This is a genomic window from Methanolobus psychrotolerans (genome assembly GCF_002243045.1).
Lineage (GTDB): Archaea > Halobacteriota > Methanosarcinia > Methanosarcinales > Methanosarcinaceae > Methanolobus > Methanolobus psychrotolerans.
Map to the genome: position 1 here is coordinate 1 of NZ_MBKP01000024.1, position 42,298 is coordinate 42,298.

Here is a 42,298-nt window from a genome sequence, read left to right on the forward strand (position 1 = left end):
AACACTCTCTTTGCAGTAACTCCTTTCATAATCTTAACAATATCAGTAGGTGCTATGAATGGTTGTGTAGATATGAAAAGATGGATATGTTCAGGCATGACTTCAAGTTCAAGAATTTCCCATTCCTCAGAATCAGCAATTGTTCTTATTTGGTCATCAAGAAATTCCTTTAATTCATCGTTCATAACCTGTTTTCGATATTTAGTACACCATACAATATGATACTTCATGTGTCATCGGTTAAGAAATAAAACGATTTTCATGATGCTGTTTTTCTAATATCAGCGATTCCTACTGGGATTCTATCCCAAGCTTAGATATTTATATACTCGACTGCCTTTATTTTATTGTCTGAGGGGACAACAATGACAAACGATCCACAAATTATTGAGAAAAACCTTTGTAGTATTTTCTCTCCTGATTGGCTACGCCAAACTGCTCACGAAACAGGTCTTGTCAAACGGGAACGAAAAATCGATCATGTGATAATGTTTTGGGTTCTGACCTTGGGATTTGGTGTTCGGCTTCAACACACTTTGGCCAGTCTGAAACGTAGTTATGAAAAAGCAGCTACTCAGAAATTAAGTGATGGTAGCTGGTATGAACGTTTTACTCTTGAACTGGTAGCATTTCTGAGAGCTTGTGTTATGCATGGGATCGAATAACTTGCTCAAGAACATTTCATAGTTGTTGGCAATAGAGCACCCATGATAATGTGTTATGCATGGGATCGAACAACTTGCTCAAGAACAGAACAAACATCTATCAGAGAAACTCTCTCAATTTGAAGATGTACTTATCCAAGATAGCAGCATTGTTCGTCTACATAGCTCATTATCTGAAAAATGGCCTGCAGCACGGACAAGAACAATAGCTGCAGGTGTAAAAGTAGGATTACTGGTTAGTGCAGTAGCCAATGGACCGAAAAATGTAGCTCTCTATGCTGAAAGCACTAATGAATTGAAGACATTGCATATGGGACCATGGATCAAGAATAGAATCCTCCTCATTGATCTTGGATTCTATAAGCATCAACTATTTGCAAGGATACAGGATAACGGTGGTTATTTTGTGTCCAGATTGAAGAAAAACGCTGATCCACTGATTGTCAACGTTAACAGTATCCATAGAGGCCGAAGTATCGATGTCAAGGGAAAATGTATAAGTGAAGTTTTACCACATCTGAAAAGACAGGTTCTTGATGTAGATGTGGAAATTTCTTTTAAACGTCGAAGCTATAACGGCAAGCAGAAAAACGATACTGAAAAGTTCCGATTGATTGCGATAATGAATAAAGAGACAGAGGAATATCACACATACATCACAAACATTTCATCGGATGTACTGGATTCAGAAGACATTGCAAAACTCTATGGAGCCAGATGGGATATTGAATTGGTATTCAAGGAACTCAAAAGCAGGTATGCAATGGATGTTGTAAATACAACCAATCAGAATATTGTTGAAGCATACATATGGATAGCAATACTGACACTCATTGTTAGTAGAAGGATATACACAATTGTAAGAAGCCACAATGAAAAAGAGATGAAGTTAAGGTATACACAACTGCGATGGAGCACGATATTCTCAGAGAATGCTAATGATCAACTTCGATCAATTTTAAAATATTGTGGAATAGAAATGTCACTTGAGATGTTTATGGAAGTATATTCGAGTCAAGCACTAGATCCACATGTCAATAGACAACGATTTAGAGATGAATGGTGGGCTTAACCGATGACACATGTATTTACACGAAAGGGTGCTAGCAACATGACCAAATGTCAATGCAGAATCAGATTTTCCAATAAATATTCTGTACTTTTCAAATTTATCATTTAGCTGATCCTGGCAGCCAAGGATTGCATTGGAAATAATATCTTTTGCATTCAGAAGACATGGTACATCTTCAATTAAAGGTATTATATGCGGAGGTTCCATTTCGAAATTGAACTCTTTTTTTGCCAATTCACTTACGTCTATCATATGTTGCTGTGCCTCTACGATCTCTTTAATTGTACTTGTCATGGGATGTACCAATTCAGAGATTGCCTGAAAATCTGAATATTCATAGGCATTATAGTTAGCTTCAGCAACAGACATCATAACCATAAGTTGTCTGAATCTGTTTTCGTGAACTGCGCTTGGTGCTCTGGGGGTAATGAATGCATCCTTACCAGGAATAAGTCCGGTTTCTTCAATGATCTTTGATACAATCTGAACATTTTGATGATATGGTGTGGTCTTCCCCTCATAGTCAGGCATGTATTCATCGCAACCATATTTTGTGATAGCTTCAACGGATTCTGTAATCTCTTCCTGGGTTGAGATGTACTTTGACACTGAATCCGGATGCTGTGTACACATCACTTTTGGAAAATCAATATTTAATGTCATATTTGAATCACACCTAATATGAATAAATATGACAAATTATTTAAAATTATGGGAATATATGAGTATTGTGCGTGGTTTATGACAGATGAGAACATCAATCTGTTTAAATATATTGTCATATATTTAAATATACTTTCATATTAATAAATAAAAAAGGTGAACCGATGACTGATGTAACAGTAATACTCGGAAGCAAATCAGATAGAGATGTAGCCAAAAAGACGATTGAAATTTTTGATAAATTCGATGTTGAATATGCAATTACAGTCGCATCAGCACACAGAACACCCAGCAGAGTAATTGAGATAATCCAAGAAGCTCATGAAAATGATGTAAAGATCTTCATAGCTGTCGCAGGGCTCGCAGCACATCTTCCTGGTGTGGTGGCAAGCACACACGACAAAACCAGTTATCGGAGTTCCTGTAAATGCTGAACTTGACGGAAATGATTCTCTGCTCTCTATTGTTCAGATGCCTCCAGGTATTCCAGTTGCATGTGTGGGGATTGGAAGAGGAGACAACGCAGGAATTCTAGCCGTTCAAACAATGGCAATTAATAACAAGGAATTGGAGATAAAGTTGGCAGATTATAGAAGAGAACTTGCTGAAAAAGTAGAAAGGGATGCTCTAAGCTTATTTGAATAAATTCCAGCGTTTTCTAAATTATGTCCAGGCGCTTAACAATCATAGTTGTTGATGTTGGACATTCAATGTAATTCTTAGGTATGTCATTACGTTCTAGTATCTTAAACCAATATTCTGCCAACTTACAAGTAATTTCACCCTTTTCGTGATATTCTGATTTCTTTTTACCGTCAAAGACAGTTACTCTATCATTGAATTCAAAAAGAAGTGTTTCATTTGAGTATCCATAGATATTCTTTGTAATACCAATGCTTTAGCAGCCACCTGTATTTTTTTATGGTGATCGGTCATTAAGCAGGGCATCTAATTTTTCATCCATTTTATTGAGGCGATCAATGATATTTTCCTGCTTTCCTTTTTCAGCCAATTTATTATAGGCAGGATATTCATTCACCATTTCTTCTTTCATCTCATCCATACTATTAATGACCACTCCGATTGCAAAATTAAGAACTATTAATCCACCAATTAATACAAAGGATGTGAAAAATAATGCTGCTCCAATAGGAGATGCGGATGGATTCGTGCATTCCAATCTTGCGCCTTCATATCCATATTGATCGCATCCATACATGTTAATATACATGACATCGGTCCAGTCTTCAAAAGTGACCATTCGAAAGAGTGTCAGCAAAGATGTTTGCAAATTTTCAAAATGAATTGGATCATTTTCTGAAAATGCAAAGGTTGCCATCACTGCATAGATATAAAAAATAATTCCAAGCAACAGAAAAACATGGATCATGGAAGGAATACTTTTTAATAGGGCCCCTACAATTAATCTCATCTTAGGTATTGTTGTGATAAGTCTAAAAACCCGTAAGACTCTTAAAAGCCTTAACACCGGTAAAAATGAGCCTCCCAACGGGAGAAGGACGCCTACGACAATTATAAAATCAAATACGTTCCAAGAGTTTTTGAAATACTGAAGAGGGCGTGGCATTTCAGAAGCAATTTTGAGTATTGCCTCAATTACGAATATTATTATAATTAATGTGTCAAGGGCTGTGATAAGATCATGGTGCTTTGCAGAGAAATCAGGATAAGTCTGCACCCCAACCAATATTCCTGCTAAAATGATAATAGATATTATAAACACTTCAAAATATTTGTGAGTGACTATTTTCTTAAGGTTGTCGAATGTTACCATTTTATCCCAATATTTGCAATGATTTATTTATTTATTTATTTATTTATTTGAGGGGCAGAACAATTATCTGTGGAATCAGTATTTTTCCTTTTTCTGCTCCACAAAGATGTTTACCTGGCCAGTAAAAGATCATATTGCAGGCAGCTGTTTCATAAATCTCCTTTGCTTTTCCTGATTATGCATATTCCATGTTATTTTTACCATGGCAGTTTGATGCAACTCAAAGTTTAAAAATATTGTCATATATCGTCATATATTGTCATAAAATGGTCATTGTTTGGTCCTTGCTATAATGGTACTTTTTTCCTGCAATCCATGCAGCTCCAAACTTGGCAATGATCGTAGCGCCTATCATCCAGAATCCCAAGATGAGCTGATTTCCCCCTTCAAAGAAAGGATGAATATTTGTAAGTATTCCCACTGAAAGAAGGAAAAAAGGTATGAACAGTACGTTTCCGGCAAACTCTATTCTATTCATGGGAGGAATGGTATTTGGAATTAGACGGTTAAGCAGAAGGCTGGCAAGGAAAGACCCAATAATAGGTTCGTTCCCGGCAATTTCTGCAAGATATGCAAGTATAAACGCTATAGCCAACACAAAAAGAAATTCAAAATAACTCTCATCTGTAAGTTTACTGAAAAACCATCGTGCAATACGAGGAACAATAAACAACGATCCTACAAAGAAAACGACCAACCCGAAAAGCAACTTCATCCAGAAGAACATATCAAGCCTCCCCTCAGTGAAGAAACCACAACAGCCAGGACCATCAGGGTCAGTGTATCAGTAAGTAAAGTAGCCCCAATTGCAGCAGTAATGTCCTCATTGTTGACAATACCAAGCTTCTTGATAACCGAACATGTAAGTAAGGTTTGTGAAGCAAATACGGAAGCGAAAAGGAGGGCTTCAGTGAAAGACAGACCCAATACTTAATATCATGCAGCCGTCCCTGCAACCTGTGGAATTAAAAATGATAATGTACCAAAGACAAAGACCAGGCTCCGATCTATCTTCTCAATGAACTTGTTAATATTTATCTCCAGTCCTGCTATAAACATCAGGTAAACAAGACCAATTTCGCCAAGAAGCACAATGGTCTCTCCCTCTCAAGTATATGCAAAGCATTGGGACCGATTAATCCTGACTTCCGCCTTTTTAGGCGCATACGCGTCTCTTGATGCGGAAATATGTGCTTATATTTTACAACATTATTCCGTTTGGCAAGAAGTAAAAATCAAATTCTAGTGGCGTTTTCTATTTGCATCTCCTGCTGATATGCGCTTAAAACTTGGGAACTCAGGATTAATGCACCGGCAAGAATTACACATTATCCCCGGTAATCTTAGTTATTTGAATAGAAGAGGTGCTATAAGGAAAATAAGCATCGACAACGCAAAGATCAATACAGACTCATGTAGAGGGATTGATGGGAATATGCTCATTCTCTGCAATAATCAACGCATATTTGTGATTAAAAATATTTATCTTCCATTTTCTGCAATACTTTCTTCCCGAGATCAGTTACAATATATTTCTTCCATGTTGACTTATCGGGGGTTAAACACACAATTAAATTTTTATATTCCAGTTCTTTCAAAGCACGGCTGATATTTTGAGTTGACCTGTTCGTTTCATGAGCAATATCTGAAGCTGTGATAACATTATGACTTCGCATAGATTTCATAAGAATAAGACGTCGATCAACAGTTATTAGCCATATAAGCAGCTCATCAATTGAATTCTCTTTCGGATCTTGCATTGTGATACCTTCAAATGTGAGTTTTCAATATCATATATTTGTCTTTTGGATTTTGTTAAAAATTTCCCTATATGCAAGGCTCAGATCACCAATATTCTTCCTGAACACATCTTTATCGAGGCTTTTTATAACCCCCTTTTCAAATTCTTCCATTTTCCAAAAGCGACATCCATCTGGAGTTCCCACTTCATCTGCAAGAATTATTTCGCCACTAGAAGTCCGTCCATACTCCACTTTAAAGTCTGCTAATATTATGTTACTGTTAGCCAGTTCCTGGACCAATATTTCATTAATGTTTTTTGTTATGTTAGTTATAGTTTTTATTTCTTCTTTGTTTAGCCAGCCATTGGATATTATTTCATCTATATTTACAGGCCTGTCCACAGCTTCAAATTTTGTCGTGAATTCAATCATTCCATTGGGTATCGCTGAACCTTCGATTGGTTTCGCACCTTCCGGAAGCATTATATCTCCTACTTCATAACGCCGTAAGAGGGATCCTGCCACGAAATTTCTCCAAATTACTTCTACAGGTATTATGTCCAGGCGCTTAACAATCATACTTGTTGATGTTGGACATTCAATGTAATGTGTAGGTATGTCATTATATTCTAATATCTTAAACCAATATTCTGCCAACCTACAAGTAATTTCACCTTTTTTGTGATATTCTGATTTCTTTTTACCGTCAAAGGCAGTTACTCTATCAGTAAACTCAAAAAGGAGAGTATCGATGGATTTTTCATAAATATCCTTGGCCTTCCCAGAAAAAATGTATGCTGTTTTTTCTTGTTGCATACTCTATTAAATCAGACTCATAATTTAAATATTTTATCATATTTTATCATATATTTGAATCGGGTGTATTTTTATAACTATCAATAAATATTATGTGATGTGTTGCATGATATTGGAATATATTTTAGTCCATATAGGGTGATTTTAATAGTTTTCTACAAACCAAAAAGTATATTGCTAAATTATGTACCTGGACACAATGACTCAAGAAATATTGATGATTTGTTTCATATCATCTGGCGTAAGCTCATGATGGATGGGTTTTCTACTTCCTTTGTGTAGTATCAGATGAGATAGTTCAGACTGAAGCTAATTAGATAAGGAACGAATGTGACTGTATATTGGTGCGAGGGAATGAGTGAAGTTGAGTGCAGGATTGATGAAATGCTGACATGACTCGGGGTAGTAGAACATATGGCAAAGGGAAAGTTCCATATCATACTTTTGATGTGTATTTTCCTCTTTATTCTTTAAATGCAGTTATACATTTTGATTTAGATCTTCCTCATCTTTACTTTCCTCAAGAATTATCACATTACCCCGACCTTTCTTGAATTTCCGGACGATGCCACGGCTCTCAAGATCAGACACCATAAGGCTGACCTTGGCTTCGGAATGTCTGACCTTTGCACGCAGTTCCTTCTGAGTGATTCGGCCATCATTCTTTGAAATGATACTTATTACTTCTCTTAGATCATCTGGCAATCCCTGCCACATATCTGCCGGCATTATCGGATCAAACTCTTCGTTAGAGATATGGCTGCTTCCATAACTTAAAGTAGACTTGCCACTGCGTTGTTTCACAATATAATAGACTCCTGCGGATAGTATCACAAGAATGAAAAGAATACCAATCATGCCCAGAGAAAAGGGACTGGGATCCTGCTCATCATCCTCATCTGAAAAGCTTGCGATCTCATCAAGTTCCTCAAACTCATTTTCACCCAGAGAATCATAGTATACTGGAAGCAAAATAAGGTCCAGTACATAGTCACCATCACCAGTGACCGTAATTTCTTCTTCTGTGTATGCAACCAGATTATTAGAACTGTAAAAACTGGCAGATATAAGATAATCCCCTGGCTCCAGATTAAAAGAATATATGCCGTATTTTGCAAGCATGGACTGGGAAGGCGTGGAATTAACCTCAATAATAACATCCTCAAGAGGATCAAATGAATCCCACTCATACACCGCACCATGGATAGTTGCTACCTCTGTGGCATTTGAAAATTGCACCCCTCCAAGTAATATGAGGCAGATTACACCAAGCAGGGCCATTTTTTTGATTAACACAGGATGTATATTTACTAAGTACACCCATATAATAGTTACTTACAATCAAACAAAATAACATACCATCAAGCAATTAAAGCCCTTTTAAGTTTTAACCTTAAAGCCTAAACACAAATCATTAAAGAATGAAACTGTAGCAAAGAAAACTGCAGCAGAGGAAATAGGGGGCCACACAATAAATCAGTTGCTAAGAAGGCACTTAGAGCGAAAACATGACTTATACTAATTAATCTAAAACACAAGTCATCTCCATAGTTACTCTAAAGCCTGATAAAGCTTTATCAAGTTAAATAAATCTTTCAAAGACTCCTTTATACCATAAAGTATGCTTAAAGATCCCATAAAGTAAAGTATGCTTATATCCGGCTTTGCCAATCAGGGAATTGCAGGTGTAAGCTGAGCGCACCACCAACCAAGTATTGCCTGGCTTACATCTATAATACCTACAATAAGAAAATAGGAGAAAATAATTTGAAAATAAGAGCATTTACATTGATTGCTGTGGCCATTATGCTTGTCAGTTTATTTACAATAACTGCTATGGCAGCAGATCAGCAAAGAGACAGAGATCAAGATTGTACAGGTGTACCTGAAGATGCATTAAGAACACAGACAAGAGCAGGCATCAATGCCGGTGGCATGGTTACTGGGGTATGTGATAGCAGCAACTGTGATGGAGATGGTGTTTGTGACAGTTTCGTAGACGAAGATGGTGACGGTATCTGCGACAACTGTCAGGGTGATGGAGTACCAGATAGACTTCACCAGAAGCTAAGAAATGGTTCATGCCAGGAATAAGAAGGTATTAACAAATTAAAGATAAATTCGGCTAATAAATAGCCGGATATTTTTATTTGTTGTATATCATAATCTTTATCACTTTCATTTATTATATCAACATAACAACAAAACAAATTGACAAAGAGAAAAAATTAAAAGATAACGTGGGGTGATCTTATGGAAAAACAAGGATTGAGAATTTTTGCATACTTTGCCGCAGTACTAATGCTGATAAGTGTTCTTTCGGCTGGAGCGCTGGCAGCGTCTGACAATGCAAAGAACAATGATGTTAAAGTAGTGACTGGCAACAATGGAAATGGCAACTTGGCTACTGACAACAGCGATGTTGAAGATGATCCTGATGATGACACGACACCCACCTATGATAGGGGTCGTGACAGAATAATGGATAACGCATCAGAAGATGCGACCAGAAAGAGGACTGAAAGTATGAATGCTGCATCTGATTATAAGGATGCAAAGATCAAGTTTTCCAATATAAAGTCCAAAAATCCAAATCTGGATTCTGAGGAAGCTATTAACACTACCAAGGACTACCTCAATAGTTCTATCGATTATATGATCTCACTCCTTGATGAGGAAGATGATGCAGATTACATAGAGGCTTTGGAAGAGGAAAGAGATAGCTTAAAAGATGCAGAGACCAGAAAGGAACTTGCAGATGCTGCAAAGAACATCAGAAGTATATGGAATGATGCACGCAAGGACCGCGTTGTCACTACAGGGAAAGCCATTGACAATAAGATCAATGCAGTTCTTAAGACATCAGAATCACTCATAGTACGTCTTCAGAATGAGATTGCGACTATGAAACAAAATGGTGAAGATGTAGATGATCTTGAGGAAATGCTTGCCGAATACGAGGGACTCATAGCTGATGCTAGAGAAAAGCAGGAACAGGCAAGAAACATCTACATGTACGGAAATGGCAGTAACGAAGAGAATATCCGGGAAGCAAACAGGTATCTTGTAGAGGCTGGAGAGGACATCAGAGATGCAAATGCCATTCTCAGGAATATGCTCAAGGAACTCAAGCAGCAGAGAGAAGGAGTGGTTGTGCTCACAGGAAATAGCTCACTGGCAGCCGAAGGTAATGGTACAGCTGTTATCTCAGGTGATGTTCATATAAATATCACAGCTAACGATTACGCTAAACTTGTCATAAAAGATCTTGCAGGCAATGCAGAGGTAGATGTAAATAATGCAGTGTATGAGACTTCAAACATAGATTCCGGCAACAGTACCGACAACAACCGTGCATTTGTCTTTATGGACCTAACCGGTGATGTATACATTGAAGGAAGCCGCCTTACAGTCATGCTCCAGGGTTCTGATATAGAATTCACAGTCTATGGAACAGGTACTGCAGTACTTTCCGGAGAAGGAACATATGATGTTGACGGAGAAGATGGCGAGTGGGTAAGCCGCTACATAGACGATGACTCTGAGGATGAAGAGGAATCAGAAGACACTCCAGAAGAAGAAACTGAAGAGGAAGATGACAGCACATCTGAAGATGTGAATGCAACTTCGATCTGAAGGTATCAGAAAATGAGAAGCGATATAGGAGTTGATGTGAAATGACAACATTAAGAAATATCGTCATCATCGCTGTCCTGCTCTTCTGTGTTCTGTTTTCCGGATGTGCTGACAAAGATACAAATGAAGAGGAAGCAGTGACGAATGATACCATGCAGGAAGTAAGTGTTGCAGATGAGGCCCTTAGTGAAGAAATGGTGGGCATTACTGATACTGAGATCGAGGATCTGGAAAGTGAGCTTGCAGAGCTTGAAGCACTGATCGCTGAAATGGACCTCGCAGAAGATATCGTAATCGAAGACATATGAATGATGTTCATTCATATTTTTTTTAGTTTTATTTTTTACAGTCGCCATATGGGTCAGGATCATTTTTTTAAGTTCGGTGCAATCCCGGTTATTATCTCATGGGGACTATACATAAAATATGTAGACAATCTTTTTATAGAAGAACAAACCACATATTGACACTTAGAAATGACACCATATCTAAGAGGAAAATTATGGGAAATATGCTCAAAACAACTTTGTTACTTGCCTCCCTTACCGGTCTTCTGGTCATTGTAGGCCGTATGATCGGCGGGATGTCGGGAATGATCATTGCATTTTTATTTGCAATTGTCTTAAACTTTGGAAGCTACTGGTATAGTGATAAGATAGTCCTGAAGATGTACCATGCACAGGAAGTAACCGCTGCTGAGGCTCCGCAGCTCTATGGGATAGTGCAGAAGCTGGCAATGCGTGCAAATCTGCCAATGCCAAAAGTCTATATTGTGAAAACTTCCATGCCAAATGCATTTGCAACCGGCAGGGATCCACAGCATGCAGCTGTTGCTGCAACCACAGGGATTCTTGAGATTCTTACACCCGAAGAAATTGAAGGTGTGCTGGCCCACGAGCTTGCACACGTAAAGAACCGTGACACACTGATAAGTGCTGTTGCTGCAACCATTGCAGGTGTTATCACTATGATAGCCACATGGGTTCAGTGGGCAGCCATATTCGGAGGATTCGGCGGAAGAGACGATGATGGCGGGAATAGTATTATCGGATTCATCGCACTGGCAATTGTGGCCCCACTTGCGGCAACCATCATACAGCTTGCCATTTCAAGATCAAGGGAGTTTGCCGCTGATGAAGAAGGTGCACGTATCTCACAGAAACCCTGGGCCCTGGCAAGCGCACTTGAGAAACTGGAGTATGGCAGTACCCATTACTCACAGCGAAGAGGCGATGTGCGTCCTTCAGAAGCAACTGCACACATGTTCATAGTCAACCCCCTAAAAGGCAATGCCATTATGAACCTGTTCAGGACACACCCTGTGACAGAAGAGCGTGTCAGACGTCTGAAGGCGATGTGAACAGTGATAATTGATTAACAATTAAAAATTAAAGAGGCTCGTCTGTCCACGTTCTACGAGGTGGACGACCTCCACATCATTTTCTTCCAGTTTTATAGAAAGATACTGCCTATGACAACCTTTCGGACTTTTTTCCGCACACATTAGTACTATTCTGCCATTTTCTTCATTTACTTTTCTGATAAGGTTCATAAGTTTTTCCAGACTATTCTTGAAAATATCAGTCCCCATATACTCGGCATAATTAGAATCACGCATCCCTCCTACGCCTTCACAATGAGAATAGATGATTCCGTTCTTTGGGAGAATCGACTCAAGTGACTCCTTATTGTAGTCCTTGAATGTAGACTGCGGATATCTTCGTATATCCACAAGATAATTCACTTTGTTCTCAATGAGCATACTTATGAAATCGTCAGGCTGACGGTTTCCATATCCTATCGTGTAGCACTTCATTCTTCTCACCATCTATGATAGGTAATGTAAGAAGTGTTATTTTAATTTGACATTGAAGTGTTAATCCGGGAGTCTGATAGAATAACTCATAAAGAACTTACAGAGCACATCCCACAGCATCAAAACATTGCCCCTGCTAATCGATAAGAATATCACTGAGAAAGGCCATCTTGTCCATAATTATAGCATATGGGAGAATTCATATTAGTTTTGTTCAAACTAAAATGTACATCCTTTAAGAAACATATTGGGAACGGCATTTGGAATACATCAAGTCATCACATCTTATTCAAATCTGTATAAAGAGGATAAAATGAAAGTATCTGTCAGCACTTCGAAGATCAATGGTGAAGTATTTGCACCACCATCTAAAAGTTATACCCACCGGGCAATCACAATTGCCGCCCTGTCGGATGAATGTGTGATCCATCGCCCTCTTATGTCAGCAGATACCCTTGCAACAATACGTGCATGTGAGGCATTTGGAGCATGTATTGAAAAGTCAGAAGGAAAGCTGTACATAAGAGGAATAAATGGCAAACCTTTTGTCCCCGGTGATGTGATAGATGTTGCAAACTCAGGAACCACTCTGCGTTTCATGACGGCCATTTCAGCACTTACAAACGGAGTGACTGTGCTTACAGGGGACAACTCCATAAGGAACAGGCCAAACCAGCCGCTTCTGGATGTATTGAACAAACTTGGAGTAGAAGCATATTCTACCCGTGGTAATGGATGTGCTCCTCTTGTAGTGCGCGGAGGACTCAAAGGCGGCAGTACAATGATAGATGGCTCAATAAGCTCACAGTTCATTTCCTCGCTTCTTATTGCGTGTCCTCTTACAACCCAAAGCACAACCCTTTCCCTCAAAGGAGAAATGAAGTCAAGGCCTTATGTTGATGTTACCATTGAGTTGATTGGGATGGCAGGCGGTGAGATACTTGTGGAGGAAGGTAATACTACTAAATTCATGATCCCCGCTAACCAAAGATATAACTTAAAAGAGTATACGGTCCCCGGTGACTTTTCATCAGCTTCCTACCTGCTGGCTGCCGCAGCACTAACAGGGTCAACAGTTATCGTGAAGAATCTTTTCCCTTCAAAACAGGGAGATGTGGATATAATCGACGTCCTTGAACGTATGGGCGCGGAAATCTCATGGGATAAGGGGAATGGAGTAGTAAAGGTTACAGGAAACGGCCTTAAAGGAACAACTTTCGATGCCGGAGCAACACCTGATCTTGTGCCTACAATTGCCGTACTTGCAGCATGTGCTGAAGGTGTTACGGTAATAGAGAATGCAGAACATGTGCGTTACAAGGAAACTGATAGGCTGCACGCAATGGCACTTGAACTGGCCAAGATGGGCATATCTGTCAAAGAAGAACCGGACCAGCTGATTATTACTGGTGGTACATTGCAAGGTGCTGAACTGCACGGATGGCATGACCACAGGATAGTGATGGCACTCACAATTGCCGGAATGGTAGCCGGAGACACAACAATAGATACTGCTGAATCCGTGGAGATATCTTTCCCCAACTTCTTTGAGGAAATGATTTCTCTTGGAGCAAAGGTAACTCTTTTCTGATAAAATAAGAACAATAGGGAAGATCACTTCCCTGTTATTTTCCCGAATAAGAATTTTCTGCAGATCTGCTGCTGATAGCTTTTTTATGCATGTAGTCAGGAATTACGTCTTTTTCCACTACCAGTTTGGACGTACCAATCCCAACCACAATGACCTTACTCTCAACCGGTTCTTCGCCTTCCCTTATCATAAGGTCCTTTTTGGTTACTTCTATCTCTACCTCGTCTTTGGAGTAGCCTGCAGCCCTCATGTAATCCATTATAAGTTCTTTACCCGTTTCTCTGGCAAACTCATATGCATCCATGTACTGAGGGAATACAGATCGGTTCCCAGGCGAGAAAACAAAGTACCTGATAACTTCTTTAACAGTCTTTAATTCCTCATCTGTGATGTTCTCCCCTGTTATCGGAGCAAAGTCCCTCTTTATAAGTATCTCTACACGCTTGATGCCTTTACCTACAAGAGAGCCTACAGCATTGCCTACGTTGGCATGTTCGGGAACAACTATGCTGGCATCTATCAGCTTTTCCATCTCTTCTTTATAGGCAACTACGGGACCACCGAGCAATACAACAGGAGTCTCAACTTTAAAGCGGGTAAAATTCTCCCCGGAAAGCATCCTGTCAACAACTGATCCAGGGATGCCTTCTACAAGATAAGAAACAAGATCTGATGCCATGTTCCTTGCAACTTTTTGTTTTACCATGGAACAGACTTCTTCCTTGCTGATCCTTAGCTGTTTGGCAAGCCTTTCAGCACCTATCACAGATGCTTCGGTTTCCCACTGCCTGAAATCACCAAGCACATGAAGAGCATCGGTGGGAGTGAAACCAATGGATTGTACCAGACGTTTCTGTATGAGACTGTCAAGAGCACGGACACTTGGCTGTTTCTTCAGGCGCTGGAATATATCCACATACGAAAGAGGCATCCCCTGAATTACATCATATATCTCTTCTTCTGTCCTTGTAAGTTCAAGAGACGTGGCTCCGGTGCGGACAAAGAATTTGGTTGGCTGGACATTCTCACACAGAAGTTTTCTGGAAGGGGATTTACATTCTTTAATCCTTTCAAGGAAACCTGTATATTCAACAGCAGCGCGGCAAAGAGGTATCACTCTTCTTGGCCCTATGAAAAACTTTTGCTCCTGGACCCATACGTGACTGTCACCACCTGTTGCAGAGGTTTCCATTCTTATGGCTTTCACCATGGTCTTCCAGCCACCTACCACAGCTCCCTGGTCACTCAGCTCTGGAACACCGTTCCTGATAAGGGCAACATCCGTACTTGTACCCCCTACATCCACCATGACGCATGTATCATATTTTGTGAGGAAGGCCGCACCTACAAGACTTGCAGCAGGTCCGGAAAATATTGATTCAATGGGGCGCTCCAATGCCTCTTCCATGCCAACCACCGAGCCGTCACATTTGAGCATAAGGAGATTTGCATCGATACCCCTTGATTTTATGTCTTGCATGATGGACTGGATGAATTTATGTGTGATAGGCAGGAGCTGTGCATTAAGATATGCGGTTATGGCCCTGTCATATGCACCTACTTCCTGGGAAAGCTCGTGCCCGCACACAACAGGCAGTCCTGTAAGTTCGCGGATAATGTGTTTTACACGGAGTTCATGCTCAGAATTACGGTTACTGAAAAAAGAAGATACCGAGAATGCCGCAACCTGGTCCTTCACATCAAGGGCAAAAAGTTTTACTCCTTCTTCATCAAGGGGGGCAGCTTCTTCACCATTGCTGGTATGGCCGCCGCTGAGCCTGACATAGTATTTGGCAGGGAACCCCTCTGCAGGAATCACGTAGTCGCCAACAAGGATTACACCGACTGGAAAACCTGTATCCTCAAGAATTGTATTAGTAGATAGAGTGGTTGAAACTGAAACTAGTTTTACGTCTCTGACATAATCAGGGTTCAGCGAGTCTATTACTTTTTTAATTCCACCTATTGGGTCTGGATACGTAGTAAGCACTTTAGTAGCATCCAGTATCACGCCATCCGAATCACGGATAATGACCCCGTCTGTGAAAGTTCCTCCGGCATCAATGCCCAGACTGTATTGCATTTTGGTTCACTCCTTGAAAACAAAATTAAAGATAATAGTGATAATGTAAAAATAAATGGTTTTGCAATATTTAAGCATTACCACGCAATGCCGGACAAAATACAGAGTAAAAACAGAAATAGGAACTGAAATAAAAAAGAGTAAGTAGCAGGCATAAAGCCTGCACTTGTTTTAAAATTATTTTGCCGGGATGATGAGTGATCTCTCACCAGCAGGCTCGAACTCTCTGAGAGCTCCTCTTGCAAACTCCTTCCTTGGCTTTGTGAAGTCAAATGGCAGGAGGCTGTCTGCGAAACAGACCTTGATGAGTGGGTTTGCTGCGAATGCATCTCCGCGTCCTGCGTGTGCAGCGGAGGTGATTGCAGCGTATCCGCCCTGGTGACCTACGTTCATTGCGTAGTTTGGATAGTTTGGTCCACGCAGTTCAAGAGCCAGACCTTCGTCGGACTGGTATGAGAGAACGTTTGTTGCACCACACTGGTCCTGCAGGTCGTATCCAAAGAAACCGAGTCTTCCGAGTGCTTCCTTGTGCAGGTACATTGAAAGGTACCAGCCAGAAAGACCAGCGTTTCCGTTTCCTGTTGCGATTGCTACAGCGGAGCCAGCTGCGGCTGAAAGGCTTGTTGCTCTCTGTGATCCGCCGAAGTGGTCTTCGAGGGTTGTTGGGTACTTCTCGTAGTTCTCAATACCGTAGATCGTGGATTCGGTTGCGATATCCTTTACAACTTCGAGTGTTGCCTTTACCTTGTTGCCTGTACCGGTTGTTGCTGCACCATCGTACTTGTCGTTGATGTAGTCTACGTTGTAGTAGAGGTTGTCATCAAGGATGTTGTTACAGTATGCTGCTGTTGCGTACTGTGTGAAACCGACACCACCAGACATGTATGAACCGAGCCATATCTGATCGTAGAGCATACATCCAGCACCAACTACCTCAAGAGCAACGTTTGCTGGGTTCTCAGGAGTCTTGCGGCTTGTCTGTACGATATCTGCGAAGTGGCCGAAAGAGATTCCACCAGGCTCATTTGGACCACGTGCACGTCTTGCCGGGAGCATTTCACCCATTGAGATAACACCTGCGTGCTTTGCTGCATATGAAAGGTCAGCTACTGCTGCTTCACCAGCACACATGCTGTATGCTGAAATGAATGACATACCGACCTGCATAGCCATCCACCTGCTTGTCTGGGCACCGTCTGTTACTCTGCTGACAATGGTTGGGATGTGAGCTGCCTGCCAGGAGGTCTTTCCAATAGCTGCTTTGAGTTGCTCTGCCTGTTCAGCCGGGAATTCCTTGTTGATGTCGATAAGGAACTGCTTGTCAATTTCATCTGCAAGTTCATCGTCACCGGTGAACATCTTACAGTAACAGTCATCTACAAGTGCCGGGTGGGTCTCGACCATGTGTTCCTGAACGACTGCTCCTCCAGGGAGTGCGTGGTTGAGTGTCTCAAGGTAGTGGTTGATGGTTTCTGGTGTGACTTCGATACCCAATCTTTTCTCGAGGGTCTCGTGTGCCATGTCCATACCTACAATTACGGTCCTTCTGATGTCATCCCACATCTGCTGCATTGCAGCGTTGTTGACGTAGTGGAGGTCATCGATCTCGACCATGTCGTCTGTGCCTGAAAGGAATGATGGGGTAAGTGCTCTCTGACCGAGTGGGATACCACCACAGTGCATCATTGGGTTGTAACCTACAAGACCCCTCTTTGCTGCGAGTTCAACACCAGCTTTTTTCATTTCTAACTTTCTTGGGTTCTGATCGACACCAAGTCTGTGGTATGTTACAGTCTTGTCTGTGATTTCGCCGCCGACCATTTTGTTGGTACCATGTTCTTGTGTGAACTTGATCTCCATATGTTTTGCAAACATTTTCTTTCTGTCATTTGCCATTATCATCACCTCAGTTTTCCGGCTTGAAGCCATAAATGGTTCTCTTATCGAATACCCTGTGTACCCATTCAATGACTTCTGCATCGTCTCTGAATGCAACGTTGTCAACACGGTATATGGTTGTTCTCTTTGCTGCCTCTGCTTCGGACATTGGCTTTCCGAGGTTGACCTTCTTGTCGATCGGTCTTCCTACCTGGTCCTTGTGCATTACGATTACGTCGCCTTCTTTTCTAACCCTGTCGAGCATGTCGAACATTACGCCATCCTCTGGAAGCCTGAGTGAGTGACCGTGAACTGTTGCGCCTCTAAGGCCAGCAAGTGCCGGACATGTCATCTCTGTTTCGATCTGGAACTTTGCGAGCTCTTCCATATCCCTTTCACGGGCTTCAACGACCTGACGACCGGAAAGTGTACCTGGGTCGACACCTCTGAAATTGATTGCTGCAGCGTAGGACCTGAAGTATGGTGTTGCTGGTGCGTTGTACATTGAGTCAACAAACTGTACGTACCTTACCCTGTCACCAGCTTTTGCGCCTGGTGTTGGTTCTACGATCTCTCTGATTGAGCATTCTGGCTCGCCCATTTCTGCGAGTGGTGGGTGGGTGCTTGGGTAATCGCTACCTGGTGCACGGTGTCCGAGAACAAGTGTCAGGTCATCATCGGAGATCTCTCTGAGTTTCTCCACTTTACCAGACATGTGTTTTCTTCTGTTTTCAGCAACTGATGTTGCCCCTGGATAATATTGTAGTTCATATGCCATAATTATTCACTCCTAATTCTCTAATGATCTCATTGTGGTTTTCACGGCTTTCACGAGTTCGTTCAATTTTTCCCTTGAACATGATTCGCCTCGTGTAACTCCTGTCACAATTTCCATTACCCTTCCTTTTGTTAAAATATCACTATCCTTTGGTTTTACAAGCCTTGTCCTTACTCCTGCAATTGCAAAATCCTCGAAATCAACGAGGGTCTGGCAAACAACTACTGCAGGAATCTCTGCTTCTTCTAGTATTGCCTTTACCTTCCTGACCACATGATCCCTGATGTTCCCTGTGTGGATAACAGCAACCTTATGCCTGTTTATCTGTGCGATCTCTTCAGGACTGAGTCCAAAAGAACCGGAACCCATATTGGAATCCGGAACACCCGAACCGGTGTTCAGCACAAGCACACTCACCTGGATCTCTTCGCGGCGCATCCCATATGTGAGTTCACAGACAGGTTTTGTGATATGCCTTCTGCCGGGGCTCATTGCAACTGCAATTACATCAGGCCTGCCAGTCTCGGAAAGAGTACCGCGTTGTGCAAGTCCTCCTCCTCTGCCAAGACCCATTCCGTGTCTGCAATCCACAACCTGTGTTTCCCGGTCAAACATAATATCACTCATCCTGCTCTGGTTTAAGGATACATATTGGATGTTTGCTTAGTTTTCCTTTAGGATCTGTCATTCCGATCATAATTGGGTCTGCATCTGGTCCACGTTTTGCATAATCGCTGACTGTCTGCATTCTCGGAATGAAGTTGCCTTCCCTGAATTCAAATGATACGGGAAGAACCCGGTCACAAGCGTCCCTTACCTGCTCTTTCACATCAGCATCGAGAACTTCCATACGGATGCCACCTACGTATACAGCAAGTTCTATTGCCTGGCCGGCAACTTCTATTACCTTGTTCCCGGGATGCTGCACAGGAACTCCGGTGGCTGGCCCATATGGAACGGTCTGAGGGAGTCTTGGGCCATGAATGAACAGCCTGATGATACCTTCGATCTCAGCTATCTCGTTAAGTAGCGATTGGGCAGTTTCGGGTTTAAGCAGTCTTGAAGGAAATATTTCAAGCTGTACAGTGTTTGCGTCTGAAAAAGCTTCGGACATTTTTGTTACCTTTTTGATTACCTATGATATTTAAGGAGGGGATTTATGTCTTAGAGAGCTCCTGCCACTGCTTTGATTGGCTCCTTGAACTCTGATATTGAACCAAATACGTTTCCAACAAGTGCTGATGTCTTTTCGACTGTAAACATCTGTGTACCTGCGTCAAGTGAGCAAGCTGCACATACACAAGGAATTGCGAAACCTCTGGAGTGCCTGGTTACAACGTGGTTACCGTTGAAGATACCTGGTCCGCCACCACCATAGATGGAGTGACTGAAGAATGAGAAACCTACTGCTGTACCCTGAGCTCTACCCATGTCACAGCCAGGAAGGCCTGTTTCCTTCTCAAGGATGTCGTTGAAGTAGAGGATGGTTGAGGATACGTTCTGAGCTGCCCTTCCGGCACCACAGTTTACAAGTGTTGCTGCAAGCTGACCTGCTGCTGCACATGCGTTCCACATGGAAACATCGTTTGCCTTGTAGAAGTTGTATCCGGATGGTGCGGTCTTGTCTACTGATATTACACCAAGCTCAAGAGCCCTGTCTACAACTGACTGGATCACAGTACCGATTGTACCGTTCTTGCCGTTCTCTTTTACAATGTCGTAAACGATGTTGTTTGCGTTAAGACCCTGGAATGCAAAACCAAGTAACTGGTGTCTCTCGAATGGACCTACAGCGTTACCCATTTCGTACATACCTACCTGTTCGAAGATGGATGAAAGTGCTGCTGCATTCATTGCCCTCTTGCCAGTGATCGCTGCAATGTGGTTTGTTGTGATGTTCCTCATTGAGAAACCAAGACCCTCATTGTTCTGTGGGATACTGAGGATGGATGCAATATTTCCACCGGACATGTCCATTGTCTGTGGGTAGCTTCCCCATACAGCGGACTTTACGATTGGTGCATCGAACATGTCAGTCTTGAACATGTCAATAATTGCCTGGACGACTGCTGCGCCTGTTACGGTACTTGCAGATACGTAGTCAGCACCGACCTGTGCCCTTATGCTTGGTACCTGGACAATCATCTGCTTTCCGCCACCAAGCTGTTTTACGTTGGTGTCGTCACCATCTTTTACGCTCACAAGCTTTGCGACTGCATCCTGAATTGCACCTGCATTGCCAATGATGTCATAATTAAGTTCCCTTCCAAGGATCTGCTTTTTGCTGCCACCCATTGTACCGGTCTTAAGTGCTTTCTCGATTCCAGCGAGGTTTACTGCAACTGTCCTCTTGGTATCTTTAATGATATTTTGAATCGCTGCGTTTCTTGTTGGCGCAATATCCATAAGATCAACGCCGCTTTCCAACAGTTTACCTCTGTCGTCGTAAATGTCTATTTTATCAGACACGTATATTTTCCTCCTATGTTTCTATTCAGAAATCACCCTTTATGGAAACGTACAGATGAACGAATGAATGTAAATTACTCTGTACCACACAGTAATTTCTGTACGAAAAGTTTCCACTGGGAATTCTCGGAATTATTAAGCAACGATGACGTTTAAACCTTTTGCATCATTTATGAACAATTTCGCAATCATCAAACGCGAGCAAAAATTGCCGATAAAAATAATTGATTATGTTATCCGCAGATATATGAACTAAAAAACTATAAATAATAGATGCCTCAAAAACGAGGAATTCTGGTAAAAACAGGAAGGATACGGGATAGGACAAACGGATGTATGATCTCATCCGCAAACATTTAAGTACCTATATAATTGTAATCCGTTCTATGGAGATAATCGCTGACGTAGGAGGCAATCCGGGAATCGATTGCAAAGGTTTCTGCACATACTGTTATTTTAAAAAAGTAAAAGAAAACCCTCCGTTTGGATGTAAATACTGCTTTCCCTTCAAAAAAGGTTGCGACTACTGTACAAGAGGGATCAGGGAAGCGTACTCCGGCTTCAAACCAGGACAATATGTATTCCAGGAACTTTACCAGAGACTCAGAATGACCTCCGGGGACATAGACAAAATAACCATTAGCGGTGGCGGGGATGTGAGCTGTTATCCCGAACTTATGGAGCTTGTTGCCAACCTTTCACAGTTCGGCTTACCCATACACCTTGGATACACCAGTGGGAAAGGATTCAGTAAAGGAGATGAAGCTGAATTCTTCATCGAATATGGAGTAACTGAAGTATCATTCACCGTATTTGCGACTGATCCCGAACTCCGAAAAGAATACATGCGTGATCCTGAACCTGAGGCTTCACTTAAAGTCTTACGTAAGTTCTGCCAGCATTGTGATGTATATGCTGCAATAGTCCTTATCCCCGGAATCAATGACGGGATAATCCTTGAAAATACCCTCAATGACCTTGTAGAAATGGGGGCAAAAGGAGCCATACTCATGCGATTTGCCAACAGAACTGAGGAAGGGCTCATACTGAACAATGCTCCTGTCATGGAAGGTATTAAGACCCACAGTATAGATGAATTCATAGAAATTGTCCGCGATTCTGATGCAAAGTTCAATATACGCATTACAGGAACACCACTTGAAGATCCACTCATTGGATGCCCATATGCCATCCGGAATGAAATAGCTGCCCTTGACAAACTCCCTTATATAAGAAAAGATGCAACAATACTCACAAGCCGGGCATCTGTGGGCCGGCTTCAGGAAATCTTCACAAAGCTTGGAAGCACCGTCAATGCCGTTGCAGTTGACAAGGATATCGCATGCCTCATTACTATAGAAGACCTGGAAAAACTTAATCTTAAAGATGTAAAGGAAACAGTCATAATACCAGGCAGGGCATTCGTACATGATCCTGAGACTGCAAAAGCACTTTCAAGAGATGGGGTCCCGCGTTTTGTCCGCAGGGGGCCTGACATGTTAACCTATGACGGAGAGATGTCGATCGGACTTTCAAAAGAAGAAGTCCTTGATTTTGAAATCCAGCAGTTCACAGAACTCATCCACGAGATTAATGCTATCGGATTGCCCGTCAAGGAATAATGCGAAAATAATCGGGAATATTATAAATCACATGGGTCATAGTAGCAGATAAAGGGGCAACTACATGAACTCCAGCAGCCCTGTCTGCTTTGAGCGGTCATTCTCAAAGAGGGATTTCATATCAAGCCCGATAAGTTCTATTCTTTGTTTAGTATAACTTGAGACATTGTAATCATGGGCTACTTTCTTTGAAACCTCAAGGTACTTTTTCACCGAACCTTCGTGAACTGTCAATATAACGCTTCCACCACATTTGGGACATACTCCTGTCAGCGGAGGGCGACGGTACTTTGCAGCACACTTAAGGCATCTTGTACCCTGCCGGGAGAAAGCTCTTAGATTGCCGAACATGTCTGGCAGGAAGTGGGATATAAGCACCCTTTCAGCCACATCAGAAGAATCAACTGCACGTATCTTGTCTGCCAATGCAAGCTGGGCATCCATTTTCTCTATCATGCTCCCAAGGGTCTTGTAGGCACTGTGAAGGGGGCCTGCGGCAATATTGCCGGTATCATGGGTGAACATAAAATGATCGTACTGTTCCGTAGTTCCAAGCCTGCTGCTTATAAGATCCATTTTAGACTCTAACTCCTTGGGGTTTGTAAAGTTCAGGGTCGCTTCATAGAACTCCAATGGATAATGATCACACACATCGATATTATGTGCTTCCTTGTCAACCTCACTTGGATCTATGCGCATGGTAAGCACAAGGGGAGCATCCATTTTTCCACCCCTCTTTTCAGGTAGATAATCCCTTGAGAAATTGATCAGGCCATCCATAAGCAGCATGACACAATCCTCATCTCCGTCACAGTTTCGTCTTTTTGCCGCATGGAAGAACGGATGCGCATAACCCACTGATGCTTTTGTGAAACCTACAAGTCTTCCAAGAACACCTGCTGATGTATGTGGTGCAAGGCCCATTAGCATTACACCCACCAGATCATCAATTGTCTCTGCTTTATAGTAAGGTTCCTCATGATAGTACTTCACAAGCAGGTCATCTATATACTTAGTAATGCGAAGGAGGTATTCACCACAATCGTATGAAACAACAAGGTCCTGCACTTTAAGGCAAGTTATCTGATCATCCCTTTCAAGTGGGTTGCCATATATATCCTCTGTATAACCAATATTGATCAGCTTCTGAACCTTGATACCAAGCTCATCGGCACGAATGTGTGTAAGTGGAATATCGGACATATCATACCTGACAGTTCCGTCCTTGAAAGTGAAAAGGTCATGTTTTGCCCGTAAAATGCCTTTTTCAAGAGGTTCTGGCGTCATTGTTCCAGACATCATGCGTTTGACACCTTTGACCTCTATGTTGTCCCGCTCGCCAAGATTTTCAAAAGCTGCCTGGTATATAGCCTTGAAATCGATATTCTGCATCTTCACACATGTGGTCTTTGTACCGCATTTAGGGCACTTGTTCTTCTGTATAGATATACCACATCTTGGGCAGGATAATTTAGGAACCGTGAACTCACCACAATCACAACGATACTGGAAGTTATCCATTCCACATGCAGGACATACTCTGTTACCGATCTCGACCCTGATCTGTCCGATCTTCCCGTTCATGGAAGCCATGTAACCGGCAGCAGCTTCCATTTTACGAGTATTTCCTGCAGAATCGCCTATGGGGAACAGCACATGCGGAGCCGGGGACATTTTCCTTTTGTCAGATTTCTCAGGGCGCCCCATCCTGGCACCAATCCTTACAGGTGCACGCGGGCGTACGACCAGGCCGCTCAATTCATTGACCGCTCCAATAGTATCTGTGGATTCTACTGTATTCCATTTCTTGTTCAGGTCCCGATCAAGACCCAGACATCTGATGAAAGGCAGTGGTGCATCAATGATGATCTTGTCTTCATTTACTTTGTGCAGGACAAGTACATTCTCAAGAATGGTCTTAATTCCCTCTTCAGTGGTTAGGATCTTTGGAAGTTCAAGAATTGCCCCATCATGTGAAAGGGTTCCGTTTTTAGATATAAATGAGGCAAGCATAGTAAATTCGCTAATTGTGATATCATGCCATAGATAAGTGAATGCAGGATGAAGGGGAACAGCATATGTATCACTCAGTTCAAGTGCAAATTCCTGGGAAGGTGACTTCAACTCACTTCGGGAATAAGTTGCAGTTTTAGTCAGTTTCTCAAATTCCTGCACCCACCACTCGAAACAATAGGAAGAAGGCACAAGAGGATGATTGTTCTCAAGGAAATCACCATAATTGATAAGTATCTCGCCTATGTCTATTATGCATTCCACATCAGGCTGGACCTTTTTTGCAAGCTCCTCATCATCTACCCTGATTACATCTCCAGACCTTAACCGGACAGTCGGACCTTCTATACTATCCACTGGCGCCATACCTGCGGCTTTTCCAGGACGTTCCACCTTAAGCTGGGTACCTGCAACGATGAAACTGTCCATTATATACATACTTGCAGGACTTATGCCGGCAGCTGCAAATGAGGTATGCCTTGATCTCCCGTACCTTAACCTGAAACCACCCGGACGCATCGGATGAGAGAACACCGGCCTTCCTGCGATCAGGTCACGCAGATATTTGTCCTTTGGTTTTACACCAATAAAACCATCATCATCATCCCCCGAACTCTTTGTTCCTGCTATGAGTTTATCCAGCCATTCCCATCCATCCATTTGCAGTTTTAAAACATGTTTCTGGACTTTTGGGGCTTTCAGAGCCAGACCCTCTGCAAGGACAAGTGCCATTCCACCGCGAACCCTGTTTGTTTCTATCCTGTCAAGGTTTCGGTAACCTTCAACTTCTTCAGCTTCTGTGGGTTCACCATCAATACAGATCGGGCAGTTTTCCACAATAAGCCTGATCTCATCTTCTGAAGGTGTATACTGTAATGTTGCTACGCGCCTGTAAAGCAGGATCTCTTCAACATACCGTTCAACTTCTTCCTTGCGTGGCTTGTACCGGTCAATGCCAACAGCGCGGCGCACATAATCGCCCACAAGTACCGAAAGGGCCTGCGCAGTGCCTCCTGCACTGCGTATAGGACCTGCATAATAAATCCTGATGAACTCGCTCCCATCATCATTCTTGCCTATTCCTACGCGGTCAATCCCTTCAATAGGTGCAGCAACCACGCCTTCTGTGAGCATTGCAACTGATACGCGGATGGCAGCTTCGATTGCTTCGACTTTGGACTCAAACTCCCCGACTGCACCCTCTGCAACAGCTTTTCCGATTGCAAGGGCACCTTCTTCACGGGACATGGTCTCATCGAACTTGCGTATTTGTTCTGCGACACCCTTTACGCCAATCAGATTTTCCACCCTATCTGCGAGGTCTTTTGCAAGAGGGATCTCGACATGTGGTTTTGGATCTTTGCCTTTTGAACGGGCACGGTTTGCAATATCAATTTCATTGTGGAGCTTTGACTCTAGCGCCTCAAAATAATCTCTCATGGAATCGCTAACTACTATTTCACCCATTCAGAACAGCCCTCAGTAAGTTTTTACTTATGTATTCGTTATTAAAAATGGTTTTCCTGCTAAATGCATGAGTTATATATTAATAATATAATAACTATAAAATATTAATTACAATATAGGAAGGATTTGGATGAAATCACAGATAATCATGTTGATATTGATAATGACTGCACTCATACCTGTAGCCAGTGCAGATATTGTTGGCGATCTTGACCTTAAAGTCAACGAGTACAATGAGAATGCTGACCAGTTACCCTCTTTTCTAAAAAGTCTTCTGGGTAATGAAGTAATCAAACTGTCGATAATGACAAATGATGGAAAAGAGATCTATCTAAAATTAGTTACTGAAGATGCATATGTCACCATATTTGAGAAAATCGATAAAAACACTGAGATTGGTGAAACTATTGTTATAGGAACAAGCGAAGACACGATCCAAAAGATACTCAGTTCTGAAGATCCACTGACGACTTTCCTTGACGCAAAGGAAAATGGTGAGATTGTAATTGAACCTGTAGGCTTTGTCAACAATATTGCATTTACAGTCGCAAATGTATTGTTGAAAATATCACAATTTCTTGGTTTTGCATGATACCCGATTAAAATAAGCAATGTTAAGCAACATTGTCATCGAATTTCCAGTTCATTAGCCATCCCTCTATATATTCGTCCTTTGTCAGTCGTGACGAAAATATTTCCATTTTGTTCAATTAGTTCTTTTTCTTCCAGACTGGCAAGATACTTGTTTGCAATTGTGGAATTCAGGTTTGCACCATAAACAATCTGGGTCTTTTTTGCACCATTCATTGCTATCTTTAAGATAGCAACTGTTATGTCTAATCTACTACGCCTGATAGTAATGCCCCCACACTCTATTTGATAGTACCATTTAAAGAAGGTCAGCAAATCTCCAGTTCACTGGCCATTCCTCTATATATTCGTCCTTTGTCAGTCGTGACGAAAATATTTCCTTTTTGTTCAATTAGTTCTTTTTCTTCCAGACTGGCAAGATACTTGTTTGCAATTGTGGAATTCAGGTTTGCACCATAAACAATACGAGTCTTTTTTGCACCATTCATTGCTATCTTTAAGATAGCAACTGTTATGTCTAATCTACTGCGCCTAATAGTAATGCCCCCACATTCTATTTGATAGTCCTGTATAGGAAACGATATGAAATTATATTGATTGTATAACGTCACCTAATAAAAATATCATAGTACCAATATTTAACCTCATCGATATGTAATTATACTCAGTAAATATGTTACTAATCAAATAAATATTGGAGGAAAGCAAAGCAAAACACTGGCAACAGTTAGATTTATAATTAATACTGCAATAGAGGTAACGTTAATCTCAGATGCGGGAGTAACCAAGCGGCCAACGGTGGTAGACTCAAGATCTACTCGCGCAGGCGTTCGGGGGTTCGAATCCCTTCTCCCGCACCATCCATCAAAGGTGATCTTTTTTGCCAAATCCTATTGATCATGATACTGTTGTATCAGCTGTTGTTGATATTCTGGAAGAAGCGCAGACCAGGTTGCCACAGGATGTTATCAATTCTATTAAAAAAGCTGCGTCAGAAGAAACCTTCTCTGTTGCAAAAGAGCAACTCGAAGCTATCCTTAAGAACATCGAAATTGCGGGCAACAGAAAAGTCCCCATATGTCAGGATACAGGCATACTTATCTTTTTTGTCGAACTGGGGCGCAAGGCTTTATTGGATTTTAGTCTGGAAGATGCCATCCTCAAAGGTGTTAAGATCGCAACCAGAAACATCCCGCTTCGCCCAAATGCCGTAGATCCCCTCAGTCGAAGGAACAGCGGGGATAATACAGGATGCGGCATACCGGATATTAAATACGAACTTACTGAAGGCAGCAGTATAAAGATCACTGTTGCCCCAAAGGGCGCAGGCTCTGAGAATATGAGCGCCATCAAAATGCTCAATCCCACAGAAAAGGACCGAATACGTAACTTTGTTCTTGAGACTGTGCTGAATGCAGGTGGCAAGCCTTGCCCGCCAATAATCGTTGGAGTGGGCATCGGAGGTTCCTTCGATAAGGCTGCAAGACTTGCAAAATCAGCGCTTCTTGAAAAGACTGATGATATGAATAAAGAGGAACTGAGCTTACTTGAAGATATCAATTCCCTTGGGATCGGGCCAATGGGACTTGGCGGAAAGACAACAGCACTTGCCGTACACATCAAAACAGCATATTGTCATACTGCATCCCTTCCTGTGGCTGTAAATATCCAATGCTGGGCAAATCGTCATGCTTCAATCACCCTGGGAGGCGATGAGTAATGGAATACAGGCTTACCATACCATTAAAAAAAGAAGATATCAATAAGCTCAACGCCGGGGACATTGTTTACCTCACAGGGACCGTATTTACAGCCAGGGACGAAGCCCATGCCAGAATTCTTGAAATGGCAGAGGAAAATAAAGAACTGCCGTTTGATCTGGAAGGGTCTGTTATCTATCACTGCGGACCCCTTATGAGAGAAAACAAAGGTAAATGGGAAGTAGTTGCCGCAGGACCCACTACAAGTGCCCGTATGTCTAAAATGACACCTAACCTCCTTGAAATACACGAAGTTCGTGCTTTTGTGGGAAAAGGTGGCATGGATGATGTCGCACATGCCCTTAAAAACAAAGCTGTCTACCTCGCCTTTACAGGAGGATGTGCAGCACTGGCTGCCATAAGCATTGAAAAAGTAATTGCGGTCCATTGGCTAGACCTAGGCATGCCTGAAGCTGTATGGGAACTTGGTGTAAAGGATTTCGGACCGCTTGTCGTCGGGATAGACTCGCACAACAGCGACCTGTTTTTAGAAGTCAGTAAAAAAGCAAAAGAGGCTTATTCTAAACTAGAATAAGCCATGTTATCTGATTATACATATTCTTTTCAGATTACAAAAGTGAATACTATCCAGGCAATCAGAGTCAATATAATAGAGTGTTTAAGACCCTGGAACATTGAACTTTCTCCCATCTGTCCTGCTACAAGTCCACTCATAAATCCCTGAATTACTGATGCATGTAACATCAGGCGCGTATACTCTGCAGGATCGAACGAACCTATGAACTGAGATCCCGCACCTGCTGCGGCAGCGGCTTTACCCGCTTCCGCCATGGTAGGGACAAAAGTGGACGTGAGCATGGCTATTACAAAAATGAAAACGAAGAATGACATGTAAGTGATGACCACATACACCATCATATTACCACGTCTTTCCTGCTCCAGCAATTTCACTTCCCTCGCATCGCGGGCAGCAGCCTCAAGAACGGAAGATACGCGACCACCGGCCTTGCTTGCCTGATTGATAAGGGAAACAGATCTGATTATAATAGGGGTAGAGATCCTTTTTGCAAAATGCTGCAATGAATCCTCAAATGAGACTCCCCATGACATAGAAGCATCCATGCTCTGGACTTCCTTGGTAAGGGCACCGTATTCACCCTTTGCAACAGTATTGACAGCCCTTGGAAGAGTAAGTCCTGCCCTGCTCATTTCAGATATGTCCCTTAGGAAAGTAGGCAGGTATTCCTCTATGGTATCTGTTCTCTTATACTTCTTATGAAAAGTAATAGCTGGAGGAGTTATAGATATTAGGACTGTGAAAATGATGACATCATCTATCAATGGTGTGCCCCAGGTAATAGTAATTCCTAATGCAAAAAATACCAGCGCAAGAGGAATGCTCAGGATAAATGCATATTCTGGATAAATGCTAAGTGTTTTGAACGGCTCATTAATGAAATCTTTGATAAGTACATTTTTGTTCGCTTCTTCAAGCTTTGCATTTATCTGGTTATCTTCAAGTTCAGAAAGCTCCTCCTCTGTAAGTGATTCATGTGATTTCCATCCTTTATTGAAAATATCAGCTATCTTCATTCTATGCCTCCGGAGTAAGCATACTGATAAGAACAACATACATTATGCTGCCAATTGGTATCAATGCGTAGATTATAATGTAAAGAAGAACCATCTGTGCACTCCCCATAATAGACATAATAGATATGACAACTACAAGGAAAAGCGGACCGGCAACAAAAGCCGTGACATAAGTTTCTCCCAGAAGGCCCAGTGTCTCAAGGAACTCTTTCTGGTTCTGGCGGTTTTCTGATATGTACTGTTCTGTCTTAATCTGAAAATATGGCTCAAGCTGACCTCCTGAAGTCACTACTGTAATTGCACCCTGCAGGAAATCCTGCAATGCAGCAGAAGGTGTAGTTACTGAAAGATTCTTCATCGCAGTTACAAGGTCATGACCGAGTATTTCAAGATCACGTACCAAGTAGCGACATTCCACAGACACCTCACCATAGATATCATTATTTGCAAGGGATCTGAAAAGGTCAACAGGAAGCACACCGGCACCAGACATTGCAGACATATAGTTCACAGCATATGGAAGCATGCTGTCAATTCTTCTTTTCCTGTCACCTGCCATAATAGAAGGATATATCTGGAAAAACTTGTAGACAATCACAAACACCAACGCCGTGAATATTACCCCAAGCACCACGCCTATAACAATAGATTTATACTGAAGATATGGTGCAACCCATCCAGGAAACATTAGTCTGGTAGCTTTTAATTCAGGGACACCAAATGTCAACAAAAGGAGGGAAACACCGATAAGAGCACCAATCGCACTTATAATGGAACTTAATAATGCACTGGACATGTAAACATCATAAGACACATCCATCCTGTTCTTCAGGAGACCATGACGAAGACCAAAGAATTCAAGTCTTCTCTTTTCATAGTATTTTCCAAATAGATTGTAAGCAAATATAAAATAGGGATTAGCCATACAATTCCTGCCTTACGAGTTTCATTATCATTTCAGGTTCACGGTTATAAGCAACGATGATCTTTGTAAAATCCCTGTAATATGTGATCTTTTTAGCACGTGCCCATTCAAGGATGTCCTGACGCCGCTTTAATTCGTCCCGAACTTTCTCCTCAGACCAGCCGCGACTTTCCATGACGCTTTCTATAATATATGATCTGCCTGAATACTGGAACATATCTCTTGCAGCATCCCATGCAAAAACGTCATTGGTAAGAAGTTCACCTGTTCTTGGGTCCACACCTACTATTTCTGTAAGTGTCTTACAGCGCCTGACACGCTCATCACCGACCTTGACCTGTATCTGTATTGCTACAAGGTCAAGTGCCTGTATCATTATCCTTGGTACATTGATGGGAGGGTTTTCCAGCCTGTGTACCACAGATTGCACCGAATCAGCGTGCATGGTCGAGAACGTAGTGTGACCGGTAGACATTGCCTGGAAAAGCACATATGCTTCAGCTCCTCGAACCTCACCCACCAGGATATATTCAGGCCTTTGCCTCAGGGAAGCTCTCAGAAGTTCATACATCTCAATGGAACCTTTGTCCTCTCCACCAAATGCCTGCCTGGTAACACCAGGGATCCAGTTGGGGTGAGAGAGGTTCAGTTCCCTTGTGTCCTCAATGGAAACGATCTTCATTTCCGGCTGGATGAAAAGTGATACTGCATTCATTGCGGTGGTCTTACCGGATGCAGTACCTCCTGCAAAGATAAGGCTCTTACTGGAATCTACTGCCAGCCACATGTATGCCATCATTGCAGTTGAGAAAGTATGATACTCTACAAGATTAGTAGGGGTGATTGGATTGTCCTTGAATCTCCGGATTGTAAAAGTAGTTCCGCGAGTTGTGATTTCCCTTCCCAGTGTCATCTGGATACGTGAACCGTCCGGCATTGTGGCATCAAGCAATGGCCTTGCGATCGATATATGCCTTCCGCAAATCTGGGCGATCCGGATCGCAAAAGAGTCTAATACATTATCAGAAGGGAATTCTATGTTTGAAGGTATCGAGTTGTAGATCTTGTGGTAAATATAGATGGGAGTATTTGGACCATCACATGAAATATCTTCCAGTAATTCATCCCTCATTAACACATCTATCGGACCGTAGCCTACGTAATCTCGAATAAGGTGATATATGATCCTCTCCCGTTTTCGTGGAGAGATGTCTATCTGGAATTCCTGCAGATACAAGACCACATTTTCTATGAGGAATTCTTCTGCATTTTTCCGGGATATCTCTTTTAGATTTACGTCAAGAGTTTCAATGAATTTCAGCTTGATAGCATCCAGAAGGTCCTGTTCCTTTTCAGTCAGGACTGGTTCAATAGACTGGTACTGGAACTCATGGGCTTCAGGATTATATGCTATCCTTATGTAGGCATAAAGAGGATTTACCTCATACAACTCAACTTCTTTGTAAGGACTGTCGACAGGAATTGAAAGATCAACTATCGGACCATGTTCTACAATATTATAAGGTTCCAGATTTACCTTCTTCCGGGAAAATAATTTATTGGCTTTATCCAGCAACGACTCTTTTTTTTCATCTTCTACAAAAACATCTTCCTCAACGGGTTCTATTTTAAAGATATCAGAGATTGTTTTTTCCCAGAAAGATTCCCTTTCGTCCAGAATAGTATCATCATAAGATGCAATATAGAAATCATCAACCCTGCTTTTCAAGCTTTCAATACTTACGGGTTCAGAGTCCGGCAGTATCAGGTCTGAAAGTTCACTGATAATATCGTCCTCGTCCACGGGTAGAAAACTTTCCAGTTGCTCATCAATAATGCCTTTGTTTTGTTTTGGAACCTCTGCAAAGGACAAAGCAGCAACTCCAACAAGACGCTCAGAAGAATGGACAACGGTGTCTTCAGATACATCCTCTTCCGGAATTTCGGGGTTTAATATGGGATCATCTTCTTTTTCAGAAGCAGGCTCATCATCTTTAAATGGAAGACCCCTCACATCATCTTTATCTTCAGTTCGGTCACCTGAAATATTGTTCAACATTACCAACCCCAATATTAGTGCTCTTTATTTTTTGAATTTGATAGTTTTACAGCATTTAGCAATGAATCAGAGACGTAATTCACTTCTTGTTTTTTGACAATGAGAATCTTTTACCCTTCTTTTTCTTGTCTTTTGTCTCATCGAAGAGTTCGTAAACCGGAGTCTTGATGCCTGCTATTTCAGCAGCCTGCCGATTGAAACTGACAGCCACCGGAGAACCAGGGTATTTTACGACCACGGGTGCTTTAAATGCGATGGAATTCTTTACATTGTTATCTTCAGCTACAGCATCCAGGATCTTGAGTCCAAGAGCAGTTTCTATTCTTTCATTGCTCAATTCATTTGGAGTAACACCGCACCTGTTCAGAAAAACCCCACGGAACTGTTTGCCCATGTTATCAGAAATAGTCTTTATTTTCATTGCACCTGCAAGCGATACTATGTCAGGGTTCATTACCTGGATAATTTCATCTGCAAGCGATATGGACAATATGGAATTTTTATTGATTCCTGTGGGAGAATCGATGATAATGTAATCATACTTTTCTCTTATACTTTCTACAATGTCACTTAGAATATCGGCATTTGCATTTATAAAACTATGAAGAGAAATGCTTCCCGGCAAAACATGCAAATTGTTCGGACCATCGTATATGGCCTCTTTTAAATCTGAAGTACCCATCAGAACTTCATGAAGACTTGCCTTTGAAGTTTCTATTCCCAACATCAGCCCGATTGTGGGCATTCCGATATCAGCATCGATGATGATAGTTTTTTTTGCAAAACCTGCAAGTGCAGCACTAAGATTGATAGCAGCTGTAGTTGTGCCAACACCACCCTTCCCTGAAACGATCGTAAAAATTGTTGCTGTCATAAAATGCCTCGATTGATGATTACACTATAAGTTGCTTCCTTTTCAGTTGAAGACCCATCCAAACACATTCTCCTATAAATTATATTCACCACTTAATAATACTTAAAAATATAAATACATATCTATATTATTTTGTTCTTGAAAGTCATGGTGGCAATTATTGATATATTAGTATGACGCATTTTGCCTACATGGCACCCGCTGAAGAAAAAGATATAAAGCTCTTCCTTTATCACGCAAAACAATGTGACCCGAAAAAATGTACTGGCAAGAAAATGGCACGTTTCGGACTTGTTAACCTTTCTGAAAAAATAGAAAAAATACCTTCAGGGTCCATATTACTTGATCCGATGGCTGAAAAGGCCCTGTCTCCAGAGGATAATGCAAAAAAAGGCCTGACAGTTCTTGATTGTTCATGGGAGGAAGTGGAAAGAGTATTCCCGCAACTCTTGAGAATGAGACTTGAGCACCGTGCACTCCCGTACCTTGTAGCTGCAAATCCTGTTAACTTTGGAAGGCCATTTAAACTAACCTCCGTAGAGGCTTTTGCCGCTGCGTTGTACATACTGGGAAATAAACAGCAGGCAGAGAATATTATGTCCAAGTTCAACTGGGGACATACATTCATTGAGCTGAACCATGAACCTCTGGAAGAATACTCGCAGGCAAAGGACAGCAGGGACATTTTAAGGATACAAAGTGAGTATATGTGAATTTACAGAATACAAATCAGCTGGTGTGACAAACATTGATACAGATAGGAGTTATTGGTGCAGGTTCGTGTGATGCAAATCTGCGGGAAACTGCAGAAGAAGTTGGTGCTGAAATTGCACTAAAAGGTGCACTGCTCATTTGCGGCGGACTTGGAGGAGTGATGGAAGCTTCGGCTGCCGGTGCTAAGAGAAAAGGAGGAACTACTATTGGAATCCTTCCAGGTGACAGTCGCAAGAGTGCAAATGCCTACATTGATATAGCGATCGTGACTGAAATGGGACATGCAAGAAATGTAATAATTGCGCGCTCTGCGGATGCATTGATAGCTGTTGGCGGGGAATATGGCACACTTTCTGAAATAGCACACTCGCTTAAAATGGGAAAAACTGTAGTCACAATCGATTCCAAATGGGAGATCGAAGGAACCATAAAAGCAAAAGACCCTGCAGATGCCGTCAGGATAGCAATAGACAGCATCAGACAGTAATTACATGATTGTTTTTTTATCCGGATTCCAGTTTTATATTATATCTCAAGGTCAATACCAAGAGGACAGTGATCAGACCCCATCACATCTGGCAGGATGAATGCATCTTTTATCTTGTCTGTAACATTGTCGCTTGCAAAGAAGTAATCTATCCTCCAGCCAACATTTCTTTCCCTGGCTTTTGTCCTCATACTCCACCAGGTATAGTTTTCAGGATCAGAATTGAACATCCTGAAAGTGTCCACGTAACCATTATCCAGCAACTTATCTATCCATGCACGCTCATGTGGCAGGAAACCAGAAATGGTTTCATTCTCTTTCGGACGGGCAAGATCAATTTCCTTGTGTGCAGTGTTGACATCTCCGCATATGATGAGTTTTTTACCTTTGGACCTGAGCGTGTTAGCATACTCAAGAAAAGCATCATAGAATTCCATTTTGTAATCGAGTCTTTCATCAGATGCTTTACCGTTGGGGAAATATATGTTAAAAAGAACAAAATCCCCGTAATCAGCTATCTGGGTACGGCCTTCACTGTCAAACTTCTCAATTCCAAATCCACATTTAATATTAATGGGCTCTTTTTTACTATAAAGTGCTACGCCACTGTATCCTTTTTTCTCAGCAGAGGCAAAATAGCTGCGATAGCCATCAATTTCCAGCAGCTCTGAAGGAAGCTGGTCCCTGCTGGCTTTTGTTTCCTGTATGCAGAGTATATCCGGTTTTTCTTCATTGATCCAGTCAAGAAAACCTTTTTTATGAACTGCCCTGATGCCATTAACATTCCATGAAATTATCCTGATCTTGCTCATTCCGTATCTCCGGGATTTTTTATGACTATTTGATAACTTATCTATTAAGTAACTTGCTCAAAAGACCGTTTTTTGTTTCTACTGGTAAATTAATTTGTATGTATGATTAAAAATATCATAAGTGTATGTAATAAGTGTATGCAATATATAGGTCTAAATAGTTCTCAATACTAAGTGATAACAAAGCTTAAATAAGAATAATTATTACATAGGTTATGTTCTTACATAAGATTTGTTAGAAACATGAACAACAGAAAAGTGGGACTCAAATGAAAGAAGCAGACATCAAGTACACAAATCAGCGGATTGAGATCCTGGATTTCCTCAGAGGATTTGATGGTCATCCTACTGTAGATGATGTCTATGAAGGAGTCAGGTTGAAATTAACACGGATAAGTAAAGCTACAGTTTACAATAATCTAAAGTTCCTGGCCGAAAAGGGCCTGATAAAGGAGGTGAACGTAAAGGGAGTTTCAAGGTTTGAATCTAATCTTATACCCCATCATCACACAATTTGTCTGGAGTGTGGGGAAATAAAGGACTATGAATCAGAAGAGCTTAGTGAATATGCTATGAGTATAGCAAAAGACATAGACGACTTCAAAATAGAATCTGCTGACACTAATTTTTATGGTATATGCAAGAAATGTATGGAGATGAAATAAGTATGGAAGAAGAAATTGTAACAATGCCACTTATAGGCGATGATGCACCCTCATTTACAGCAAGAACGACAATGGGGGATATTAGTTTCCCTAAAGATTACAAGGGAAAATGGGTAATCCTTTTCAGCCACCCTGCTGACTTTACACCTGTATGTACAACCGAGTTCATGACCTTTGCAACAATGCAGGAAGATTTCAGGGAGCTGAATACAGAACTTATCGGACTTTCAATTGATAGCATATATGCGCACATTGCCTGGTTGAGGACAATCAAAGAGAAAATTGTTTACAAGGGAATGAAAGACGTGGAAGTGAACTTCCCTGTTATTGAAGACCTTAAGATGGAAGTTGCAAAGAAGTTTGGAATGGTGCAGCCACAGGCCTCCACAACCCAGGCTGTAAGAGCAGTATTCATAATGGATCCAAAAGCAAAGGTAAGGGCAATCCTCTATTATCCACTCTCAAATGGCAGGAACATGGACGAGATCAAAAGACTGGTCCTTGCAATGCAGAAATCCGACTCTGAGAACATAGCAACACCGGCCAACTGGCAGCCTGGTGATGATGTCATCATTCCACCACCAGGATCATGTGGAACTGCAAAAGAGAGGGTAGAATCCAAGGAAGAAGGAAAGTACTGCCTCGATTGGTTCATGTGCCTCAAGAAACAGTCTTAAATACAAACTAAAGAAAATGTCCATAGGTGACCAATATGGGAACAAAAGGAATCGAAATACTCGGCATAGATGTTGATGAATTGATCGAATTATTGAACAAGGCACTGGCAGATGAATGGTTTGCATACTACCAGTACTGGGTTGGTGCAAAGGTCATCAAAGGCCCAATGAGAGAGGCAGCGGCAGCAGAACTTATTCAGCATGCGGCCGATGAGCTTCGCCATGCAGACATGGTATCCAACAGGATCATACAGCTTGGAGGGACTCCTGTTCTTTCGCCAAAAGAATGGGAGAAATACAGTAACTGTGGATACGATGCTCCGGAAGATCCTTTTGTGAAAAAAATCCTTGAGCAGAACATCAAAGGTGAACAGTGTGCTATCCAGGTTTACAACTCCATTCTTGGAAAGGTCAAAGATAAGGATCCTGTAACATATGGGGTAGTTTTGCAGATCCTTACTGATGAGATAGAGCACGAGGATGACCTGCAGGCCATCATGGAAGACATCGAACTTATGCAAAGAAGGGATTAAACCCTAAATGGTTGGATAAGACTGGTCATTTCCTGTCCCGGACAAAATGGACAGGAAATGCATCATTTATTTTTATTATTGTGTGTTAATGCACACTTACCTTCATAAATAAATATTGCCCATTGCTGCTGTTTTTGAAACACTCATGATTTTCTTCGTTTCACTTGGATTTGCGATAGATATATTTAGAAGAATGTTTGTTAGATTTAATCATTAAATAACCGTGTAAAAATAAAGATTTTCTCCGGGAAGTCCCTGATCTAACAGATAAGAACTCATTTATTACACTATTTCAAGAATTATGGAGATATCATGCATCTCATCATAGCAGAAAAACACATCGCAGCAAAAAGGATAGCGTCAATCCTGACATCAGATAAGACAAAACATGTCCGTGTAAGCGGAGTAGATACTTATGAATATGAGTCTGAAGATGGTAAAAAAGTATTCATGGGACTTAGCGGACACATCGTAAAGCTTGACTTCCCTGCGGCTTATAACAACTGGCAAAAAGTAGAAGCAAATGAGCTTATCGGTGCTGATATAATTACAACATCAACACAGGTAAAGATAGTAGCTGCACTTAAGAAACTTGGAAAAACTGCCACAAAAGTAACCATTGCAACTGACTATGACAGGGAAGGAGAGCTCATCGGAGTTGAAGCCCTTGACATAATCAGACAGGTAAACCCTGATGTAGTATTTGAGCGTGTGCATTACAGTGCAATCACTCCAAAGGCTATTGATGATGCTTTTTCAAACCCTGTAGATGTTGATTTTAACCTGGCAGATGCCGGGCATTCACGACAGGTAATAGACCTTGTATGGGGTGCTTCGTTAACGCGTTATATATCACTTTCTGCAGGACGTCTTGGAAAGATGTTTCTTTCAGTTGGGAGGGTGCAGTCACCCACACTTTCATTGATAGTGGAACGTGAAAAAGAAAGGGAAGCTTTTGTTCCAAAAGCCTACTGGGAACTTTCAGCAATACTAAAAAGCAAATCTGGCGAAGAGTTCATAGTAGAGCACCATACAAAGCGTTTCTGGGAAAAAGCGGAACTAGATGCCGCAATGGAAAAGATCGCTGTTGGCGATAATGCTCTTGTGACAGAGCTTACCACTTCCGAGAAAATAGACAAGCAACCTACTCCTTTTAACACCACCGAGTTTATCAGTGCTGCAAGCTCCATTGGTTTTACAGCATCCAACGCGATGAGAATTGCTGAGACACTCTATACCAATGGTTACATCTCATACCCAAGGACTGACAACACTGTCTATCCTGAAAGCCTGGAACTGCGGGCACTGATAGAGATATTCAAGACCGGTGCTTTCAAGGAATACGCACTTAAACTGCTTGAAAAGAAAGAACTTGTACCCACGAAAGGCAAGAAAGAAACAACCGACCACCCGCCAATCTACCCTGCATCCCTTGCCAAGAAATCAGATATGAACGAGCAGGAATGGAAACTTTACGAACTTGTGGTCAGGCGCTTCTTTGCAACATTCGCAGACCCTGCAAAATGGGAGACCATCAGGTCAAAGTTCGACATAAAAGGAGAGGAGTTCAAGGCAAATGGTGCAAGGCTTGTTGTTCCCGGATGGAGATGGTATTATCACTACAATGCACCTGAGGACAGGCTATTACCAGAGCTTAACGAAGGTGACAAACTTGCGGTGCAAAAAATTGAGACCGAGGCAAAAGAAACACAGCCTCCCGGAAGATACGGGCAGGGAAGACTCATTAAGATAATGGAAGATATGGGCCTTGGCACCAAGGCGACACGCCACGAGATCATCAGCAAGCTCTATTCCAGGGCCTACGTACATGGAAACCCTCTTCAACCTACAAAAACTGCAGTTGCTGTTGTTGACACTCTTGAAAAGTTCGCATCCACCATGTCCAGACCTGATATGACCAGCAAACTTGAGGCTGATATGGACAGGATAGCAGAAGGCGAGATACCCGAAGAGGAAGTGTTGAAAGAGTCCAGGGAAATGCTGGAACTTGTGTTCAGGGAACTTGAAGAGAACAAGGAAGACATAACTGAATCTTTGCGTGCCGGCCTTCGTGAAGACAAGATAATAGGAATTTGTTCTGCCTGCGGGTCGAACCTCATGGTCATGAGATCAAAGCGAGGCTCCCGTTTTATAGGATGTGACGGGTACCCTGGGTGTAATTTTGCACTACCTCTTCCACGATCAGGACAGATAGTGGTGACAGACAAGCTCTGCGAAGAACATGGCATGTACCATGTCCGCATCATCAATGCCGGAAAAAGACCATGGAACCTGGGTTGCCCGCAATGTAATTTCCTGGAATGGCAAAAGTCACAGGCAGAAGAAAAAGAAAAACAGGGCACTGATAATAAAGAACGGCCAAAGACCATTAACGATATATCCGGAATCGGGAAAGTCACTGCGGAAAAACTTGCCGATGCAGGAATTTGTAGTGTGGATGAGCTGTGCGCTGCAGATGCTGTTGAACTTGCAAAAGTTACAAGTATACCTGTTAAGAAAATAAGGAACTGGCAATCTGAGATTGTCTGAAAGGAGGCAGGTACATATGGAGCTGGAATTCAAGGGCGCATGCAGGGAAGTCGGAAGATCGGCAGTCCTGATAGATGAAAAACTGATGATGGATTACGGAGTATCTCCGGGAGAACATATTAAGTACCCGGTAAATGGAGCACGTCCGGAAGCTGTGTTTGTATCCCATGCACACATAGACCATTCCGGTGCAGTTCCAAACCTCATGGATCTAGAACCTGATGTCTACATGACACCACCTACTTTTGATCTTGCTCATATGTTGGCAATGGACACCCTGAGAATCGCAGAAAGGGAGGGAGAAATGCCTGCATATGATTCCATTGACCTCTCCAAGTTTGCCCATCAGACAAAAACAGTAGATACGGGAATTGAATTTCATACACACGGATATGATGTGGAGTTCTTCGATGCCGGGCACATACCCGGTGCCGCAGCAATATATGCAAGAGATAAGGAAAATAAAAGCCTGTTCTATACAGGGGATATCAATACTGCAGATACCCGACTGGTCTCCGGTGCGGTTGATTTTCCAGATGCAGATATACTAATTACTGAATGTACATACTTTGGAGATGAGCACCCTCCGCGCAAGGAAGTTGAAAAGGAATTCATAGATTCCGTGCAGGATACACTCAACATGGGGGGCAGTGTCATAGTTCCTGCCTTTGCTATTGGGAGGACACAGGAAGTACTGATGCTGCTGGACTCATACGGTATCAGGGCCTATGTTGATGGGATGGGTGTTCAGGCATACAAAATAATGGCAAAGCATCCTGAGTACATTCGCAACCCCACACACCTTAAAAAGGCATTTGACAATGCCATTATGGTAAGTGGTCGTAAAAGAGATAGCATACGACTTGAATCATCCGTAATTGTAACTACAGCCGGCATGCTCAACGGAGGTCCTGTACTATATTACATTAATAAGCTATACAAAGATCCGAAATCAAAGATAATATTGACAGGATATCAGGTTGAAGGCACTAACGGCAGGATGGCAATGGATACAGGCATTATTGAAAATGATGGGGTTATCCAACACCTGAAACCCAAAATAGAACAGTATGACTTTTCTGCCCACAGCGGAGACCGGGAACTTAAAGAAATGGTACAGGATTTCTGTGACAGAGGAACAGAACATATCTTCACTATGCATGGGGATGACTGTGAAGGATTTGCAGACTGGATCACAGAAGAAACCGGAGTTAAGGCATTTGCGCCGAAACTGAGCGAGCACTTTATAATATAAATCCTGATGCAAATAGAAATATTCCATTATAAATAGGAATAACTTGGATATTGCATCTCCTCGTTCATCTGTTTGGTTTTTACCATTGCAGCCTTGAGATTTTCTATTGCATCAGTATGGTCAGGGTCTATCTTAAGGACTCTGATAAAACATTCAGCTGCATCTTTATATTTTCCAAGACCAAAATAAGCAAGTCCTTTTTTATTCCACACGATAGCAAACTTGTCATCCAGCTCGATTTCCTTGTGTACCATGCTGTAGCATTCGATAGCTTCGTTGTGCTTTCCCATTACACTGAATATGTCACCTTTGTTTACCCATGCATTCTCATTATCCGGATCAATGGTAAGTATCCGGTTGTAGCATTTAATGGATTCTTCGTATTTGCCTGTATTAAAAAGAACCACGCCCATGTTACACCACACATCAACATCATTTTTATTGAGAAAAACAGACTTCCGGAAGCATTCCACCGCTTCTTCATCCCTGCCAAGAAAAGAAAGTGCTATTCCCTTGTTGTTCCATACCAGGGCAATGGCCTCATTGCTCCATAAATGAGGATCAAGATCTTCACATTCCAATATTAGAGAAAAATATTCTACCTTTTCTTCTGGATCTTCGGCATCAAATGCTAATTTGAACCATTCCTCCGGTGCGTCAGGATCCATTCAGCCAATCAACTCCAATACAAATATTATCCGAATATAATATTATATATATATATATATATATATAT

44 protein-coding genes, 1 tRNA gene and 1 pseudogene are annotated in these 42,298 nt (G+C 41.9%); 20 read left to right on the forward strand and 26 right to left on the reverse strand.

Going from position 1 to position 42,298, the window contains the following annotated elements; all coding sequences use genetic code 11:
• Nucleotides 1–230 (reverse strand): IS200/IS605 family transposase (gene tnpA, locus BB781_RS09220; RefSeq protein ID WP_129582676.1); only part of this gene is annotated, 230 nt, incomplete at its 3' end.
• 135 nt (nucleotides 231–365) lie between these two features.
• Between tnpA and BB781_RS09225 the strand changes: the two are divergent.
• Nucleotides 366–1,737, forward strand: a pseudogene (locus BB781_RS09225) (IS4 family transposase).
• Here the strand turns inward: BB781_RS09225 and ppcA are convergent.
• Nucleotides 1,687–2,400, reverse strand: a complete 714-nt coding sequence (ppcA, locus tag BB781_RS09230) for a phosphoenolpyruvate carboxylase (protein ID WP_094228211.1) — start codon at nucleotides 2,398–2,400, stop codon at nucleotides 1,687–1,689. The pseudogene BB781_RS09225 and the gene ppcA overlap by 51 nt on opposite strands.
• Before the next feature lie 164 nt (nucleotides 2,401–2,564).
• Here ppcA and BB781_RS09235 point away from each other — a divergent pair, with 164 nt between their 5' ends.
• Entirely contained in the window at nucleotides 2,565–2,834 is a 270-nt protein-coding gene (locus BB781_RS09235; protein WP_340637516.1) for an AIR carboxylase family protein, read from the forward strand.
• Nucleotides 2,779–3,045: an AIR carboxylase family protein gene (locus BB781_RS16410; RefSeq protein ID WP_340637517.1), complete on the forward strand. Its 267-nt coding sequence runs from the start codon at nucleotides 2,779–2,781 to the stop codon at nucleotides 3,043–3,045. Before BB781_RS09235 ends, BB781_RS16410 begins: the two co-directional genes overlap by 56 nt.
• A 13-nt stretch (nucleotides 3,046–3,058) precedes the next feature.
• Here the strand turns inward: BB781_RS16410 and BB781_RS16460 are convergent, their stop codons facing one another.
• The 8 genes from BB781_RS16460 to BB781_RS09265 form a co-directional block, all read right to left on the reverse strand.
• Complete coding sequence (locus BB781_RS16460; protein WP_094228212.1) at nucleotides 3,059–3,295, reverse strand: phosphoribosylaminoimidazolesuccinocarboxamide synthase; 237 nt, start codon at nucleotides 3,293–3,295, stop codon at nucleotides 3,059–3,061.
• 24 nt (nucleotides 3,296–3,319) lie between these two features.
• Nucleotides 3,320–4,195, reverse strand: coding sequence for an ion transporter (locus tag BB781_RS09245; protein ID WP_094228213.1), 876 nt, complete (start codon nucleotides 4,193–4,195; stop codon nucleotides 3,320–3,322).
• 259 nt (nucleotides 4,196–4,454) lie between these two features.
• On the reverse strand, nucleotides 4,455–4,922 hold the full coding sequence (locus tag BB781_RS16125; protein WP_242492598.1) for a cation:proton antiporter domain-containing protein: 468 nt from the start codon (nucleotides 4,920–4,922) through the stop codon (nucleotides 4,455–4,457).
• Complete coding sequence (locus tag BB781_RS16130; protein ID WP_242492599.1) at nucleotides 4,907–5,122, reverse strand: hypothetical protein; 216 nt, start codon at nucleotides 5,120–5,122, stop codon at nucleotides 4,907–4,909. The genes BB781_RS16125 and BB781_RS16130 overlap by 16 nt, the downstream gene beginning before the upstream one ends.
• Before the next feature lie 9 nt (nucleotides 5,123–5,131).
• A complete protein-coding gene (locus BB781_RS16135; protein ID WP_242492600.1) occupies nucleotides 5,132–5,287 on the reverse strand; it encodes a cation:proton antiporter domain-containing protein in 156 nt (51 codons plus the stop codon).
• A 380-nt stretch (nucleotides 5,288–5,667) separates the two neighbouring features.
• Complete coding sequence (locus BB781_RS09255) at nucleotides 5,668–5,955, reverse strand: HTH domain-containing protein (protein ID WP_094228214.1); 288 nt, start codon at nucleotides 5,953–5,955, stop codon at nucleotides 5,668–5,670.
• Between the two features lie 30 nt (nucleotides 5,956–5,985).
• Entirely contained in the window at nucleotides 5,986–6,753 is a 768-nt protein-coding gene (gene purC / locus BB781_RS09260) for a phosphoribosylaminoimidazolesuccinocarboxamide synthase (RefSeq protein ID WP_094228215.1), read from the reverse strand.
• Nucleotides 6,754–7,233: 480 nt separating this feature from the next.
• Nucleotides 7,234–8,049, reverse strand: coding sequence for a helix-turn-helix transcriptional regulator (locus BB781_RS09265; RefSeq protein ID WP_242492601.1), 816 nt, complete (start codon nucleotides 8,047–8,049; stop codon nucleotides 7,234–7,236).
• Between the two features lie 471 nt (nucleotides 8,050–8,520).
• On the opposite strand from BB781_RS09265, the gene BB781_RS09270 reads away from it, so the two are divergent.
• From BB781_RS09270 to htpX, 4 genes are all read left to right on the forward strand, one after another.
• Nucleotides 8,521–8,847 (forward strand): hypothetical protein, encoded by a 327-nt coding sequence (locus tag BB781_RS09270; protein WP_094228217.1) that lies wholly within the window; start codon nucleotides 8,521–8,523, stop codon nucleotides 8,845–8,847.
• A gap of 159 nt (nucleotides 8,848–9,006) precedes the next feature.
• A complete protein-coding gene (locus BB781_RS09275; RefSeq protein ID WP_094228218.1) occupies nucleotides 9,007–10,389 on the forward strand; it encodes a hypothetical protein in 1,383 nt (460 codons plus the stop codon).
• A 41-nt stretch (nucleotides 10,390–10,430) separates the two neighbouring features.
• On the forward strand, nucleotides 10,431–10,697 hold the full coding sequence (locus BB781_RS09280) for a hypothetical protein (protein WP_094228219.1): 267 nt from the start codon (nucleotides 10,431–10,433) through the stop codon (nucleotides 10,695–10,697).
• Between the two features lie 194 nt (nucleotides 10,698–10,891).
• Nucleotides 10,892–11,749: a zinc metalloprotease HtpX gene (gene htpX / locus BB781_RS09285; RefSeq protein ID WP_094228220.1), complete on the forward strand. Its 858-nt coding sequence runs from the start codon at nucleotides 10,892–10,894 to the stop codon at nucleotides 11,747–11,749.
• Between the two features lie 21 nt (nucleotides 11,750–11,770).
• Here htpX and BB781_RS09290 read toward each other — a convergent pair whose 3' ends face one another.
• Nucleotides 11,771–12,205 (reverse strand): DUF488 domain-containing protein, encoded by a 435-nt coding sequence (locus tag BB781_RS09290; protein WP_242492602.1) that lies wholly within the window; start codon nucleotides 12,203–12,205, stop codon nucleotides 11,771–11,773.
• 313 nt (nucleotides 12,206–12,518) lie between these two features.
• Here BB781_RS09290 and aroA point away from each other — a divergent pair, with 313 nt between their 5' ends.
• On the forward strand, nucleotides 12,519–13,796 hold the full coding sequence (gene aroA, locus BB781_RS09295) for a 3-phosphoshikimate 1-carboxyvinyltransferase (RefSeq protein ID WP_094228221.1): 1,278 nt from the start codon (nucleotides 12,519–12,521) through the stop codon (nucleotides 13,794–13,796).
• A 34-nt stretch (nucleotides 13,797–13,830) separates the two neighbouring features.
• On the opposite strand, the gene BB781_RS09300 is transcribed toward aroA, so the two are convergent.
• The 6 genes from BB781_RS09300 to mcrB form a co-directional block, all read right to left on the reverse strand.
• Nucleotides 13,831–15,879 (reverse strand): hydantoinase/oxoprolinase family protein, encoded by a 2,049-nt coding sequence (locus tag BB781_RS09300; protein WP_094228222.1) that lies wholly within the window; start codon nucleotides 15,877–15,879, stop codon nucleotides 13,831–13,833.
• 177 nt (nucleotides 15,880–16,056) lie between these two features.
• Nucleotides 16,057–17,775: a coenzyme-B sulfoethylthiotransferase subunit alpha gene (gene mcrA, locus BB781_RS09305; RefSeq protein ID WP_094228242.1), complete on the reverse strand. Its 1,719-nt coding sequence runs from the start codon at nucleotides 17,773–17,775 to the stop codon at nucleotides 16,057–16,059.
• A gap of 10 nt (nucleotides 17,776–17,785) precedes the next feature.
• Nucleotides 17,786–18,535: a coenzyme-B sulfoethylthiotransferase subunit gamma gene (gene mcrG, locus BB781_RS09310; RefSeq protein ID WP_094228223.1), complete on the reverse strand. Its 750-nt coding sequence runs from the start codon at nucleotides 18,533–18,535 to the stop codon at nucleotides 17,786–17,788.
• A gap of 12 nt (nucleotides 18,536–18,547) precedes the next feature.
• The gene (gene mcrC / locus BB781_RS09315; RefSeq protein ID WP_094228243.1) at nucleotides 18,548–19,153 is read right to left on the reverse strand and encodes a methyl-coenzyme M reductase I operon protein C; all 606 of its coding nucleotides are present in this window, start codon (nucleotides 19,151–19,153) and stop codon (nucleotides 18,548–18,550) included.
• Nucleotide 19,154: 1 nt separating this feature from the next.
• Entirely contained in the window at nucleotides 19,155–19,649 is a 495-nt protein-coding gene (gene mcrD, locus BB781_RS09320) for a methyl-coenzyme M reductase operon protein D (protein ID WP_094228224.1), read from the reverse strand.
• 50 nt (nucleotides 19,650–19,699) lie between these two features.
• Entirely contained in the window at nucleotides 19,700–21,004 is a 1,305-nt protein-coding gene (mcrB, locus tag BB781_RS09325) for a coenzyme-B sulfoethylthiotransferase subunit beta (protein WP_094228225.1), read from the reverse strand.
• Between the two features lie 386 nt (nucleotides 21,005–21,390).
• Between mcrB and mmp10 the strand changes: the two genes are divergently transcribed.
• Nucleotides 21,391–22,626, forward strand: coding sequence for a methyl coenzyme M reductase-arginine methyltransferase Mmp10 (gene mmp10 / locus BB781_RS09330; protein ID WP_094228244.1), 1,236 nt, complete (start codon nucleotides 21,391–21,393; stop codon nucleotides 22,624–22,626).
• 60 nt (nucleotides 22,627–22,686) lie between these two features.
• Here mmp10 and BB781_RS09335 read toward each other — a convergent pair whose 3' ends face one another.
• Nucleotides 22,687–26,106 (reverse strand): DNA polymerase II large subunit, encoded by a 3,420-nt coding sequence (locus tag BB781_RS09335; protein ID WP_094228226.1) that lies wholly within the window; start codon nucleotides 26,104–26,106, stop codon nucleotides 22,687–22,689.
• 130 nt (nucleotides 26,107–26,236) lie between these two features.
• Here BB781_RS09335 and BB781_RS09340 point away from each other — a divergent pair, with 130 nt between their 5' ends.
• Nucleotides 26,237–26,698 carry a hypothetical protein gene (locus BB781_RS09340; RefSeq protein WP_094228227.1) on the forward strand — a complete coding sequence of 154 codons (462 nt, stop codon included), beginning with the start codon at nucleotides 26,237–26,239 and terminating at the stop codon, nucleotides 26,696–26,698.
• Nucleotides 26,699–26,733: 35 nt separating this feature from the next.
• Here BB781_RS09340 and BB781_RS16140 read toward each other — a convergent pair whose 3' ends face one another.
• Complete coding sequence (locus tag BB781_RS16140) at nucleotides 26,734–27,012, reverse strand: winged helix-turn-helix domain-containing protein (protein ID WP_242492603.1); 279 nt, start codon at nucleotides 27,010–27,012, stop codon at nucleotides 26,734–26,736.
• On the reverse strand, nucleotides 27,006–27,308 hold the full coding sequence (locus BB781_RS16355) for a winged helix-turn-helix domain-containing protein (RefSeq protein ID WP_277985494.1): 303 nt from the start codon (nucleotides 27,306–27,308) through the stop codon (nucleotides 27,006–27,008). The genes BB781_RS16140 and BB781_RS16355 overlap by 7 nt, the downstream gene beginning before the upstream one ends.
• A 163-nt stretch (nucleotides 27,309–27,471) precedes the next feature.
• On the opposite strand from BB781_RS16355, the gene BB781_RS09355 reads away from it, so the two are divergent.
• The 3 genes from BB781_RS09355 to BB781_RS09365 all read left to right on the forward strand — a co-directional run bounded on the left by BB781_RS09355 (nucleotide 27,472) and on the right by BB781_RS09365 (nucleotide 28,992).
• Nucleotides 27,472–27,557, forward strand: a tRNA-Leu gene (locus tag BB781_RS09355).
• A 20-nt stretch (nucleotides 27,558–27,577) separates the two neighbouring features.
• Entirely contained in the window at nucleotides 27,578–28,417 is an 840-nt protein-coding gene (locus BB781_RS09360) for a fumarate hydratase (RefSeq protein WP_094228228.1), read from the forward strand.
• Nucleotides 28,417–28,992 carry a FumA C-terminus/TtdB family hydratase beta subunit gene (locus BB781_RS09365; RefSeq protein ID WP_094228229.1) on the forward strand — a complete coding sequence of 192 codons (576 nt, stop codon included), beginning with the start codon at nucleotides 28,417–28,419 and terminating at the stop codon, nucleotides 28,990–28,992. Before BB781_RS09360 ends, BB781_RS09365 begins: the two co-directional genes overlap by 1 nt.
• A gap of 29 nt (nucleotides 28,993–29,021) precedes the next feature.
• Here the strand turns inward: BB781_RS09365 and BB781_RS09370 are convergent, their stop codons facing one another.
• The 4 genes from BB781_RS09370 to minD all read right to left on the reverse strand — a co-directional run bounded on the left by BB781_RS09370 (nucleotide 29,022) and on the right by minD (nucleotide 33,869).
• The gene (locus tag BB781_RS09370) at nucleotides 29,022–30,011 is read right to left on the reverse strand and encodes a type II secretion system F family protein (RefSeq protein ID WP_094228230.1); all 990 of its coding nucleotides are present in this window, start codon (nucleotides 30,009–30,011) and stop codon (nucleotides 29,022–29,024) included.
• A 1-nt stretch (nucleotide 30,012) separates the two neighbouring features.
• Entirely contained in the window at nucleotides 30,013–30,936 is a 924-nt protein-coding gene (locus tag BB781_RS09375) for a type II secretion system F family protein (protein ID WP_094228231.1), read from the reverse strand.
• Entirely contained in the window at nucleotides 30,929–32,995 is a 2,067-nt protein-coding gene (locus BB781_RS09380; RefSeq protein ID WP_094228232.1) for a type II/IV secretion system ATPase subunit, read from the reverse strand. The genes BB781_RS09375 and BB781_RS09380 overlap by 8 nt, the downstream gene beginning before the upstream one ends.
• A 79-nt stretch (nucleotides 32,996–33,074) precedes the next feature.
• The gene (gene minD / locus BB781_RS09385) at nucleotides 33,075–33,869 is read right to left on the reverse strand and encodes a cell division ATPase MinD (RefSeq protein ID WP_094228233.1); all 795 of its coding nucleotides are present in this window, start codon (nucleotides 33,867–33,869) and stop codon (nucleotides 33,075–33,077) included.
• A 191-nt stretch (nucleotides 33,870–34,060) separates the two neighbouring features.
• On the opposite strand from minD, the gene BB781_RS09390 reads away from it, so the two are divergent.
• Entirely contained in the window at nucleotides 34,061–34,582 is a 522-nt protein-coding gene (locus BB781_RS09390; RefSeq protein ID WP_094228247.1) for a DUF367 family protein, read from the forward strand.
• Between the two features lie 35 nt (nucleotides 34,583–34,617).
• Nucleotides 34,618–35,070: a TIGR00725 family protein gene (locus BB781_RS09395; RefSeq protein WP_094228234.1), complete on the forward strand. Its 453-nt coding sequence runs from the start codon at nucleotides 34,618–34,620 to the stop codon at nucleotides 35,068–35,070.
• 38 nt (nucleotides 35,071–35,108) lie between these two features.
• On the opposite strand, the gene xth is transcribed toward BB781_RS09395, so the two are convergent.
• Nucleotides 35,109–35,882, reverse strand: coding sequence for an exodeoxyribonuclease III (xth, locus tag BB781_RS09400; RefSeq protein WP_094228235.1), 774 nt, complete (start codon nucleotides 35,880–35,882; stop codon nucleotides 35,109–35,111).
• A gap of 269 nt (nucleotides 35,883–36,151) precedes the next feature.
• Between xth and BB781_RS09405 the strand changes: the two genes are divergently transcribed.
• The 5 genes from BB781_RS09405 (at nucleotide 36,152) to BB781_RS09425 (ending at nucleotide 41,562) form a co-directional block, all read left to right on the forward strand.
• Entirely contained in the window at nucleotides 36,152–36,547 is a 396-nt protein-coding gene (locus tag BB781_RS09405; RefSeq protein ID WP_094228236.1) for a Fur family transcriptional regulator, read from the forward strand.
• Nucleotides 36,548–36,549: 2 nt separating this feature from the next.
• Complete coding sequence (locus tag BB781_RS09410) at nucleotides 36,550–37,224, forward strand: peroxiredoxin (RefSeq protein WP_277985495.1); 675 nt, start codon at nucleotides 36,550–36,552, stop codon at nucleotides 37,222–37,224.
• 35 nt (nucleotides 37,225–37,259) lie between these two features.
• Nucleotides 37,260–37,757 (forward strand): ferritin-like domain-containing protein, encoded by a 498-nt coding sequence (locus BB781_RS09415; RefSeq protein ID WP_094228237.1) that lies wholly within the window; start codon nucleotides 37,260–37,262, stop codon nucleotides 37,755–37,757.
• Nucleotides 37,758–38,069: 312 nt separating this feature from the next.
• On the forward strand, nucleotides 38,070–40,307 hold the full coding sequence (locus BB781_RS09420; RefSeq protein ID WP_094228238.1) for a DNA topoisomerase I: 2,238 nt from the start codon (nucleotides 38,070–38,072) through the stop codon (nucleotides 40,305–40,307).
• Nucleotides 40,308–40,323: 16 nt separating this feature from the next.
• The gene (locus tag BB781_RS09425; RefSeq protein ID WP_094228239.1) at nucleotides 40,324–41,562 is read left to right on the forward strand and encodes an MBL fold metallo-hydrolase; all 1,239 of its coding nucleotides are present in this window, start codon (nucleotides 40,324–40,326) and stop codon (nucleotides 41,560–41,562) included.
• A gap of 26 nt (nucleotides 41,563–41,588) precedes the next feature.
• Here the strand turns inward: BB781_RS09425 and BB781_RS09430 are convergent, their stop codons facing one another.
• Nucleotides 41,589–42,230 (reverse strand): tetratricopeptide repeat protein, encoded by a 642-nt coding sequence (locus tag BB781_RS09430; RefSeq protein WP_094228240.1) that lies wholly within the window; start codon nucleotides 42,228–42,230, stop codon nucleotides 41,589–41,591.
• Between the last annotated feature and the right edge of the window lie 68 nt (nucleotides 42,231–42,298).

Coding starts and splice junctions, on each gene's coding strand:
- ppcA (WP_094228211.1), bottom strand. CDS start 2,400: ATGACATTAAATATTGATTTTCCAAAAGTGATGTGTACACAGCATCCG.
- BB781_RS09235 (WP_340637516.1), top strand. CDS start 2,565: ATGACTGATGTAACAGTAATACTCGGAAGCAAATCAGATAGAGATGTA.
- BB781_RS09245 (WP_094228213.1), bottom strand. CDS start 4,195: ATGGTAACATTCGACAACCTTAAGAAAATAGTCACTCACAAATATTTT.
- BB781_RS16125 (WP_242492598.1), bottom strand. CDS start 4,922: ATGTTCTTCTGGATGAAGTTGCTTTTCGGGTTGGTCGTTTTCTTTGTA.
- BB781_RS09255 (WP_094228214.1), bottom strand. CDS start 5,955: ATGCAAGATCCGAAAGAGAATTCAATTGATGAGCTGCTTATATGGCTA.
- purC (WP_094228215.1), bottom strand. CDS start 6,753: ATGCAACAAGAAAAAACAGCATACATTTTTTCTGGGAAGGCCAAGGAT.
- BB781_RS09275 (WP_094228218.1), top strand. CDS start 9,007: ATGGAAAAACAAGGATTGAGAATTTTTGCATACTTTGCCGCAGTACTA.
- BB781_RS09280 (WP_094228219.1), top strand. CDS start 10,431: ATGACAACATTAAGAAATATCGTCATCATCGCTGTCCTGCTCTTCTGT.
- htpX (WP_094228220.1), top strand. CDS start 10,892: ATGGGAAATATGCTCAAAACAACTTTGTTACTTGCCTCCCTTACCGGT.
- BB781_RS09290 (WP_242492602.1), bottom strand. CDS start 12,205: ATGAAGTGCTACACGATAGGATATGGAAACCGTCAGCCTGACGATTTC.
- aroA (WP_094228221.1), top strand. CDS start 12,519: ATGAAAGTATCTGTCAGCACTTCGAAGATCAATGGTGAAGTATTTGCA.
- BB781_RS09300 (WP_094228222.1), bottom strand. CDS start 15,879: ATGCAATACAGTCTGGGCATTGATGCCGGAGGAACTTTCACAGACGGG.
- mcrA (WP_094228242.1), bottom strand. CDS start 17,775: ATGGCAAATGACAGAAAGAAAATGTTTGCAAAACATATGGAGATCAAG.
- mcrG (WP_094228223.1), bottom strand. CDS start 18,535: ATGGCATATGAACTACAATATTATCCAGGGGCAACATCAGTTGCTGAA.
- mcrD (WP_094228224.1), bottom strand. CDS start 19,649: ATGTCCGAAGCTTTTTCAGACGCAAACACTGTACAGCTTGAAATATTT.
- mmp10 (WP_094228244.1), top strand. CDS start 21,391: ATGGAGATAATCGCTGACGTAGGAGGCAATCCGGGAATCGATTGCAAA.
- BB781_RS09335 (WP_094228226.1), bottom strand. CDS start 26,106: ATGGGTGAAATAGTAGTTAGCGATTCCATGAGAGATTATTTTGAGGCG.
- BB781_RS09340 (WP_094228227.1), top strand. CDS start 26,237: ATGAAATCACAGATAATCATGTTGATATTGATAATGACTGCACTCATA.
- BB781_RS09365 (WP_094228229.1), top strand. CDS start 28,417: ATGGAATACAGGCTTACCATACCATTAAAAAAAGAAGATATCAATAAG.
- BB781_RS09370 (WP_094228230.1), bottom strand. CDS start 30,011: ATGAAGATAGCTGATATTTTCAATAAAGGATGGAAATCACATGAATCA.
- BB781_RS09375 (WP_094228231.1), bottom strand. CDS start 30,936: ATGGCTAATCCCTATTTTATATTTGCTTACAATCTATTTGGAAAATAC.
- BB781_RS09380 (WP_094228232.1), bottom strand. CDS start 32,995: ATGTTGAACAATATTTCAGGTGACCGAACTGAAGATAAAGATGATGTG.
- minD (WP_094228233.1), bottom strand. CDS start 33,869: ATGACAGCAACAATTTTTACGATCGTTTCAGGGAAGGGTGGTGTTGGC.
- BB781_RS09390 (WP_094228247.1), top strand. CDS start 34,061: ATGGCACCCGCTGAAGAAAAAGATATAAAGCTCTTCCTTTATCACGCA.
- xth (WP_094228235.1), bottom strand. CDS start 35,882: ATGAGCAAGATCAGGATAATTTCATGGAATGTTAATGGCATCAGGGCA.
- BB781_RS09405 (WP_094228236.1), top strand. CDS start 36,152: ATGAAAGAAGCAGACATCAAGTACACAAATCAGCGGATTGAGATCCTG.
- BB781_RS09410 (WP_277985495.1), top strand. CDS start 36,550: ATGGAAGAAGAAATTGTAACAATGCCACTTATAGGCGATGATGCACCC.
- BB781_RS09415 (WP_094228237.1), top strand. CDS start 37,260: ATGGGAACAAAAGGAATCGAAATACTCGGCATAGATGTTGATGAATTG.
- BB781_RS09420 (WP_094228238.1), top strand. CDS start 38,070: ATGCATCTCATCATAGCAGAAAAACACATCGCAGCAAAAAGGATAGCG.
- BB781_RS09425 (WP_094228239.1), top strand. CDS start 40,324: ATGGAGCTGGAATTCAAGGGCGCATGCAGGGAAGTCGGAAGATCGGCA.
- BB781_RS09430 (WP_094228240.1), bottom strand. CDS start 42,230: ATGGATCCTGACGCACCGGAGGAATGGTTCAAATTAGCATTTGATGCC.